At 36.1% G+C, this 57,671-nt stretch carries 43 protein-coding genes and 19 pseudogenes (1 of these 62 running past the window's edge); 16 read left to right on the top strand and 46 right to left on the bottom strand.

Going from position 1 to position 57,671, the window contains the following annotated elements; translation table 11 throughout:
* Window positions 1-124 precede the first annotated feature (124 nt).
* A complete protein-coding gene (locus STRIC_RS06485) occupies window positions 125-1,111 on the top strand; it encodes a DUF1002 domain-containing protein (RefSeq protein ID WP_050897394.1) in 987 nt (328 codons plus the stop codon).
* Window positions 1,051-1,986, top strand: a pseudogene (locus STRIC_RS06480) (peptidoglycan bridge formation glycyltransferase FemA/FemB family protein); the annotation flags it as partial. The gene STRIC_RS06485 and the pseudogene STRIC_RS06480, both read left to right, overlap by 61 nt.
* Before the next feature lie 52 nt (window positions 1,987-2,038).
* Here the strand turns inward: STRIC_RS06480 and STRIC_RS06475 are convergent.
* Window positions 2,039-3,211, bottom strand: a pseudogene (locus tag STRIC_RS06475) (cation:proton antiporter).
* A gap of 233 nt (window positions 3,212-3,444) precedes the next feature.
* Entirely contained in the window at window positions 3,445-5,007 is a 1,563-nt protein-coding gene (guaA, locus tag STRIC_RS06470) for a glutamine-hydrolyzing GMP synthase (RefSeq protein WP_008089151.1), read from the bottom strand.
* Between the two features lie 256 nt (window positions 5,008-5,263).
* Between guaA and STRIC_RS06465 the strand changes: the two genes are divergently transcribed.
* The 3 genes from STRIC_RS06465 (at window position 5,264) to ffh (ending at window position 7,994) form a co-directional block, all read left to right on the top strand.
* A complete protein-coding gene (locus tag STRIC_RS06465; RefSeq protein ID WP_008088832.1) occupies window positions 5,264-5,962 on the top strand; it encodes a GntR family transcriptional regulator in 699 nt (232 codons plus the stop codon).
* Window positions 5,963-6,084: 122 nt separating this feature from the next.
* A complete protein-coding gene (locus STRIC_RS06460; protein ID WP_008088672.1) occupies window positions 6,085-6,417 on the top strand; it encodes a putative DNA-binding protein in 333 nt (110 codons plus the stop codon).
* Window positions 6,418-6,431: 14 nt separating this feature from the next.
* Entirely contained in the window at window positions 6,432-7,994 is a 1,563-nt protein-coding gene (gene ffh / locus STRIC_RS06455; protein WP_008089180.1) for a signal recognition particle protein, read from the top strand.
* 141 nt (window positions 7,995-8,135) lie between these two features.
* On the opposite strand, the gene STRIC_RS06450 is transcribed toward ffh, so the two are convergent.
* The 6 genes and pseudogenes from STRIC_RS06450 to STRIC_RS06420 form a co-directional block, all read right to left on the bottom strand.
* The gene (locus tag STRIC_RS06450) at window positions 8,136-8,450 is read right to left on the bottom strand and encodes a DUF5960 family protein (RefSeq protein WP_008089386.1); all 315 of its coding nucleotides are present in this window, start codon (window positions 8,448-8,450) and stop codon (window positions 8,136-8,138) included.
* 19 nt (window positions 8,451-8,469) lie between these two features.
* Window positions 8,470-9,574: pseudogene (locus STRIC_RS11845) on the bottom strand (IS3 family transposase).
* Window positions 9,575-9,662: 88 nt separating this feature from the next.
* On the bottom strand, window positions 9,663-10,016 hold the full coding sequence (locus tag STRIC_RS06435) for a hypothetical protein (RefSeq protein ID WP_008088786.1): 354 nt from the start codon (window positions 10,014-10,016) through the stop codon (window positions 9,663-9,665).
* A 20-nt stretch (window positions 10,017-10,036) separates the two neighbouring features.
* Window positions 10,037-11,442: pseudogene (locus tag STRIC_RS06430) on the bottom strand (Y-family DNA polymerase).
* 6 nt (window positions 11,443-11,448) lie between these two features.
* The gene (locus tag STRIC_RS06425) at window positions 11,449-12,141 is read right to left on the bottom strand and encodes a LexA family transcriptional regulator (protein WP_008089538.1); all 693 of its coding nucleotides are present in this window, start codon (window positions 12,139-12,141) and stop codon (window positions 11,449-11,451) included.
* 150 nt (window positions 12,142-12,291) lie between these two features.
* Window positions 12,292-13,314, bottom strand: a pseudogene (locus tag STRIC_RS06420) (IS30 family transposase).
* Window positions 13,315-13,485: 171 nt separating this feature from the next.
* Here STRIC_RS06420 and STRIC_RS06415 point away from each other — a divergent pair.
* The 5 genes and pseudogenes from STRIC_RS06415 (at window position 13,486) to STRIC_RS06400 (ending at window position 16,989) form a co-directional block, all read left to right on the top strand.
* Window positions 13,486-13,878, top strand: coding sequence for a YkvA family protein (locus STRIC_RS06415; protein ID WP_008088742.1), 393 nt, complete (start codon window positions 13,486-13,488; stop codon window positions 13,876-13,878).
* Window positions 13,879-13,924: 46 nt separating this feature from the next.
* Window positions 13,925-14,716 (top strand): annotated as a pseudogene (locus STRIC_RS06410) (PhzF family phenazine biosynthesis protein).
* 91 nt (window positions 14,717-14,807) lie between these two features.
* Window positions 14,808-14,945 (top strand): hypothetical protein, encoded by a 138-nt coding sequence (locus STRIC_RS12295; protein WP_162097586.1) that lies wholly within the window; start codon window positions 14,808-14,810, stop codon window positions 14,943-14,945.
* A gap of 451 nt (window positions 14,946-15,396) precedes the next feature.
* Complete coding sequence (xerS, locus tag STRIC_RS06405) at window positions 15,397-16,467, top strand: tyrosine recombinase XerS (protein WP_008089046.1); 1,071 nt, start codon at window positions 15,397-15,399, stop codon at window positions 16,465-16,467.
* Window positions 16,468-16,545: 78 nt separating this feature from the next.
* Complete coding sequence (locus tag STRIC_RS06400; RefSeq protein ID WP_040832105.1) at window positions 16,546-16,989, top strand: NusG domain II-containing protein; 444 nt, start codon at window positions 16,546-16,548, stop codon at window positions 16,987-16,989.
* A gap of 76 nt (window positions 16,990-17,065) precedes the next feature.
* Here STRIC_RS06400 and STRIC_RS06395 read toward each other — a convergent pair whose 3' ends face one another.
* The 5 genes from STRIC_RS06395 to STRIC_RS06375 all read right to left on the bottom strand — a co-directional run bounded on the left by STRIC_RS06395 (window position 17,066) and on the right by STRIC_RS06375 (window position 22,667).
* Window positions 17,066-18,016, bottom strand: a complete 951-nt coding sequence (locus STRIC_RS06395; RefSeq protein WP_008088987.1) for a UbiA family prenyltransferase — start codon at window positions 18,014-18,016, stop codon at window positions 17,066-17,068.
* Entirely contained in the window at window positions 18,006-19,058 is a 1,053-nt protein-coding gene (locus STRIC_RS06390) for an FAD:protein FMN transferase (RefSeq protein WP_008088875.1), read from the bottom strand. The genes STRIC_RS06395 and STRIC_RS06390 overlap by 11 nt, the downstream gene beginning before the upstream one ends.
* A gap of 68 nt (window positions 19,059-19,126) precedes the next feature.
* Entirely contained in the window at window positions 19,127-19,636 is a 510-nt protein-coding gene (locus STRIC_RS06385) for an FMN-binding protein (RefSeq protein WP_008088738.1), read from the bottom strand.
* An 80-nt stretch (window positions 19,637-19,716) separates the two neighbouring features.
* Window positions 19,717-20,712, bottom strand: a complete 996-nt coding sequence (locus STRIC_RS06380) for a polyprenyl synthetase family protein (RefSeq protein ID WP_008088746.1) — start codon at window positions 20,710-20,712, stop codon at window positions 19,717-19,719.
* Window positions 20,713-20,786: 74 nt separating this feature from the next.
* Window positions 20,787-22,667: an NAD(P)/FAD-dependent oxidoreductase gene (locus STRIC_RS06375; RefSeq protein WP_008089449.1), complete on the bottom strand. Its 1,881-nt coding sequence runs from the start codon at window positions 22,665-22,667 to the stop codon at window positions 20,787-20,789.
* Between the two features lie 154 nt (window positions 22,668-22,821).
* Here STRIC_RS06375 and STRIC_RS06370 point away from each other — a divergent pair, with 154 nt between their 5' ends.
* Window positions 22,822-23,373, top strand: coding sequence for a Gx transporter family protein (locus tag STRIC_RS06370; RefSeq protein WP_008089565.1), 552 nt, complete (start codon window positions 22,822-22,824; stop codon window positions 23,371-23,373).
* A 29-nt stretch (window positions 23,374-23,402) separates the two neighbouring features.
* On the opposite strand, the gene STRIC_RS06365 is transcribed toward STRIC_RS06370, so the two are convergent.
* From STRIC_RS06365 to STRIC_RS11840, 5 genes and pseudogenes are all read right to left on the bottom strand, one after another.
* The gene (locus tag STRIC_RS06365) at window positions 23,403-24,263 is read right to left on the bottom strand and encodes a sensor histidine kinase (protein WP_407635924.1); all 861 of its coding nucleotides are present in this window, start codon (window positions 24,261-24,263) and stop codon (window positions 23,403-23,405) included.
* Between the two features lie 95 nt (window positions 24,264-24,358).
* Window positions 24,359-25,027 carry a response regulator transcription factor gene (locus STRIC_RS06360; protein ID WP_008089352.1) on the bottom strand — a complete coding sequence of 223 codons (669 nt, stop codon included), beginning with the start codon at window positions 25,025-25,027 and terminating at the stop codon, window positions 24,359-24,361.
* Between the two features lie 43 nt (window positions 25,028-25,070).
* Window positions 25,071-27,015, bottom strand: a pseudogene (locus tag STRIC_RS06355) (FtsX-like permease family protein).
* Window position 27,016: 1 nt separating this feature from the next.
* On the bottom strand, window positions 27,017-27,769 hold the full coding sequence (locus STRIC_RS06350; protein WP_008088856.1) for an ABC transporter ATP-binding protein: 753 nt from the start codon (window positions 27,767-27,769) through the stop codon (window positions 27,017-27,019).
* A gap of 38 nt (window positions 27,770-27,807) precedes the next feature.
* Entirely contained in the window at window positions 27,808-28,548 is a 741-nt protein-coding gene (locus STRIC_RS11840) for a S41 family peptidase (RefSeq protein ID WP_156033597.1), read from the bottom strand.
* On the opposite strand from STRIC_RS11840, the gene STRIC_RS06340 reads away from it, so the two are divergent.
* The gene (locus tag STRIC_RS06340; protein ID WP_008089511.1) at window positions 28,429-28,911 is read left to right on the top strand and encodes a PASTA domain-containing protein; all 483 of its coding nucleotides are present in this window, start codon (window positions 28,429-28,431) and stop codon (window positions 28,909-28,911) included. The two genes, STRIC_RS11840 and STRIC_RS06340, sit on opposite strands and share 120 nt — an antisense overlap.
* Before the next feature lie 49 nt (window positions 28,912-28,960).
* On the opposite strand, the pseudogene STRIC_RS11835 reads toward STRIC_RS06340, so the two are convergent.
* Window positions 28,961-29,299 (bottom strand): annotated as a pseudogene (locus STRIC_RS11835) (oxaloacetate decarboxylase subunit alpha); the annotation flags it as partial.
* A 69-nt stretch (window positions 29,300-29,368) separates the two neighbouring features.
* Between STRIC_RS11835 and STRIC_RS06330 the strand changes: the two are divergent.
* A protein-coding gene (locus tag STRIC_RS06330; RefSeq protein ID WP_156033570.1) for an IS3 family transposase occupies window positions 29,369-30,474 on the top strand; the annotation gives its coding sequence in 2 pieces (ribosomal slippage) (window positions 29,369-29,645 and window positions 29,645-30,474; 1,107 coding nt in all).
* A gap of 43 nt (window positions 30,475-30,517) precedes the next feature.
* Here STRIC_RS06330 and STRIC_RS06325 read toward each other — a convergent pair.
* Window positions 30,518-31,344: pseudogene (locus tag STRIC_RS06325) on the bottom strand (pyruvate carboxylase subunit B); the annotation flags it as partial.
* Window positions 31,345-31,529: 185 nt separating this feature from the next.
* Here STRIC_RS06325 and citC point away from each other — a divergent pair.
* Entirely contained in the window at window positions 31,530-32,579 is a 1,050-nt protein-coding gene (citC, locus tag STRIC_RS06320; protein WP_008088770.1) for a [citrate (pro-3S)-lyase] ligase, read from the top strand.
* Between the two features lie 54 nt (window positions 32,580-32,633).
* Here the strand turns inward: citC and trmFO are convergent, their stop codons facing one another.
* The 5 genes and pseudogenes from trmFO to STRIC_RS06295 form a co-directional block, all read right to left on the bottom strand.
* Window positions 32,634-33,965 carry a methylenetetrahydrofolate--tRNA-(uracil(54)-C(5))-methyltransferase (FADH(2)-oxidizing) TrmFO gene (trmFO, locus tag STRIC_RS06315; RefSeq protein WP_008088958.1) on the bottom strand — a complete coding sequence of 444 codons (1,332 nt, stop codon included), beginning with the start codon at window positions 33,963-33,965 and terminating at the stop codon, window positions 32,634-32,636.
* 113 nt (window positions 33,966-34,078) lie between these two features.
* Window positions 34,079-34,792 carry a DUF3307 domain-containing protein gene (locus tag STRIC_RS06310; protein ID WP_008088914.1) on the bottom strand — a complete coding sequence of 238 codons (714 nt, stop codon included), beginning with the start codon at window positions 34,790-34,792 and terminating at the stop codon, window positions 34,079-34,081.
* Window positions 34,789-35,457: a SatD family protein gene (locus STRIC_RS06305; RefSeq protein ID WP_008088789.1), complete on the bottom strand. Its 669-nt coding sequence runs from the start codon at window positions 35,455-35,457 to the stop codon at window positions 34,789-34,791. The genes STRIC_RS06310 and STRIC_RS06305 overlap by 4 nt, the downstream gene beginning before the upstream one ends.
* A gap of 106 nt (window positions 35,458-35,563) precedes the next feature.
* Window positions 35,564-36,533 (bottom strand): annotated as a pseudogene (locus STRIC_RS06300) (D-lactate dehydrogenase).
* A gap of 13 nt (window positions 36,534-36,546) precedes the next feature.
* Window positions 36,547-37,505, bottom strand: a pseudogene (locus STRIC_RS06295) (PTS transporter subunit IIC).
* A 195-nt stretch (window positions 37,506-37,700) separates the two neighbouring features.
* Here STRIC_RS06295 and STRIC_RS06290 point away from each other — a divergent pair.
* Window positions 37,701-38,584: pseudogene (locus STRIC_RS06290) on the top strand (LysR family transcriptional regulator).
* A gap of 42 nt (window positions 38,585-38,626) precedes the next feature.
* On the opposite strand, the gene topA reads toward STRIC_RS06290, so the two are convergent.
* The 12 genes and pseudogenes from topA to STRIC_RS06235 form a co-directional block, all read right to left on the bottom strand.
* Window positions 38,627-40,762: a type I DNA topoisomerase gene (gene topA / locus STRIC_RS06285; protein WP_008089323.1), complete on the bottom strand. Its 2,136-nt coding sequence runs from the start codon at window positions 40,760-40,762 to the stop codon at window positions 38,627-38,629.
* Between the two features lie 101 nt (window positions 40,763-40,863).
* Window positions 40,864-41,706: pseudogene (gene dprA, locus STRIC_RS06280) on the bottom strand (DNA-processing protein DprA).
* A 72-nt stretch (window positions 41,707-41,778) separates the two neighbouring features.
* Window positions 41,779-42,099 (bottom strand): annotated as a pseudogene (locus STRIC_RS06275) (maltose acetyltransferase domain-containing protein); the annotation flags it as partial.
* Window positions 42,100-42,135: 36 nt separating this feature from the next.
* Complete coding sequence (locus STRIC_RS06270) at window positions 42,136-42,912, bottom strand: ribonuclease HII (RefSeq protein WP_008089191.1); 777 nt, start codon at window positions 42,910-42,912, stop codon at window positions 42,136-42,138.
* On the bottom strand, window positions 42,902-43,750 hold the full coding sequence (ylqF, locus tag STRIC_RS06265) for a ribosome biogenesis GTPase YlqF (RefSeq protein ID WP_008089429.1): 849 nt from the start codon (window positions 43,748-43,750) through the stop codon (window positions 42,902-42,904). The genes STRIC_RS06270 and ylqF overlap by 11 nt, the downstream gene beginning before the upstream one ends.
* 92 nt (window positions 43,751-43,842) lie before the next feature.
* A pseudogene (locus STRIC_RS06260) lies at window positions 43,843-45,180 on the bottom strand (tyrosine-type recombinase/integrase).
* An 82-nt stretch (window positions 45,181-45,262) separates the two neighbouring features.
* Complete coding sequence (locus tag STRIC_RS06255; protein WP_040832102.1) at window positions 45,263-45,481, bottom strand: hypothetical protein; 219 nt, start codon at window positions 45,479-45,481, stop codon at window positions 45,263-45,265.
* A gap of 269 nt (window positions 45,482-45,750) precedes the next feature.
* On the bottom strand, window positions 45,751-45,975 hold the full coding sequence (locus STRIC_RS12445) for a helix-turn-helix domain-containing protein (RefSeq protein WP_008089061.1): 225 nt from the start codon (window positions 45,973-45,975) through the stop codon (window positions 45,751-45,753).
* An 18-nt stretch (window positions 45,976-45,993) separates the two neighbouring features.
* Window positions 45,994-46,254: pseudogene (locus STRIC_RS12890) on the bottom strand (ATP-binding cassette domain-containing protein); the annotation flags it as partial.
* Window positions 46,255-46,268: 14 nt separating this feature from the next.
* Window positions 46,269-46,430, bottom strand: a complete 162-nt coding sequence (locus STRIC_RS12885; protein ID WP_268741221.1) for an ATP-binding cassette domain-containing protein — start codon at window positions 46,428-46,430, stop codon at window positions 46,269-46,271.
* A gap of 212 nt (window positions 46,431-46,642) precedes the next feature.
* On the bottom strand, window positions 46,643-47,017 hold the full coding sequence (locus STRIC_RS06240) for a hypothetical protein (protein ID WP_040832098.1): 375 nt from the start codon (window positions 47,015-47,017) through the stop codon (window positions 46,643-46,645).
* Window positions 47,005-48,072: an ABC transporter permease subunit gene (locus tag STRIC_RS06235; protein ID WP_268741220.1), complete on the bottom strand. Its 1,068-nt coding sequence runs from the start codon at window positions 48,070-48,072 to the stop codon at window positions 47,005-47,007. Before STRIC_RS06235 ends, STRIC_RS06240 begins: the two co-directional genes overlap by 13 nt.
* Before the next feature lie 85 nt (window positions 48,073-48,157).
* On the opposite strand from STRIC_RS06235, the pseudogene STRIC_RS06230 reads away from it, so the two are divergent.
* Window positions 48,158-49,022 (top strand): annotated as a pseudogene (locus STRIC_RS06230) (IS982 family transposase).
* Here STRIC_RS06230 and STRIC_RS06225 read toward each other — a convergent pair.
* The 9 genes and pseudogenes from STRIC_RS06225 to STRIC_RS06190 form a co-directional block, all read right to left on the bottom strand.
* Window positions 49,019-49,693 carry an ABC transporter permease family protein gene (locus STRIC_RS06225; RefSeq protein WP_008089018.1) on the bottom strand — a complete coding sequence of 225 codons (675 nt, stop codon included), beginning with the start codon at window positions 49,691-49,693 and terminating at the stop codon, window positions 49,019-49,021. The pseudogene STRIC_RS06230 and the gene STRIC_RS06225 sit on opposite strands and share 4 nt — an antisense overlap.
* 1 nt (window position 49,694) lies before the next feature.
* Window positions 49,695-49,970 (bottom strand): hypothetical protein, encoded by a 276-nt coding sequence (locus STRIC_RS12665; RefSeq protein ID WP_008089459.1) that lies wholly within the window; start codon window positions 49,968-49,970, stop codon window positions 49,695-49,697.
* A gap of 151 nt (window positions 49,971-50,121) precedes the next feature.
* A pseudogene (locus STRIC_RS12660) lies at window positions 50,122-51,005 on the bottom strand (ABC transporter substrate-binding protein).
* Between the two features lie 367 nt (window positions 51,006-51,372).
* Window positions 51,373-51,918 (bottom strand): class I SAM-dependent methyltransferase, encoded by a 546-nt coding sequence (locus tag STRIC_RS06215; protein ID WP_008088944.1) that lies wholly within the window; start codon window positions 51,916-51,918, stop codon window positions 51,373-51,375.
* A 134-nt stretch (window positions 51,919-52,052) separates the two neighbouring features.
* Window positions 52,053-53,921, bottom strand: coding sequence for a bifunctional homocysteine S-methyltransferase/methylenetetrahydrofolate reductase (locus STRIC_RS06210; RefSeq protein WP_008088859.1), 1,869 nt, complete (start codon window positions 53,919-53,921; stop codon window positions 52,053-52,055).
* 10 nt (window positions 53,922-53,931) lie between these two features.
* Window positions 53,932-56,181, bottom strand: coding sequence for a 5-methyltetrahydropteroyltriglutamate--homocysteine S-methyltransferase (metE, locus tag STRIC_RS06205; protein ID WP_008089116.1), 2,250 nt, complete (start codon window positions 56,179-56,181; stop codon window positions 53,932-53,934).
* 359 nt (window positions 56,182-56,540) lie between these two features.
* Window positions 56,541-57,393, bottom strand: a pseudogene (locus STRIC_RS06200) (IS982 family transposase).
* Window positions 57,394-57,463: 70 nt separating this feature from the next.
* Complete coding sequence (locus STRIC_RS12880; RefSeq protein WP_008088967.1) at window positions 57,464-57,595, bottom strand: hypothetical protein; 132 nt, start codon at window positions 57,593-57,595, stop codon at window positions 57,464-57,466.
* A 43-nt stretch (window positions 57,596-57,638) separates the two neighbouring features.
* A protein-coding gene (locus tag STRIC_RS06190; RefSeq protein ID WP_008089291.1) for a DUF5945 family protein crosses the window boundary here: on the bottom strand, window positions 57,639-57,671 show its final stretch. It continues 342 nt past the right edge of the window; the window shows 33 of its 375 coding nt (coding positions 343-375); its start codon lies beyond the right edge, outside the window; it ends in the stop codon at window positions 57,639-57,641.

The following is a 57,671-nucleotide window of genomic DNA, read 5'->3' as shown; positions in this document are numbered from 1 at the left end:
TCTTTTCGTAAAAATGCTACAATAGGTGAATGACACTTGACTAGATCCCACTTTAGAAGATTTGACTATTCGTAATGGGAAAGTAGTGTCATACTATTATATGAAAATAAAGAGGTAATTTATGATGACCTATCGACAAAAACTATTAAGTGTTGCACTAATTATCTTATCCTTTTTTACAGTTCAAACAGCTTATGCAGCAACTAATCAGGTTCAAGAAGTAATTGATGAAACTTATGTTCAACCGGATTATGTTTTGGGTTATTCTCTTAGCCCTGAGCAAGAAAATCAAACCTTAGCCTTACTCAACTATAACAAAGCTAAGGATAATCGACTCAAAAAGCTGGATACCAGTTCCTTTGCACGTATCATGAATGTGGCAGATGATCCTAGTTTGCAGCTCCATTCATCAGTTAAAATTCAAAAATTAGGCGCTAGAGAGACCTTGCAAGTCAAGATTGTGACACCAGAAAACATCACCAAGGTGACACAAGACATGTATCGTAATGCAGCAGTAACCCTTGGTATTGAGCATGCCAAAATTACAGTAGCAGCTCCTCTTGCTGTGACCGGTGAGTCAGCTTTAGCAGGTATCTATTACTCACTTGAAGCCAATGGTGCACAGATTCCAGAAGAAAATAAGGCTTTAGCTCAAGAAGAACTGGCAACTTTGTCTGGTATAAACCAAGAAAATGCTGGCAAACAAGGCTATGATGCTGATAAGCTCAATGTTGCTCTGACCGATATCAAAGCAGCAGTCGCGAAAGCAGGATCTGAAGTTACAGAAGAAAAAGTCAGACAAATAGTGACAGATACATTGGATCAATATTGCTTAAGTCAGTCTGTGACTGGTGATCAAGTTAATTTGATTATCAACTTCGCCCTCAACTTATCAAATAGTGGCATTATTTCCAATGCCAACTTTACTAAAACCTTACAATCCCTCAAAGACAGTATCGTGGCTAAAGCTGGTTCGACCTTTAAAGGCATCAATCTTAACATTGATACTAATCAAGCAGTAGAAACTAGTAAGGGCATTTGGCAACAGAAAGAGCCTATGCTAAAAGCAAGAAGGCCCTCTTTATCAAATGTGACCCAGCCATTTTATTAAGGCAAGGCCAACTTGGTGAGAAGCCGGTTGAAAACAGTCTGGGTCAAACAGCTATTAAGTATTTACAGGCTGCTGGAGCTAAATGGACAGGCTTAACTCAAAAGATAGCAGACAGTATTCAACCTCGTTTTCAAGCCAACCGCTATACCCAAGAGCAAGTCCAGTTGACCTTTCCAAAGCATACCAAACGCCTGATGACAGATGCTCGTAAACATGGCGTTGAAACTTATCGTGGTGACTTGTCTGATTTAGAAGCCTTCGCAGAGGTGGTAGCCCTAACAGAGGAGCGAAAACAAGTTGCTCTTCGTAGTAAGGACTATTTTAAGAAGCTTATGGAAACCTATGGTGATCAGGCTTACCTGCACCTAGCTAAACTTAATATTACTCAAAAACTGTCACAGTTTGAGAGTCAATTAAAGGAAGTAGAAGAGGCTATTCAAGAAACGCAGCCACATCAAAAGAAGCGCCTGTTGAAATTAAGAGACCAAGAAAAGTCGCTTCAGCGCTACATTAGCGAGTTTCAAGGTTTTTCCGCCAAATACCCAGAAGAAGTCGTTATTGCTGGTATTTTATCGATTGCCTATGGCAATGTGATGGAAATGCTCTATGCTGGCATGAATGAAGACTTTAAAAAATGCTACCCTCAGTACCTGCTTTATCCAAAGGTATTTGAAGAGGCTTATCAAGATGGCATTGTTTGGGCCAATATGGGTGGTATCGAAGGAGATTTGCAAGATGGTTTGACCAAGTTCAAATCCCACTTCAACCCGACGATCGAAGAATTCATTGGTGAGTTTACCATTCCTGTGAGTTACCTTTATTACCCTGCTGAGTTGCTTTATCGCCTTCGAAAATACTTAAGACATAAGCATTAAAAAAAGAAGTCAGAAAAAAATTTCTGGCTTCTTTTTGATACTGTTCAAGGGATTAAAGTGATGGCTCTAATAAATTACGACTGTCAGAATCGCCTTTAAAAGAGTATTTTAAAATAAAAGGAGCAATAATAGTAGATAAAATCACTACAATAACGAGGGTAGAATAGGCTTCACTTGTAATTAATTTTTCAGCCAATCCGATTTGAATGATAATGAGCGCCATCTATCCTCGACTAACCATCCCAGCTCCAATCGAGAGCGATTCTTTTTTGCTAAACTGAAATTGTCTCCCCACAAGATAGGCTGGTAATAGCTTTGTGAGGATGGCTAGAATGGTAAATCCAATAATCATATTCAGATGAGAGAGAATCCCATCAAATTGTAGTGGAAGGGCAATAGAAGCAAAGAAAATGGGGATGAAAATACTGTAAGCAATAACAAGCATGTTGTGTTCGATAGCTTTTGCTTTTCCGGTCTGTCCAATAGCAAGCCCAGCAAAGAAAGAGCCAATAACGGCACTCATGCCAACTGTTGTGGCTAGTAGAGACCAAACAAAACAAACTAGTAGGGCTAAGAAAGTATCTTTTTCAAAATAAGGAACCTTGCTCGTTAATTGATAAAGTTTAGGAATAAAGAAAGTGACTGATAAAAGTAAAAAGATAAGAAAGAGAACTTGTAGGCCGATTTGCAGAGCCATATGTGCTGAACTAGAATAACCTGTAGATGATGAAATGAAGAAACTTAATAGAATAACCGCAATAATGTCATCTGCTACAGCAGCTCCTAAGATAACGGATCCAATCTTACTTTTTACTTTATTGTATTCTTGTAGGACTTCAATGGTAATGGAAACGCTAGTAGCAGCAAAGACTAGCCCATAAAAAATAGAAGTATTTAGTGTGAATCCTAGAGCCTTTGTTGCATAATAAAAGACTAACATAGGAATTAAGACTCCTGAAATGGCTACCAAAAGACTTGGTTTCAGGTATTTCTTCAAGAGGCTTAAATTGGCCTCTAATCCAGCAAGAAACATTAACAAAATGACACCAATCTCTGACAGAGTATGTAAGACGTGTCCTTCGTGTACAATATTTAATAAAGAAGGCCCAATCAAGATACCAACACACAATTGGCTGACCACTGCAGGAATAGCAAGGCGATTAGCTAGTAGAGTGGCTAATAGACTGGCTAATAAAATAATTGTAATTTCTAATAAGGTATGCATATAATCTCCTGTTGAATGCTTGATGCTACAAGCATTGATATTAAAATTATAGCATGAGGATTGGAAAAAATAATAGTGTTTGATTTGAATTTTAAAACTATTTTCAATAGTCGCAAAAGTTAGGTTAACTTAGCTTATGGCTAACAAAAAAAGCCGAATTAGCTTTAAGATTATTCTCTGATTTTAGTAATAAAAAAAGCCTTTTCAATAAGGCTTTTAAATCGATAGAGTATTTATTCCCACTCAACAGTTGCAGGTGGTTTACTTGTAATATCGTAGACGATGCGATTAACGTGGTCTACTTCATTGACGATACGTACTGAAATTTTCTTCAAAACATCCCAAGGAAGTTGAGCGAAGTCAGCTGTCATACCATCAATGGACGTAATAGCACGAATAGCAATAGTGTAGTCATAAGTACGACCATCTCCCATAACACCAACGGAACGAACTCCTGTGTTAACAGTGAAGTACTGCCAAACATCGCGATCAAGTCCTGCTTTTGCAATTTCTTCACGTAAGATGGCATCTGATTCACGAACAGTTTCTAGTTTTTCCTCAGTGATAGCTCCCATAACACGAATAGCTAGACCTGGTCCTGGGAATGGTTGGCGCCATACGATTTCTTCAGGCATACCAAGGGCGATTCCAAGAGCACGAACCTCATCTTTAAAGAGTGTGTTAAGAGGCTCAATTAACTCAAATTGCATGTCTTCTGGAAGACCGCCAACATTATGGTGAGACTTGATGGTTTGAGCTGTTTCTGTACCAGATTCGATGATATCAGTGTAAAGTGTCCCTTGAGCTAAGAAGTCAACACCTTTTAGTTTGCTTGCCTCATCATCAAAGACATAGACAAATTCATTACCAATAATTTTACGTTTTTTCTCAGGATCTTCAACATCTGCTAGTAAGTCTAAGAAACGTTTAGCAGCATCAACACGAATGATATTTAAACCAAATTTACCGCCCAGCATCCCCATGACTTGATCACCTTCATCTTTACGAAGGAGTCCATGATCTACAAAGATACAAGTCAATTGATCGCCAATAGCACGTTGAAGGAGAACTCCGACAACAGAAGAGTCTACACCACCAGATAAACCTAAGAGAACTTTACGGTCGCCAACTGTTTCACGAATTTTGGCAATCTCCATATCAATGAAGTTATCCATTGACCAGTCACAACGTGCACCACAGATCGTTACGGCAAAGTTTTTAAGAATGTCATTACCATAAACAGAGTGTCTTACTTCTGGGTGGAATTGGATACCATAAAGATTTTTTTCTGTATTTTCAATAGCTGCGAAAGGACAGTCTGAAGAATCTCCTACTAAGTGGAACTCTTCTGGAATTTCGGTAACTGCATCTCCATGACTCATGAGAACAACTTGTTCTTCAGGTGTACCTGCAAATAATGGTGATTTGGCACGCAAACGAAGTGTTGATTGCCCATATTCACGATTTCCTGCTTGACCTGCTGGGAGCACTTTGCCACCAAAGGTATGTGTGATTAACTGCATACCGTAACAGATACCTAGAATGGGAATACCTAATTCAAAAATTTCAGGATCAATGCCAAATGCATTGTCAGCGTAAACAGAATTTGGACCACCAGATAAGACAATACCAATCGGATTAATCTCTTGAAGCTCTTGTGCAGTTATTTTATGGCTTTTCAATTCAGAGAAAACACCAAATTCACGAATACGTCTAGCAATGAGTTGATTGTATTGGCTACCGTAGTCAAGAACGATAATCTTTTGAACATCATTCAAAATTGAAATTTCAGTCATTATAATCCTTTCAATCTATATCAACCTTTTGATTGATAGTTTTCAACTTATTGTAGCATATTTTTATCAAAATGGCATTAGAATTTCAACTCTGCTAATGAAAAGAGGCTCTATTTTAAAATGAAAACGTCTTCTCTTTGCCTAGAGCACTTATCAAAAAATGATTATTTTTTGAATGTAGGGAAGTGGATTTTAGCATGCCATTCTTGACTAAAATATGATAAAATGTAGGAAAGATTGACTTGAGGAGTAGAGCATGCTACCAGCTTACATAAAAATTCACGATGCCATCAAAAAAGATATTGATCAGGGCGTTTGGTCTATTGGAAGTCGTCTTCCAAGCGAGCGTGATTTAGCAGATCATTTTGAGGTAAGTCGCATGACTTTGCGTCAATCGGTGACACTATTAGTTGAAGAAGGAATTCTAGAAAGGCGCGTGGGGAGTGGCACTTATGTGGCTAGCCATAGGGTTCAAGAAAGAATGCGTGGTACTACTAGTTTCACCGAGATTATTAATTCTCAGGGACGAAAACCATCTTCAAAATTGATTTCCTATCAAAAACAGCTAGCTAGTGAGACAGAAGTCAAGGAATTAAAGTTAGAAAAAGGCGACTATGTGATTCGTATGGAACGTATTCGCTACGCTGATCAGGTTCCTCTTGTTTATGAGGTGGCCTCCATCCCGGAAAAATTCATTAAAGAAGTCAAACGGACTGATATTACGGAGCATTTCTTTAAAACCTTAAGAGCTAATGGTTATGAGATTGGTAAAAGTCAGCAAACCATTTATGCCAAGAGTGCTAGCGAGCGAGTGGCTTCTTATCTAGAAGTGGCTAAGGGACATGCGATTTTAGCCTTAACTCAAATTTCCTACTTTAGTGATGGTAGGCCTTTTGAATATGTGAGGAGTCAGTATGTGGGTGATCGCTTTGAGTTTTATTTGGAAAACAATTAATATTTAATAAGGGGCAGTAGATTTATGATTTTAAATCTACTTTTTAAATTTATTGGCGAGAAAGGTTTTTGATGTCTTTTTACTACTATTAAAATGGTGTTAGATATGGTAAAATTAAGGTTATGGAAATTGAAAAAACAAATCGAATGAATGCGCTTTTTGAATTCTATGCGGCTCTCTTAACGGATAAGCAAATGAATTACATTGAGTTATATTATGCAGACGATTACAGTTTAGCAGAAATTGCAGAAGAGTTTGGGGTAAGTCGCCAAGCTGTTTATGATAATATTAAACGCACGGAGAAAATACTCGAGACTTATGAAATGAAGTTGCATATGTATTCAGATTATATTGTTCGTAGTGAAATTTTTGACGATATAATGGAAAAGTATCCTAAAGATAGCTATCTACAAGATAAAATTTCCATTTTAACCAGTATTGATAATAGAGATTAAGAGGTGTTTAAACTATGGCTTTTGAAAGTTTAACAGAACGTCTTCAGGGCGTTTTTAAAAATATTCGTGGGAAAAAGAAATTATCTGAGGCAGATGTTCAAGAAGTCACTAAAGAAATCCGAATGGCTCTCTTGGAAGCGGACGTCGCTTTATCGGTTGTTAAATCGTTTATTAAAAGGGTTCGTGAACGTGCTATTGGACATGAGATTATTGACACTTTAGATCCCACTCAACAGATTTTAAAAATTGTTAATGAAGAATTAACGACTATATTGGGATCTGAGACAGCTGACATCGAAAAATCTCCTAAGATTCCTACCATTATCATGATGGTTGGTCTTCAAGGGGCTGGTAAGACAACCTTTGCTGGCAAATTAGCTAATAAATTAATCAAAGAAGAAAATGCTCGGCCTTTAATGATAGCAGCTGATATTTATCGTCCAGCCGCTATTGATCAATTAAAAACACTAGGGCAACAGATTAATGTTCCTGTTTTTGATATGGGGACAGAGCACTCGGCACAAGAGATTGTCTCAGAAGGTTTAGCTAAAGCACGTGAAAATCGAAATGATTACGTCTTGATTGATACTGCTGGACGTCTCCAGATTGATGATAAGTTGATGTCTGAACTGAGAGATGTTAAAGAATTGGCACAACCAAATGAAATTCTATTGGTTGTCGATAGTATGATTGGTCAAGAGGCTGCCAATGTAGCAGCTGAATTTAATCGTCAATTAAACATTACAGGTGTCGTTCTAACAAAAATTGATGGTGATACCAGAGGTGGTGCTGCCCTCTCTATTCGCGAAATTACCGGAAAACCGATTAAATTTACAGGTACCGGAGAAAAGATTACAGATATCGAAACCTTCCATCCAGATCGTATGTCTAGTCGTATCTTGGGGATGGGAGATCTCTTAACCCTCATTGAAAAAGCTAGTCAAGAATATGACCAGCAAAAATCACTGGAACTTGCAGAAAAAATGCGAGAAAATACCTTTGATTTCAATGATTTCATTGAGCAGTTGGATCAAGTTCAAAATATGGGGCCTATGGAAGATCTCTTGAAAATGATTCCAGGTATGGCTGGGAATCCTGCTCTAGCAAATATTAAAGTTGATGAAAAGGATATTGCTAGAAAACGTGCTATTGTTTCTTCAATGACTCTTGCTGAACGTGAAAATCCTGAATTGTTAAATCCAAGTCGTCGTCGTCGTATTGCTGCCGGATCAGGAAACAGCTTTGTCGAGGTTAATAAATTTATTAAAGACTTTAACCAAGCTAAAATGATGATGCAAGGGGTCATGTCTGGAGACATGAGTAAAATGATGAAAGACATGGGGATCAATCCTAACAATATGCCCAAAAATATGCCATCTGGAATGCCAGATATGGCAGCCCTTGAAGGAATGATGGGGCAAGGAGGTATGCCAGACATGTCTGCCTTAAGTGGAGATATGGATATGAGCCAATTATTTGGTGGAGGCTTGAAAGGTAAAGTTGGTCAATTCGCTATGAAGCAAGCCATGAAACGCCAAGCTAATAAGCTAAAAAAAGCTAAGAAGAAACGTAAATAAAGAAAATATTATTCTATCTTATGCTTTAGACTTACTTCAATTATTTATAAAAAACACTACAATAGTAGTAAACAGCACCCCAAAAGTTAGACATAAAATCTAACGATTGAGGTGCTGTTTTTATGCAGTTTAAAATAAGTCCTAGAATGACTCTTTAGTCAGAGCGGCTCCAAGATAATGATAAAGATATACAAAAGGATTTTCAGGAAGAGCAGTACGCTCAAAAAAGAAATAATGATCTTGCTGATCGGATGATTTTTCTTTACTTAGTTTAAAGTAATTCTTTTTAGAGGTTACCATAGCTAGCAGAATATCGTCTATTAAAAAAGTTAAGGGGATTTCTAAAGTTGAGTATTTATAAAAGTCATTTTCAAAAGCCCTGTAGCTAGGACTAAAGAAATCAATTTGATAATTATTTTGGTTGAAATGAAAAGGCAACACTTTTCTGTACAACATTTATAAAGTGCTTTTTTCTTTAAGCAATTAATCTCCATGTCATGGGTGTCTGGTAGTTGAGACTGCCATGAATGCGATGGTAATTCCACCAGTGCACATAATCTTTCGTTTTAAGGATTAATTCTTCCAGTGACTGAAAGGTTTCTTGATGAATAAATTCAATTTTGAAAGCGCGATAGGTGCTCTCAGCTACCGCATTGTCATAGGGACAGCCTGCTTGGCTTAGAGAACGATTGATTCCAAAAGCTTCCAACATGTCATCAATCAGCTGATTATCAAACTCCTTCCCACGATCAGAATGGAAGATCTTGACCTTGGTCAGAGCGTAAGGGATGCTCTGAATCGCTTGTTTAACCAATTCGGCGGTCTTATGCCAACCAACTGACAAACCGATGATTTCACGATTGAAGAGATCAATAATCAAGCAAACATAAGCCCAGCTATTACCGACACGAACGTAGGTTAAGTCTGTTACTAAAGCATTTAGAGGCTTTTCTTGATGAAATTGTCTGGCTAAGTGATTAGGAATAGCTGCCACATTCTTCCCTTTTGAATGTGGCTTGAAGGCTGCTTTCTGATAAACGGATACTAAGTTGAGTTTGTGCATGATGCGACGAATCCGACGACGAGACAGCTGGATGCCTTCATTTTCCAAACATTTCTTGATTTCCTAGCCCCGTATCTGGCCTTACTTTCGAGAAAAATAGCTTTGATATTTTCTTCAAGTTCCGCTTCAGAGACTGGTTTAACAGCCTTGTAGTAATAGCTAGAACGAGGAATGTTCAACCAACGACACATGGCTGAAATGCTATATTTGTCTTTATTAGCAGTGATTACTTCTCTTTTCGTGCCATAATCACCGCCGCTTGCTTTAGGATATCTAACTGCATTTCGAGTTCTTTATTACGCTTTCGGAGTTCAATCAGTTCACGCTGCTCATCTGTAAGATTATCAATAGTTTTAAAGGAACCAGTTGTTTTAGCCTGACGTACCCACTTATCGAAGGTTGATGGGGTTAACTCATATTCTTTGATAAGCTCACTTCGTTTCATCCCTGCATTGTGAAGGTCAACGATTTGTTGCTTAAAGTCATCGGTGAAGTGGCGACGTATTTTTCTAGACATAATATTCTCCTATTTTCTTTAGTGTAGAACACTTTATAAATTCTGTCTAGTTTAGTGTAACCTATTCAAAATGTTTAGGGCTCATCTCTTAAGACTCCTCTTTTTTGGTAAGGCTTATTAATTGGTGGATAGAAAAGCGATGATAGGTGTTTTTGGTCTTTATTTGAAAGCTATTGTTATCAATATGAGAAATAGAGCCAAGATAATTGATTACCTTATCTTTTTGCCAAATAGTTAGAAGTAGTGGTACTTGGCTACAGTAAGCCTGAATTAGATATAGCTGTTTTTGGCTATCATCAAGACTGTTTGACAATGGCACTATTTTTTGAGTTTTGCTCAAGGCATGGTGATGTTCAGATAGAAAAAAGCCAGTCCATTTTACCATTCTTCTATCTTGATATTGTCGAGCCGATTCAAATGGAAGATAAGAACGATCAACCATAGTTTTCACCTCTTATTCGTTTAGGAATTTGTACTAGCAGAGTGCTCCCCAATAAGCTGGCTACGTTCAGCCACGCGAGAGGCAGAAAGTAAGGAAGTCGCTTTTTGAATTGCCATAGTTCCATATTGTTCTTGAATGAGATCAATGGTTTTTTCAAGCTTTTGGTCTTTTTCCTTGTTCTCTAAATCATCAAATAAGGTCACTATTTCAATGGAATCATCAATTAGATGACTACAGTGGACACTGATTTGTCTAATAGCTCCCTTGTTATAGTATTTCTGAAAGAGCGATAGATAGACATCAGCTATCTGTTTATTGCTATTAGTAGGGTCTATCTTTTGCTGGCATTTGATTGATGAACGCTTTTCTTTTTTTGAAAATCGAAGAGATAACCCGAAAACACTTGCTTTTTGTTTTTGTCTACGAAGTCGTTTGGCAAGATATTCTCCCATTTCTACTAAGACGATTTGAATATCTCGTTTTAAATAGTAGTCTTTTGGTAAAATTTGCGAATTACCTAGGCTGGTAGATTTAGGATGATAGGGTTCATGAACCTGACTCTCATCTACACCATTAGCATGGAACCACAGTTGCAGTCCTATCACACCAAATTCATTTTTTAAGTGATCTGGATTACTATTTGCCAATGCCCGCACACTATCTATACCAAGCTTTTTTAATCGTTTTTCTGTCCGAAAACCAATTCCCCAAAAGTCTGTTAAAGATTTGATTTTCCAAACTTTACTCCCAATATCTTCATAGGACCAGTTAGCTACCATGGTTGAAGTTGATTTAGCTTCATTATCCAGGGCTAACTTAGCCAGTAAAGGATTGGCGTTGCTGAGTCCTGAAGTTGATACAATGCCTGTTTTTTCCAGATTCTATGCTGTATATGGCGAGCTAAAGCTTCTAATTTATCTTTTCGAGATAAGACTGAACTGGGACAAAAATAATTTAAAGAAGAAGTAAGGTCTAAGAAACTCTCATCAATAGAATAAGGCAAGATATCTTTTGGAGAGGCAAATTCTTGAAAGATGTTTTGGATATCAAGGTTTTTCTCAATATAAAGATCCATTCTTGGTGGAACAATATAAGTATGTTTGGCCCAAGCTTCGATATAAGCTATAAATGTTGGGGTAATTTGCCAGCCTTCTTTTTCTGATAATGCGTAATTGAACCGTCGTGTCTGGATATCAAAAGGAAGCCCTCGTGCACGACTTACGTTTGTTTTTCCGAAAATACGTTTGAAAGTGGGAGAAGAAGCTAAGATTAAACCTTGACTGTGTTCTGATCGACTCATGACACATAAAGAGGTTTTTAAAGGATCTAAGCCTCTTTCACGACACTCAACGCTAGCATAAAAAGATTTCATATCCACAAAAGCAATATCAGATTTTGGTTCTCGTGAATAATCAATTAGTGGCATGACTAACTAGACCTCCAAAGGCATAAAGTTAGCGATAATCTTACCAATAATTCGAGGCTCTTCATCAAATGGTGCAAATTTATCAGAGTATTTTTTATTTAAAGAAACTAATCTCAAACCATTTTCTTCACGATAGACTTTTTTGATATAAGTCTGTCCATCCCATTCAACAGCATAGATAGCACCATCATAATCAAAGTTTTCTTGCCGGATAAGTACAACCTCTCCGTTAAGATAAGTTGGCTCCATTGAGTCCCCGAAGACCCAAGAAGCAAAATCATAGTCTAATTGTTCATCATAAAAAACAGTGTCAAAATTACCATCTCCAAAATAAGAGTAACCTGTACCAGCGGATAAACTTTCATAAACTCGATAAGGATAAAGTCTTTTTTCTTTTTGAGGTAAGGATATAATGGTTTTTTGCTGTTCTAGCAAGTGTTTAGAATAGTTTATGACCTTCTCTTTATTAGCTTGATTTAACTGTCGGTAAGGCAACAAGAGATGATGATCTTTTTGAAAATAGTCTAAGCTTACTTCAAAAATAGCTAATAATTTATCAAGATGTTTCTGATTAGGAACATTTTTTGATTTTTCCCAATTTGAAATTGTCATTTTATTAACACCAAGTAATTGACCGAGGTCTGCCTGACTAAGTTGACGATTTAGGCGTATTGTTTTGAGTTGTGAACCAGAAAACATAGTATAAGTCTCCTTTAGTGAAGTTATAACTTTACTAAAAAGTATAACAAATGATACAAAAAACTGCAAGCTTTTTTTCACTGTAAAAAAGCCAAGCGCAAGTTGTCAAGTCAAGTGCAACCAGTTCATAGATAACTAGAGTTCCAGGTATTAAGCTGTTCGGGATAGCTCAAACAGGAATTTTGAGGATTGATATTGAAGAAGTCGTCTTGGGCGCTCATTGATGGCAGTAATATAATTGTCAAGTTCTTCAGAGGTTAGTGGATTAAGTGAGACTCCTTTAGGGACATATTCTCTGAGGAGGCCATTGAAGTTCTCGTTTTTTCCTCTCTCATGTGAAGAATAGGGATGTGCAAAGTAAACTTCAACAGCTTCTAAGTTTGAGAGTAAACTAAACTCAGAACCATTATCCGCTGTGATGGATGCAATAGGATACTGACTGATGAGATGCGTGACAGCACGGTTAATGGTTTGGGACTGCTTGTCTTCTAGCTTAACTCCTAGTGCATAGCGTGTCTGGCGCTCTACCAAAGTCAACATAACAGCTTCACCTTTGGTTTTCTTGCCGAGAACCAAATCAATCTCCCAATGCCCAAATTCAGAACGATCATTAATATATTCTGGACGTTCTTCGATAGATTTACCTAAAGTCTTCTTATTCGTCTTCTTGACTTTCTTAGAACGTTTTCTGATACTAACCATCTAATTGCAATCAATTGGTTTATTAGCTAACACCCCCTCTTTGATATCACGATGAATCGTTTTGGTATAGGGGACGACTTCTTCACGATGGTTCACTTTGTAAGTCTGAACGATACAAGCCTCACGATGGAGACTAAGGTCAACCATCTAGGCTAATACTCATTGTTCAATGAACCTAGCGGAGCAGTCATTCAACTTGAGATAAGAACTCTTTTGACGATTGGTTTCATAGACACGTTGCCCACTATCAGCGAAATAGGCGTTGAAGAAGGTTTGTTTTCCATTCTTATCCTTTACCTGTTCTACTGAACCACGTTTTATTTCTCGGCAGATTGTAGAACGGTGACGACCCAAGAGTCGAGCAATCTCAGCGGGTTTCTTTCCCATTTTAAGATAAGCAGCAATTTCACCCCGTTCTGTGGCTGAAAGATGAGAATAGGATGATTTTCTGGTAGAATTAATGTTGGACATGTTCATCTGCTTTCCATACTGAATTGGGGAATTCTAGTATATCAGACGAACATGTCTTTTTTGTTGCACTTCATTTTACAACGCGGGGAAAAAAAGTATTTTTTGATAAGATTAGGTAAAGATTGTTATTTTAACGAAGTAGCAAAATAGTCAACCAAGGAGTTGAGTGATATGATAAAAAAACGAAAAAAATCATCTCGATTAAAGAGACGATTAAAGCATTTAAAATCAGACTTACCAGCTGTTTACTTATCTCTTAGAAATCCCCAAACGCCTTTTCTAGCTAAAGCGTTGGCTTTTTTAATCATTGGTTACGCTTTGTCTCCTATTGATTTGATTCCAGATGTTATCCCTTTTGTGGGGTATTTAGATGATATTATCATTCTTCCATTGCTGATGATGTTACTGATTAAGATGATTCCCGATGAGATTTGGGAAAGCTCTCAGCAAAAAGCCCAAGGTATGTGGTTAAAAGGAAAACCTAAGCGTTGGTATTATGCCCTACCTATTATTTTATTTTGGATATTAGTCATAGTCTATGTGATTCGCTTAGTTTGGAAATAAGAGGATTCTTGTGACAAGATAACTGAAAATGATGAAAGGAAGAAATATGCTATCTTATTATATTGTTAATACTTTTACAGACAAACTATTTTCAGGAAATCCTGCAGGTGTTGTTATTTTAGAAAATCCTATAGAAGATCAACTGATGCAAAAGATAGCAAAAGAAAACCAATTATCTGAAACGGCATTCTTATTAAAAGAGGATAATTGTTATCATATTAGGTGGTTTACACCTCAAAAAGAAGTGGCTCTTTGTGGTCACGCTACCTAAGCGAGCGCTTTTTTTATCAGTAAGTTTATTGATAAAAAAACAAGTTTGATCACATTCGTGTCTAAGTCTGGGCTTCTTGAAGTCACTATTGATGAGGACATTCATTTACATTTTCCGAAAGTAGACACTTCTCCAGTAAAAGTGACCTCAGAAATGAAAGAAATATTTGGTGATGCTATAGAAGTAGCATTTATGACCGAAGATTTAAAGCATCTTGTACTTGTCCTCCAGGATCAACAAAATGTAGCACATATTTCGTTTGATAGGAATAAGTTTAGTCAATTAGCAAAACATGGTGTTACAGTCACTGCAAAAAGTTATGACAATGATATCGACTATGTTTTACGTTATTTTGCGCCCAATTATGGTATTGATGAGGACCCAGTTACAGGCTCAGCTCACACTCGAATAGCTGACTTTTGGTCTAATAAACTTAAGAAGGTAAACTTGGTTGCAAAACAACTTTCTGATAGACAGGGTCTGATGTCAATTAGTGTTGAGGATGAGTTTATAAAGATTTCAGGAACAGCTAGTTTATATTTAAAAGGTAAATTAAGGATAAACTGATTGTTTTTTACATAAATATATTTATGTAAAAAAAGAGAGATGATTTAACTTGCTCAATAATTTTTAGAATAATATAGGTCATCTTGAGGTGATGGCAAAACGTGGGATTAAAACCATGCTATACGGACCAATGAAATCAGTTGGCTTAGAATATCCAGAGGATTACATAGGGCCACGTGATGGAGAGTTTAAACGCCATAAATCAGCAATGCTGAGATTGCCATTCTGAGACGTTTTCAAATGATTTTACCTATCAGTAATCACAAACAAGTTAACTATAAATTATGGTAAATTGGCTAAAATAGTAAATCAGGTGACATGAGCTAAAGAGTTCTAAATGGAATAAGTTCATATCAGAAGTAATTTATATTTCATTAGCAAAGAGCATCTTAATTAAAGATTACTGTTGATTCATAAATAAAAATCCATATTAAACAAAATACAATGCGGAAACAATTCAGGAAAAGAAAAAGTAGAACAGATTTTTTAGAATTTCATCTGGTTGCTGATTTGTTCAATAATATCAAGGGGTTGGGAATATAAATATTCCATATATCCCTTATAACATCTTTCCGAAAAACTGTAATTTTCTTGAAAAACATATAAAGGTGTGATATACTTCTATTATAGACAATATAGAAAAATGCCTTAAAAAAAAAGGCAAATCAAGGTATATATAAATGAGACGTGAATTACTTTTAGAAAAAATTGAAGAATACAAAGCGATCATGCCCTGGTATGTTTTGGACTATTATCAATCTAAATTATCAGTGCCTTATAGTTTTACAACCTTATATGAATATCTTAAGGAATATAAACGGTTCTTTGATTGGTTAATTGATGCTGACATCTCAGATGCTGCTAAAATTGCTGATGTCGACTTATCTACTTTGGAACATTTGACTAAGAAAGATATGGAGGCTTTTGTGCTTTATTTGCGAGAACGTCCTTCGCTTAATACCTACTCAACCAAGTCTGGTGTCTCACAAACGACCATTAACAGAACATTGTCTGCCTTATCCAGTCTCTACAAGTATTTGACGGAGGAGGTTGAAAATGACCAAGGGGAACCTTATTTCTACCGAAATGTTATGAAAAAGGTCTCAACTAAGAAGAAAAAAGAAACTTTGGCTTCAAGGGCTGAAAATATTAAGCAAAAACTCTTCTTAGGCGATGAAACTATGGAATTTCTGGAATACGTTGATAATGAGTACGAGAACTTATTGTCCAACCGGGCTAAATCATCTTTCCGGAAAAATAATGAACGAGATCTTGCTATTATTGCACTACTTCTTGCTTCAGGCGTTCGCCTCTCAGAAGCAGTCAATCTTGATTTGAAGGACCTTAACCTGAAAATGATGGTCATTGAAGTAACGCGTAAGGGTGGCAAACGTGATTCTGTCAACGTCGCTGGCTTTGCTAAACCCTACATTGAGAATTACCTAGCCATTCGTAAAGACCGTTACAAGGCGGAAAAACAAGATCTAGCTTTCTTTCTAACAGAATACCGCGGTGTTCCTAATCGAATTGATGCCTCTTCTATTGAAAAAATGGTTGCTAAGTATTCACAAGATTTTAAAATCCGAGTGACACCCCATAAATTACGGCACACACTGGCTACCAGACTTTATGATGCCACCAAGTCCCAAGTCTTAGTCAGCCACCAATTAGGCCATGCCTCTACACAGGTTACTGACCTATACACCCATATCGTCAATGACGAACAAAAGAATGCTTTAGATAAATTGTAACATAAATTTATTTATGTAAAAACTCTTTAAATATTATTAAAGGTTTACAAAATTAACAGATTTCATTAAAATAAGAGTGTGACTAAAACTGTGACTTTACTAAAACAACATTTTAAGCCTTATGACTATGTCTTTATTTTCTTATCGCTTTTGATTTCTTTTCTACCGCTTGCTCTTACCACTTATCATCAGTCCACTGCTCCTTCCAATGATCGTGTGGCTATTATTAAGATTAATGGTAAAGTGTCTGATGAATTTCAGCTGATAGCAAATGGTCCACATGAAGAAAAAACCTATTATCCTCAAAAGGGACACTATAATATTATTGAACTTAGTGGGGATCGTATCAGAGTTAAAGAAGACAATAGTCCAGATCAGATTGCGGTTAAGACGGGTTGGATTAGCCAGCCTGGTCAATTATCAGTCTGTTTACCTCATCAACTAGTGATTGAGATTCAAGAAAAAGGTCAATCAACTCCATCTTCTACTGAAGAAGATGATGAATTAATTTTACCCTTATAATGCCAATTAAAAATCCTTCTGATAGCTCTCCATAACAAGAGATGACGCGTCAGAAGGATTTTTTTACTATTAGGTATTAAATGATATTAATCAAAAGTAAGATAAGGAAATACAGGCTACTAAAAAGAACAAAGCTTTTGATTGACTCAATAAAGGTAAGTCTCTTTTCTTGTTTTGTTAAAAAGCGTCGTAAGCTTTTGAAACTAATTGGATAGGCTAAATATAGGATTAGGGCGGTAATGGGGAGCCAGCCCATAACTACAAAAAAGAGCCACATTATCCAAGGGATAGTATGTAAAATGGCATAGAGGTAGATGCTGTACGTTTTTCCAATAAAATGGATAAGGGTAAAGCGTTGATTTCGAATATCTTGATCATAGTCACACAAATTATTAGCTAGCATAATATTGGCAATAAGGCAGACCATAGGTAGGCTCATCAAGCCAATTTTAAGACATTCAAGCCAGTTTAAGCTAATCAAGACATTGTGACTATCCCATTGGCTATAGAGCAATTGATGAGGATCTTGAACATAAATTGCTAGGAAAAAAATTCCAAATCCCATAGTAATTCCTGAAAAAATTTCACCTAAAGGGAGGCGTGATAAAGGAAATGGACCGAAAGTATAGGAAATCCCAATTAAAAAACATAGCGCTCCAATAGGTAAGAGTAGGATATCCGTAAAAACAACGAGAACCAAGGAGACTAATGCTGAAAAGATGAGCAGAGCATAGATGATATGAGTCATTGTTTTGTAATGAAGACCATACTTGCCAATGACATTATCTTCTTGTTGATAGGTCATATCGTGCGCTTTGATGAAGTCCATGGTATTATTGATGGCTGTTGTACACATATCAAAGGCAATGACTGCTATGGCAAACAAGAGGCTATTGCGGAGATTTAAGTTCTGATAATAAAGCTGGGACCAAGCAAATCCGATTATCATTGGGAAAAGGCTGGCTACTTTTGTTTTTAACTCAACAAATTCTAAAAAAACGGGAAGAGTTAGGTTATTAGTCTTCATTGATAATGTGATACTCCTTATTGGTCAATTTAAATGTCTTTTTCAGGCCTTTGCTGATATGAATCCCATTATTTTTATCAATAAAGACGGCTTCTACGTGATCTAAATCATTGATAAAGGTTAGGCCGTCTTTGACACCCAGCAAGAAGAGACTTGTTGAGAGCTCATCACCTTGTAAGGAGGTTTTTGTAAAGACCGTGACTCCTGAAATCGTATTGTCTACAGGATATCCTGTTTTAGGATCCATGATATGATGGTATTTTTTTCCGTTTACTTCTAAAAAGCGTTCATAAATACCTGAGGTGACAATAGATTGGTCTTTAAGGTGAACAGTTCCTACGGTGTCGCCTCTTACCTCATCTGGATTTTGGACACCAACATTCCAACCTTCTTTTTGGTAGGGAGATGTCCCCATGACCAAGACGTTACCGCCAAGATTAATAATGGCGGTAGTGACTTTATGTTTTTCAAATAGTTTCTTAACGCCATCTGCGATGTAACCCTTAGAAATGCCTCCTAATTCTAAGGTCATCCCTTTCTCAATATAAACACTAGATTTTTTGGCATTGAGTTTTATTTTGCGATAATCGATAAAGGGTAAGGCAGCCTTAATCTCATCGTCCTGAGGTAAGCGAGCTTGGCTATCTCCAATACGCCATAAATTGGTGATAGCACCAATAGAGACGTCAAATTTTCCTTGACTTTTAGTCGTAATATCTTGGGCTGCCTGCAAGAGTTCAAAGGTTCTTGGATCAACCACTACTGCTTTTTTTCCAGCGTTATGATTAATCTTATAGATATCAGAGCCTTTGCGGTTTGTCGAGAGCAGCATTTCCATCTCTTTGATGTAAGCAATGGCTTCAGTCATTGTTTTCTCTTGATTTTTGTGATAAATACTGAGTTGAACAACGGTGTGTAATAAGGATTCGCTACGCACCAATGGCTTGTTAACGATTGCTAAGGGTTTGCTTTCTTGTGTTTGTTGGCAAGCGACAAGTAAGAAAGCAATAAATAGTAAGACAAGTCCTTTAAGACTTTTCATAAGATCTCCTTTTCAACAAAAAAACAAAGCCTTAAGGATAGACCTAACGCTTTGTTTTTTAGAAGTGCTTATTTTGCTAAGTCAAGTGTGATTGTTTCTGTTTTTCCTTCGCTAGCTGCTTTTAAAAGCGCTTCAGTTGATGTTTTGAAGTTTGTTGAGGTATGTGTAGCACCTGATACCACTTCAACGTCATCGATGTTTTGTTTAGCAACAAGTTCTTTGTTGAGCTTTTCAGTTGCTTCTTTAGATGAAGTACCTGTTTTAGCTTTCATGTTTTTGTTGTATTCTTCATCACCAGCTTTCAGCTTACCATCTTTATTTTCGTAACCAAAGTTAGATTCTGTGATTTTACCATCAGTAACTGTGATCGTGTGAACCACTTTCCAGCCACGCTCATCAAAATCTGACTCAGCTTTATAAGTGCCATCTTTTAAGTTAGACTTTTCGTCACTTTTTTTAGCCATTTTTTCAGTTTTTGGTTCTGAAGTCATTTTTTTATCGTCTGATTTGCTACCACAAGCAACAAGTGTTAAAAGTGATGCAAATAATAATGAACCTGTTAATATTTTCTTTTTCATTAAAAAGAACCTCCAATTTAATTTATAATTTTATTATAACATAGGGATAAAGACTTGTCGAATATTTTTGTAAACCCTTTCTAAAATGATCTTTTCAATATCTGATTGATAAAGTTTAGAAATTGTGTTTCTTGTTTTAATTCGACGGTTATGAGGACTTTCTCCATTTTTTTGAGAAATTTGTCAATCAATACTTCAGTTTCCTCAAAAGCTTTTAGGGTATCAAGTTCCTGGTAGAAACTTTCTAATGTAGCCATTTCCCAAGCCTTGTTTTTTTGTTTGTCTATCAAATGCCTGATGCGAAAAGACTTGACTTTTCCAATAATCAAGGGAGCGGTATAAATGCCATTTTGAACATCTTGCATACGCGGTTTTCCAGATTGGCTTTCTTTTAGACGATAGTCAATCAAATCATCTGTTATTTGAAAAGCCATGCCAAAGTAAAGACCTAGGTGATAAGCTGCTTTAGATTGTTTTCTTGAGATATCAGGTGACCATAATCCTAATTGACAAGCCATACCAAAGAGAAAAGCTGTTTTTCCTTTGATTTGTTTTAAATAATCTTTCATGGTCATATCCTGATTATTAATATTAATCAGTTGGGATAGTTCTCCTGAAAGAATTCGCTCGATGAGGTAATACTGGCTCTGTTGAACAGCGGGCATTTCTTTGAGATTTAGCAGTTGGTAACCCTTAGCAGCAAGTCTAGCTGCATAAGATAAGAGATAGTCACCAGAATAAATAGCAATTTTATTAGAGTAAGTGTGATGAAGTGCTGTGACTCCTCTACGGAAATCAGCTTGGTCAATCACATCGTCATGAATAAGGGTTGCTAAGTGTAAGACTTCAATTGAAGCCGCTAGGTAGCATTTTCCTTTTGAAATGTAGCCACTACTTTCCTTGGCAAGGTAAAGATACAATCCTGAGCGTAAATATTTTCCTGGTGCATTTACATAGTCTAAGATTTTTGCTTTGACATCTGGATGAATGGATGACATTTCTGAAATGATAATGTCTTTGACATCTTGTAAACTTTCATAGATATCGCTGTGATTTTTCCAAATAGCATGTACCAAAAATAAATCTCCTTTAGATAAAAATAGGCCAGCCTACCTTAGCCATTTGGCTAAGGTAATTGGCACTACTTCTATTAATAGTGTCTCTTTGAGTAGAGATGCTTAGGTTTTCCATATATCCAGTTATCTAGGCGACCTCCAAGCCAAGGCATAATCCAATAATCTAGTCCAAAGGTGCGTCCTGCTCCTGCCATCAAAGCAATGGCAACAGGAATAAACCAAATATTGACCCAGAAGAACATACCAGATAAATTAAACATGACAACCATAGCTGCTGTTGCGGCACTGACTAACCAGACAAAAGCACCTACTATCAAGGCAAGACCAATAGCAATCTCAAGACAAGTCATCATTTTTTGCATGAATAAGGCAACTTCTTGATTTGGCATTAGAACTTTCATAATAGACTCAAACCAATGTGGCATTTCTTTGAGAACTTGCATAGGCTCTTCACCATAGGTGTAGCTAAGACTGAAAATTTGTTTGGCTGTTTCTTTTGTTACTTCTCCACCAGCTTCGGAAGCCCCTGAAGTGACCTCTGCTGCTTTTTGAAGCCATGGGAATGGAAAGACTACTTGATCTCCAAACCAAGATTCTGTTCCAAAAAGTCCAAAGGCTTTCTTGATACCTTCATATAGCCATAATGATCCATAGAAGACACGAAGTGGTAAGAGCCATAAACGATTCCCTTTGCTGGATAAGTTGCTCCCAAAAATATTGCGACCATTTTTAATATCAAAGAATTCATGCTTAATATAGGCACCAATATTAAAGAAGCTACTGATGGTAAAGAAGTAAAGAAGGTTAGTGAAGTGCTTAACTGCCGTAGCTAAGAAGCCAGATAGATGGAATTTATCCATTAAATAGGCCACACCATACTTAGAACCAATAGATACCATAAAGCCGTCATATTTACCTTTGTAACTAACTGCTTCTGTTTTATTGATGGCTGCAGCAATGTTTTGAGCTGCTACTTTACCAGATTGTTCTGCTGCTTGAACAATCTGAGGTGTTGGCCGTCCTTCTTGAGTTGTGTCTTCGTAATAAACTAAATCACCAGCGACATAAACATTCGGATGCTCAAAGGTTTCCATATACTGGTTAGCAAGAAGACGCCCCCCAAGTTTTTTCTCAATGTCGAAATCTTCAGCATCGCTGTTAGCTTTAACACCGGCTGTCCAAATAGAAGTATAGGTATCAATAATGCGTCCTGATCTAAGGTGAAGAGCATCTTCTTCGATACGTTCAACGCCGTCAGCTAAAACAAGTTCAACCCCTTTTTTAGTGAGATAACGTTGAGCCTTTATTTGTTCTTTTGGTGTTACCATTGTCAAGATGGTTGGTGTTGCTTCAATGACTTTCAAAGAGAATTCATTGACATCTAGTTTAAATTGTTTGGCTAATATTGGTACCCAATCAATTAGCTCACCAATCATTTCAATACCAGTAAAACCAGCACCAATAACACTAAAAGTTAATAAGGCTTTTCGTTTAGCTGGATCATGCTCTTTCATGGCGCGATAGCAAGCATCTAAGATATGGCAATGTAGCTTTTCAGCTGCTTCAATTGACCACAAAGTAAAGCCGTTTTCTTTAACACCAGGTGTTCCAAAATCATTGGCTTCTCCACCCATTGCTAAAATGAGGTAGTCAAAATGAAGTGTGTGGTGTTCAGCCTTAACTTGCTTAGCCTCATAATCAATAGCTGTTACTTTATCTGTAATTAAATCAACTTTTGGATATTTTTTAAAGATGCGTTGTAAGTCATATTTGATGGCTTCTGCTTCAATTCTTCCTGCTGCTACCTCATGAAGTTCTGTCATGTAAGTATGGAAAGAATTTTTATCTATTAAGGTGATGCTAATGTCATCATTCTTTTTAAAAGTTTTAGTTAAATGTCTTGCCGCTGCAATTCCGGCATAGCCAGCACCGACAATGACGATATTCTGTGTCATATATAACCCCCGTTAACGTTTTCAAAGAGTATTATATCACACTAGCTAGTGATATTCAATCTAATATTGATAATAAATTCACAGAATTTAACTTGTTCATATTGCAAGGCTTTATGTTAAAATGAAGGTTATACTTATCAAAAAGGTGTCCTCCATGACTAAGAACCATCAAAAAATACTATTTATTACCATGTTGGCTGCTCAAGCAGTTGTCATTTCTTTTTATGAGCGATTTATTCCGACTCCATTTGCCTTTGCACCGGGAGCTCGTTTAGGCTTATCCAATTTAATAACCATATTGGCGATTTTTACCTTAAAACCCATTGACAGCGTCAAGGTTGTTCTATTGAAATTGAGTATTGCAACTTTTTTAAGTGGTACTTTTTCGACTTTTTTATATGGTTTTTCTGGAACAGTTCTCAGTTTTGTCATGATGTTAGTTTTAAAAAAATTGGGAAGTCAGCGCGTGAGTGTCATTGGAATTTCAACACTGGGAGGGGTTATGCATAATTTAGGACAACTCTTAGTCTTTGCTTTTATTGCTAGATCTTGGCTGGTTCTCAATTATTTGCCTATTTTATCTTTTAGTGGTATTGTATCTGGTTTTTTTGTCGGTTTAACAGGGAATTATTTACTGATAAAGGTCAGACCACTTCACCAATTTCACCATGATTTGTTAGATGATTGGACTTTTGATCATAACTAATAAAAATAAGCTAGACGAAAGAGTCTAGCTTATTTTTGGGTTCCAAGCTTGAGAACTGATGATAACTTCTGTGCAGTGATCAATTTGACTGTGAGAATGATAATGTCCATATTAAGCTTGTTAAGCACTTCTTTTGTCATAAAGAGGCCTAAACCAGTTGCTTTTTGGTGCTCGTGGCCATTATAACCAGTAAATCCTTCTTCAAAAAGTCTGGGGAGATCTTCTTCTAGTATTCCAATACCGTCATCTGATATCGTGATACTGCCTTTTTGGATAGTGATTGCAATATGTCCACCTTGCTTGGTATATTTGATAGCATTATCAATAACTTGTGTCAGCGCAAAGCTCAACCATTTTTTATCACTGTTTAATTGCCAGTCTCCATTAATTTGGAGACTGATGTCTTTGGCGATACATACTTGGCTTGATTGTTTCACAATGCTTTTGATAATGTCATTCACCGACAGGCTTTGAAATCTAAAATCATCCTGACCTTGGTTGAACTTTAAAAAACTTAACAAGTTATTAAGGTATTTTTCTAATCGCAAGACTTGAGTGTGATAGTCTTTAAGATTGCTATTATTAGTTTGAATCATCAAGGATAAAGCAGATAAGGGAAGTTTCATCTGATGTGACCACATCTTGATAAGGGATTCTATTTTCTTTTGCTGGTTTAGTTGACTTAATAGTTTATCGGCTTCTTCTTCTTTGAGTTTAACAATAACCTTTTTGTAGGCCAAATCATTAGGAAGTTTAAAAGGATCAAGCTCTTTTACATAAATAAATTCTTGTAATATTTTGATTTTTTTACGAAAAGAATGGTATTTCCAAAAACTAAAGAGTCCCAGATTGGTAAGAACAATCATATTGGCAACCCTAAAATAGGACATAGGGAGTCTGTAGAGAAAGAAAATCAACAAATAAGTCAAGATAAGAATAGCGTATTGGAGGTACCAAAATCGGTATTCTTTTAAAAATGCGATGATCATTTAATAAAGTAACCTACTCCTCTTACAGTATGGATGTGCTGGTCAAAGCCAATTATGGCGGTTTTTTTGCGTAATCGTGTCATGTTGATGTTTAAGGTGTTTTGATCAATAAAGTCATCATTTTCCCAAAGTTTTTCAAGAATATCTTCCTTTGAGACAACTTGCTCTTGTTTACTTAGTAAAATAGTTAGCATTTTATGCTCAGTAGGAGATAAGTTTACTTTTTGCTGATGATAACTGAGGCTGCCATCAAAGTTTAAATGATAATCACCTAGGACCAAATCATCCGTTGTGAATTGCTGTGTTCGTCGAAGAAAAGCAGCAATCTTGGTATCTAAAATGGATAGAGAAAAGGGCTTAGAAATAAAGTCATCTCCTCCCATATTGAGTGCCATGACAGTATCCATTTCATCATTGCTACTTGAAATAAATAAAATAGGGGTTGTCAATTGCTTTCGGATTTCTGTTGTCCAATAAAAACCATTGAAGAATGGCAAGGTGATATCCATGAGAATGATATCGGGGTTGTAGGTGAAGACTTCTTCTTTAATATCTCTAAAATTAGTGACAGATTTGACCTCATATTGCTGGCAAAGATGAGTTGTCAATAAGTTTAAAATGGCTTGATCATCCTCGATGATAAAAATTTTTCCTTGTTTTGTCATAGTTTTATTTTATCAAAAAAGTGACGAAAAATCGCCACTTCTCCTATCTTTCAATAATACGGTAGTAAGTTTTGCTAGTTAATTTATAAATAATGAAGTAAAGTCCAATAATGATAGTAATTGTGATGGCACTAACTAGGTAAACCATTTGTGTGTCTAAAACGCCAAAGAGCAAGAGCATTTGCCGAAGCATGACCAAGGCCACACAAAAATGGATAACTGCCATAGCGATAGGCATAAAGAAGACAAGAACGATTTGGGAGTTAATGGTCTTTTTGACTCATCCCAACTTCTTGAAGGATGCGGTAGGATTTTTTGTCTTCATGTCCCTCAGAATACTGTTTGTAATAGATAATGAGCGCAGCACCCAAGATGAAGCTTAAGCCTAATAAGAAGCCTGTGAATAAAAACCCACCTGTTAAAGCATAAGATTCTTTTAAAAAGTCTTCTTTGGTCTCAATATGACCGATATAAGACTCACCATCCTTGATAACCCCTTTACCATCTGTTATAGAGTCAATCTCTTTTTGGCTTAGATTAGCATAGGCAGATAAGGTTGGATTGTTACCAAACTGGGTGATATCGTAGAATTGCTTTTGGATATGATGTAATGTGGCTGTATCTGGAACAACTAAAATAGCTGGATTGTAGGTGTTGGCAACAGGAGGAAAATTAACACTTTTGAAATTTTTGACATTATGATAAGTCTCTCCTAAAAGTGTGAGTTCTTTTAAGTGACTGTCCCCCGTTTGTTTAAAAAATGCTGTCTCCTTAGCTTTTAATCGAGGTAAATGATTGCCTAAGCCTCGGAAATCATCTTGAGTAATCAAATAGACAAAGCCAGTTTTAGCAGGACTTGGTGAACTGATGGATTCTTTAGTAACGGTAATGGTCTCTTTAGTTGAAATATCAAAAGAAACCATTGCACTAGTAAAAATGGTAAAATCAGAAGCTGCTTTGCCATTTTTAGCAAGAACCAGACGATCGAAAACTTCTCTTTGGTCTTTGATATCACTATTAACGAATTCAATATGACTGGATTTCGGGAAAAGTTGCTTTGTCATGGATTCGGTATCATTATAGAGTGCAGTTGTGGTTGCGATGGCTACAAATGCCATAACTGCTAAGATAGTAATATTGGCTAAACCAACCGCATTTTGCTTCATCCGAAAAATCATTTGTGATGTGCTGACAAAATGTTCGGGTTGGTAAAAATAAGTCTTGTTTTGACGTCTTTTCTTTAAATACCAAGTCATAAAGGCAATGTAAAAGAGATATGTTCCAATAATAACAATGATGACGGCAATGAAAAAGCGACCTAAAACAGCTAGAGCTGTTAAGTTTGAAGATGTTAAAGATAGGTAATAACCTGTTCCGATAGCAAAGAGGGAAAGGATAGCTAATAAAGTATTCCCTCTAGGTTCTTTTTCTCCCTGCTCCTTATCTCTAAAAAGCATCAAGGGAGAGGTTTTACGGATTTTAAATAAGCCAATAATGCCCAATAAGATAAAAATGGTAATAAAGATAAGAGCTGTTATTAAAAAAGCAAGTGGACTTAGCTGCAATCTTAAGTCAGAAGCTCTGACCAGATTTTAAAAAATCAAGTGAAAGAGGTGAGAAAAGATGGCTGATAAAATACTTCCTGCTACTACTGTCGCTAAAAACATCAAGAATAACTCTATGGAAGACACCAGGCTAACTTGTTTTTTATTCATGCCTAGGATATTATAAAGTCCAAACTCCCGGCTCCGTTGTTTTAAGAGAAAGTTATAACTGTATATTTCCATAATAATGGCAAATATATTGAGAACCACAATAGCCATTCCTAGTAACATATTGCCATTACGCATGTCTTCAGCAATTGGACTTAGTAGAATAATTAAGACAATGCAATTAAGCATATATAATACAGTGCTGGCTAATAGAAATGGACCACTTACAGAAAGAGACTTTTTGAGATTATTCCAGGCGAGTTTGAGATAAAACATCTTACTCACCTCCTAATAGGCCAGTCATGGCAATGGAGATATCTTTGCTGAAATCTAAATTACTTTTATTGCCGCGATAAATCTGGTGGAAAATACGTCCATCCTTGATAAAAAGTACCCGTTTAGCGTGACTGGCAGCATTGGCTGAATGGGTTACCATCAAGATGGTTTGGCCATCCTGATTAATGGTTTCAAAAAGATTAAGTAAGTCTTCTGAATTCCTGTAATCCAGTGTTGCTGTTGGTTCATCTGCTAATAATAGCTGAGGATTTGTAATTAAACTACGAGCAATGGCTACGCGTTGTTTTTGCCCTCCTGAAATTTCAAAAGGTCTTTTATCTAATAAATTATCAATCCGTAGTTTTGGAGCTAACAGCTTGAGACGTTTTTCCATTTCTTGATAAGGCTTGCGATCAAGAACTAAAGGTAAGAAGATATTATCTTTGATAGAAAGGGTGTCTAAGAGATTGAAATCTTGGAAAACAAATCCTAAATTTTGCAAGCGAAAATGAGCTAGTTGACTTTCTTTGATTTTAGTAATGTCAATACCATTTAAGAGAACCGAACCTTTAGTGGGTTTTTCTAAAGTAGCTAGGATATTTAATAAGGTGGTTTTTACAGAACCTGATTCCCCCATAATAGCGATAAATTCGCCTTTATCAACTTTGAAATCGACATTTTGAAGAGCTCTTGTTTCTTCTTTTGAAAAGCGGGTACGAAAGACTTTTTCTAAATGATTGATGGTTAATAACATGTTTTGCTCCTTTTGACACGCTCTGTGTCTATTATAACTTATTTGGTTTGTTCTGATAACCACTGTGTGGCTTCTTCTAAGGGTTTGTCGGTCACAATGTCAGGGATAATGGGGCTATTTTCATAAGTTTGTCCTTGACGATTGATAAGTTGACTTGAGGTTATGGCTAAAATGGCCCCATCATATAGCTTTGAGACGCTATTTCCAGAGGTATAGCCAGCACTGGATTGACCAAAAAAGAGACAATGTTCTAATCCTTGAAAGGCAAGGGCAGTCATTTCTCCAGATGATGCGGTACGATTATTAATCAAGACAGCTAGAGGAACTCTTTTTTTGGAGATAGGATCTTTTAAGCTAAATTTACTATTGTTCACTAAGCTATCATTCTTAAGAGAAATCAATTGTTTTTGTCCATATTTATTTTGAAAACTAAAGAGTTCTCCATTAGGTAAAACACTAGTTAAACCGATGATCATAGGCCCCATGTTGCCCCCGGTATTATCTCTCAAGTCAACAATCAATCCCTTGAACTCTTGGCTAACTAAAAGATGGTGAAGCTTATTAGCGTAATGGGTTAAGGTTTTCTGGTCTAATGCGTTGCATTGAGGGACTTTGACTAATAACAGATCCTGATTGATGACTTTAGAGGAGATTTGATTATGGCTAAGAAAATAAAAAGAACTTTGGGAGCTTTTGGAAAGCTTATTTCTATTATTCCTGATACAACTGAAATTATTGGTAAAACTATCGACAATACTCGTCCTATCATTGAAAAGCATATGGAACAAAAACACGAAAAAAATATGCAAATGACTCACTTGGATGATGTGATTAATTTACCCGTAGACAAGGCACAATCGCATTTGGAGCAATTGGGTTTTGTAGTGGCTACTTTGCCTGTTAAACCTCATAAAAAATGGTTAAGTGCTAGTCTTGATGAAGTTGTTCAAATGTCTCTGCGACCAGGTAAGCATAAAAAAGGTAGCTTGGTTAAACTTTACTATATTACCATGGACGTCTTAGACCGAAGTCAAGAACTGTTAGACAAAGAAACGCTTAAAACGGTTGAACGAAATCAAAAAATAGCGGATACTTTTGATACGGTCAAACATATCAGAATTCCAATTGGTAAGAAAAAATAATCTAAAAAGCCTAGGCTTTTTTGGGTAAGATGGCAAGATAAGATGGAGATTATGCCTCATCTAGCTCAAGTGAAACAGAGACGTACTGCAAAGGAACATCATAAAAGGGATCTTCTCGACGTCCAAGATAGTCTCGTGCTTGTTGTGGAAAAGAAGCGTAACTCAATACATCTTCTTCTGATTTAGCATATTGGGCTATTTCTTCACGCAATTTTGGTAATTGGGGCTCAATTAAATCAGCCGGTCTGACGGTTATAACTTCCTCATCACCAATGATTTTTTCTTTTATCCCTTCAGCAAGTGGTGCTGGTGGTCGACCATATAAACCGCGAACATAATCTTTGATTTCATTTGGTACAACTTTGTAGGCCTGACCTGAGATAACATTCTGAATAGGTTACACTAAACTAGACAGAATTTATAAAGTGTTCTACACTAAAGAAAATAGGAGAATATTATGTCTAGAAAAATACGTCGCCACTTCACCGATGACTTTAAGCAACAAATCGTTGACCTTCACAATGCAGGGATGAAACGAAGTGAGCTTATCAAAGAATATGAGTTAACCCCATCAACCTTCGATAAGTGGGTACGTCAGGCTAAAACAACTGGTTCCTTTAAAACTATTGATAATCTTACAGATGAGCAGCGTGAACTGATTGAACTCCGAAAGCGTAATAAAGAACTCGAAATGCAGTTAGATATCCTAAAGCAAGCGGCGGTGATTATGGCACGAAAAGAGAAGTAATCACTGCTAATAAAGACAAATATAGCATTTCAGCCATGTGTCGTTGGTTGAACATTCCTCGTTCTAGCTATTACTACAAGGCTGTTAAACCAGTCTCTGAAGCGGAACTTGAAGAAAATATCAAAGCTATTTTTCTCGAAAGTAAGGCCAGATACGGGGCTAGGAAAATCAAGAAATGTTTGGAAAATGAAGGCATCCAGCTGTCTCGTCGTCGGATTCGTCGCATCATGCACAAACTCAACTTAGTATCCGTTTATCAGAAAGCAGCCTTCAAGCCACATTCAAAAGGGAAGAATGTGGCAGCTATTCCTAATCACTTAGCCAGACAATTTCATCAAGAAAAGCCTCTAAATGCTTTAGTAACAGACTTAACCTACGTTCGTGTCGGTAATAGCTGGGCTTATGTTTGCTTGATTATTGATCTCTTCAATCGTGAAATCATCGGTTTGTCAGTTGGTTGGCATAAGACCGCCGAATTGGTTAAACAAGCGATTCAGAGCATCCCTTACGCTCTGACCAAGGTCAAGATCTTCCATTCTGATCGTGGGAAGGAGTTTGATAATCAGCTGATTGATGACATGTTGGAAGCTTTTGGAATCAATCGTTCTCTAAGCCAAGCAGGCTGTCCCTATGACAATGCGGTAGCTGAGAGCACCTATCGCGCTTTCAAAATTGAATTTATTCATCAAGAAACCTTTCAGTCACTGGAAGAATTAATCCTTAAAACGAAAGATTATGTGCACTGGTGGAATTACCATCGCATTCATGGCAGTCTCAACTACCAGACACCCATGACATGGAGATTAATTGCTTAAAGAAAAAAGCACTTTATAAATGTTGTACAGAAAAGTGTTGCCTTTTCAGTCTGACCTGTCGTAAATGATTGGCTGCTAGCTCCATGTGACTTTCGTCTAAGCCGATTGTGTATCCTGCTTCTTTTAAACATAAATAAAGCGCTTCTGTTGCTGGTTGTGATGTCCCCTCGCTGAAAGGAGATAAGGCAGTATCAATACGATCGGCACCTGCTTCTACAGCTGCCATATAAGTCATCTGAGAAATTCCGCTAGTAGCATGGGTATGCACAATAAGAGGGAGTGAGCTAATTTTTTTAATTTCAGTAACTAATTCTCTAGCTAATTGAGGCGTTAAAATGCCAGCCATATTTTGATACAAATTGAGTCAGCCCCCATTTCCACTAGCTCTTTGGTTAACTCTACATAGTAATCAAGTGTGTGAATAGGACTGCTCGTATAGGCAATACAAAGTTGTGCTTCTTTGCCAGTTCTTTTGGCAGATGCTAAAGCTTGTTTGAGGTTTCTGGTGTCATTTAAGGCATCAAAAACACGAAACACATCAATGCTATTTTGGGCAGATAGACTAATAAAGCGCTCAACAATATCGTCTGCATAGTGACGGTATCCTAGTAGATTTTGTCCACGTAATAGCATTTGTAATCGGGTGTTTGGCATATTTTTTTTAAGTGTTCTAAGCCTTTCCCAAGGATCCTCATTTAAAAATCTAATACAAGCATCAAAGGTAGTACCGCCCCAACACTCAATTGTCTCATAGCCTACTTTATCTAGTAAGGGTAAGACTGGTAGCATGTCTTCTATTCTTAAACGTGTTGCCATTAAACTTTGATGTCCATCCCTTAGTATTGTTTCACTGATGGCAATTTTTGGCATCTCCTGCCCTCCCTTTTTGACTTAATTCTGTTTCATTTTCATTATATAATAATGCTTTTCTTGCATATAGGGCTTAGGTGTCTTTTTTGTGCACTCTTTTCATTAACAGACGAGCCTTTTTCTGTTTTTACTCTTTTGCCATGCTATAATAAGGATAAGAATTGAACGGATAGAAAGGCTAAGTTATGTCATCTGATCTTATTCAACGTGTCTTCCCATATGATCGACAAGCTATTAAAGCTGTGAATCAGCTTTTGGAGCAAGAAAAGATTAAGCGTGATCCCAATTTAGATTACACTTGTGCTATATTTGATGAGAGTCAAAGGGTTATCGCTACAGGGTCACTTTTTAGGAATAGCTTGCGCTGCTTAGCTGTTGATTTTCGTTATCAGGGCGAGGGTCTTCTTAATAAAATTGTCTCGCATCTCATATCAGAAGCAAGTGACAGAGGTGATTATCCTTTGTTTGTTTATACCAAAATTAGTGCCGTGCCTTTTTTTGAATCGCTTGGATTTCAGGAGATTGTCCGTGTAGATGAAGATCTTTCTTTTTTAGAGAGTCAAAGAGATGGCTTTGCAACTTACTTAAAACATTTAGCTACTTCTAAGACAACTAGTCAAAATAGTGCCGCTGTTGTTATTAATGCCAATCCCTTTACCTTAGGCCATCTTTACCTCATTGAAAAGGCGGCTTCTGAGAATCAAGCTCTTCACCTCTTTATGGTTAGTCAAGACAGCAGTCTCATTCCATTTACGGTACGAAGAGATTTGATTCTAAAAGGAACCGCTCATTTAAAGAATATTTGTTATCATGAAACGGGTGATTATTTGATTAGTCAAGCGACCTTTCCTTCTTACTTTCAGAAAGACCAGTTAGCTGCTATAAAGAGTCAGGCTAAATTAGATGCCACTATATTTAGCCAAATAGCAAAACAATTAGGTATCACAAAGCGTTATATTGGTGAAGAGCCTAGCAGTTTGGTTACTAACCATTACAATCAGATCATGCTGGATTTTCTTCCTAAAGTAGGCATCAGCGTTAAAAAGTATGATCGATTAAAACTACCAGATGGTCGTCCTATAAGTGCTTCTTTAGTGAGACAAGCTTTAAAAGAAGAGAACCATGCCCTCTTTAGTAATCTATTACCTCAAACCTCTTTGGATTATTTCTTGAGTGATGAAGCTACTACTATTATTGATAAGTTGAAGGCTACCAAAGACCTTACCCATTACTAAGCTAATAAAAAAATTCTATGTCTTCTCACATAGAATTTTTTTATTATCATCTGATTAGTTTAGAAAAGCTTTTAAGTCAGTTAAGGCGCGGTTAGCAATCGCTTCATAACGCTCTTTTTTATCACGAATGCGTGGTCCTTCAAGTTCTTTGATGATACCGAAGTTAACATTCATTGGTTGGAAATGTTTGCTTTCGGCATGGGTGACATAGTAAGGAAGACTACCGATAGCTGTCGTATGAGGAAAAATACATGCCTCTTCGCCTTTAAATAAGCGTGCCGCATTAATTCCTGCTACTAAACCAGAGGCAGCTGACTCCACATAGCCCTCAACACCAGTCATTTGCCCAGCAAAAAATAGGTTTTTATTGGCGCATGATTGGAAGGTCTGCTCAAGTAAATTTGGAGAATCCATATAAGAATTACGATGCATGACACCATAACGAACAAATTCAGCCTTTTCTAAGCCTGGAATCATTTGGAAAACACGCTTTTGTTCCCCCCATTTTAAATGGGTTTGGAAACCGACGATATTGTATAAGCTTCCTGCAGCATTATCTTGACGCAATTGAACAACGGCATATGGGGTTTTAAACTCTCCATCACGTGGCCCTGTGTAATCCTCTGGGTATTCTAAGCCAACTGGTTTCATTGGTCCGTATAGCATGGTTTTAATCCCACGTTTTGCCATGACCTCAATAGGCATACAGCCTTCAAAATATTTTTCTTTTTCAAAAGAATTAAGTGGTGCTTCTTCGGCTGTTGTCAGAGCTTCATGAAATGCCATGAATTCTTCTTTAGTCATTGGACAGTTCAGATAAGCTGCTTCACCTTTGTCATAGCGTGACTTGAGATAAACTTTATTCATGTCAATCGTTGACTTATCAATGATCGGAGCTGCCGCATCATAAAAATAGAAGCCATCTCCGCCATTTAAGGCATGAATTTTCTCAGCTAACGCATCTGAAGTCAAAGGACCAGTAGCAATCACCGTAATGGCATCTTCTGGAATATCAGTGATTTCTTCTCGAATGACCTCAATAAGTGGATGGTTTTCGATTTCTGCCGTAACTGCTTTGGCATAGCCTTCACGGTCAACAGCCATAGCACCACCTGCAGGAACACGGTGAGCTTCTCCAACTCGCATAATGAGAGAATCTAGCTGACGTATTTCTTCTTTTAACAGTCCAACAGCATTGGTTAAGCTATCTCCACGAAAAGAGTTTGAACAGACTAATTCAGCGAAGTCACTTGTTTTATGTTGGGGAGTAGCTTTGACACCACGCATTTCATAGAGTTTCACCGCAATACCACGCTTAGCAATTTGATAAGCAGCTTCTGAGCCGGCTAAACCAGCTCCAAGTACATTAATATAAGATTGAGACAATAGACTAATACCTCTTTGGAGTAGCTAAACTCCACAAATCTTTCTAAAATTTTTACTTGCTATATTATAGCAAATTTAATGGCAAAACCAAAGTAACTTTAGCTTTATAATTTCTAAAAGAAACAAATCCAAGCAGCAACAAAAACAGATAAAATACTAAATAAAGAACCAATTAAATAATATTCTGCAAAAACGGGATCTTTAGAAATTTTATCATAGCGAGCAATTGATTTAGCAGTAAAAACAAGCCCAACTGATGCAAACTGCCCCATGACCATACAAATCCCAATCACAATTCGTTCCAAATTACCAATCATAGCACCTGCACCACTAATGGTATCAAGCTTAGCTTGCGTCCGTGGTTGAAAACGATCAAAAAAGATTTTAAAAGTAATATTACTAGGTTTGGTAATCAAGACCATAAATAACATGACTTTCAGATATGGATTATCTAATAATCCAGGAACATGCCCCTCCCACATAAGACAAACGATTCCTAAAATACAGAAGATATGAAGGATTTGGTCAATCGCAAAGCTCTTAATCTGACTAAGTTTCAAAATTTTTGCTAAGTAGGGTTTACTGAAATCAATCACTGCATGGCTGAGCCATACGAGCAAGCTAATGCTGATAGTTGATGGCATGATGATAGAAATCACTACTAGTGGCAAAGCAACGCCTAAGAGGTGCTTGATAAGGAAGTTCTTATCACTGTTCTTTTTGTCTGCTGTTTCTTGGCTCTGCAATTGGAAATCAGATAAAAAATGAGCTATTAAAAAGATACTTATCATAGGGTTGTCTGCTAAAAATGTCGATAATCCAGTCATTTAGTTCCCTCCTCAAGCTCTTGTTGGTAGAGGTCGCGCGCTGTCAATCTAGTCCTAAAGTAAACTTTGATGCTACTTGATTTAAGACGTTTTGAAAGAGCGCTTGGATCCAAATCTAATTTTTTTGCCAATAAAGTTTGATTAAAGTCCTCTGCATAGATATTTTCTGATAACATGGTTTCAAAAACTTCCTGCTGGCTAGTTACCCAATTGTTTTTGATAGCTTCTCCTGCTGCTAACAGACTGTTAATGATCTTACTTATTAGGATATTATCAGATTGAAAAGCTAGATGGTTTTGTCCATAATCATTTTTTTCATGAATGTAGTTAATGGCTTCTCTGGCATTCCAATATGCAGGTCCATCGGCACCAATACTGATGTCTGGATTTATATCTGTTAAAATTTCACCTAAGCCAATCCCAAAACGGATTTGGTAAGGCTTCATCATCATGTTCATATCATCAATTACTTGAAAAATATTGACTTGGGTAGAAAGAAGTCCCTGAAATTCATCTCCTAATGTCAATGAAAATTTTGAGACTACTTCTTCTTTATACTTTTCATTAATTAATTGAAGACAGGCTTTGAAACTGTTTTGGACATCATAACGATTTTCCAGTGACTTTGAATCAATAACATCACCAATTATTGCTATATAGGTCATAATATTCTCCTTCACTATGTCTATTATAGCAGACATTACAAAAAAAGTCCGTTATAATGGACATTACAAAAAAAGTCCGTTATAATGGACTTTTTTTGTAAATATATTAGTTAACACGTGTATCAGTTGTTCCAGTTTCAATTACTTGAACAGCTGCATTTAAACCACCTTCAACTATTTTTTTACAGCTTCATCTATGTAATAAGCAGCGTGAGGTGTATAGATTACTTTATCATGTGTAATCAATTGTTTAAAGAGAGCATCAGTAATTTCTTGGTTTTCAAAATTCTTGGGAATATATGGACCTTCGAATTCATACGTATCAATGTCAGCACCAGCTAGAAGACCATTATCTAAAGCATCTAATAAATCTTGTGTTTCAATTAGAGCACCACGTGCCATATTTAATAAGATAGCATCTTTTTTAAATTTACTAAACATCTCTTTATTGAAGATATGCATATTTTCAGCTGTTGGTGGCATATGGAGTGAAATAACATCAGCGTCTTTAATTGCTTCTTCGACAGATTGCTTATATTCTAAAATTTCTTCTGCAGCAGGGCTACGATAGATATCAAAACCAACAACTTTGCATCCGAATCCTTTGAAAATCTTAGCTGTAGCTAGACCAATTCTCCCCGTACCAATAATAGCAACAGTCATATCGCCTAGAACGCGACCACGAACAGGAAGGCTCCATGTGAAGTTTTGTTTTTTAACATTTTCACGGATTAAATTCAAGGCAATTGTTACTGTGAATTCAGCAATTGATTCAGGTAAATAACTTGGAACATTACTAATGATAATATCATTAGCTTTAGCTAAATCTAAGTTATACATATCAACACCTGCACTACGTTGTGTTGTTTGATACCAAGTTCTTTTAGAATAGGATAAACGGCATCATCAAGTGGGCCAATTTGTGCATTAACAACACCGTCAAAGCCAGCAGCATTTTTTGCTGTTTCAGACGTTAATGGACCTTCTTCTAGTGATAATTCAATTTGATTAATTTTTGCCCACTGCTCAGCTAATACGGCTTCTTCTCCTCGAACATTGTAACATTTTAATTTCATTGTATGTCTCTCTTTAAATATCTAACTTGTAATCCATTGGGTCAATGACTTTTAATACCTTAACAAAGAGATAATTAAAGACCATATTAAGTAGAATCGGTGCTAAGACAAAAATAAGAATGATAAGAATAATGTTGATTGGTGACCAACCGCCTTTAGCAAGGTTAAGGGCATTGATAGGTCCAATGAGGCCACTAATACCAAATCCAGCACTAGCAGGTGTACCCTGAATATTAAAGATAGCACCGATGACACCAAGCACAGCTGCAGATGACAGCATCGGAAGCATAATTTTTGGTTTTGATAATACATTTGCCATTGAAATTTTAGGGGAACCTAAAACGTGTGCTAATGATGTTCCTTTAGAATTGACAGACCAACCTGCTAAACAAAGGCCAAAGCTTGCTGCACCTGATCCAATCCCTGAGAGACTAATGGCTAAGGCAATTCCAACAGTTGTGATCGGTGACACAATCAAGAAACAGAAAATCATCGCGATTAAAAGAGACATCAAAATAGGCTGCAATCCTAATAAAGAAGCCACTCCTTGACCAATCATGGCAGTAATCATTTTGACGTATGGTAATAAGGCACGTCCAAAACCACCAATTAAGAGTAAGGTTACCGTAGGGACAACAATTAAGGTAAAGGATTTCGTTTTATCAGATAAGAATTGAATCAATAATACCCCGAGAGCTGCTGTAATACCCATATTAATAATATCACCAGTCCCTTGTAGGACAAAAGCACCTTTGACTAAATTAGCTGCTCCTCCTGCAAACATAACGGCAAGTCCTAGGGAAGCTGATTGAATAGGATTAAACTTGAAATTGTGACCAACTAGCATTCCGATGACAAGCCCCATCATAGAGGTTGCTAAACCAGTTGCAGCAATTAAGCTTCCAAAGCCAAACCATTTAAAACATTCATAGTAAATGATTTAAGGGTCTGTTTTTTAATGACTTCTGACATAAAAATGCCTCCTAAATATTTTGTTTGTGATTTCACTAACTAAATATATCATACTGGCTTTAAAAACTGAAATTGTTAAAAATTATAGAACTATAACAATTAACAATAGTTTATCAAGGGTAACTGGATAAGAAGGATTTCAAGGGGAAAAAATCGCAAATGTGTTATGCTAAAGGGGACAGAAAAGGAAATCTTATGGATATTAGACAATTAACTTATTTTATTGCAGTAGCTGAAACTAAAAACTACTCTCGAGCAGCAAAAAGTCTCTTCGTTACCCAGCCTACCTTATCTCAGACCATCAAAAAACTGGAAGTCGAATTAAACACGCTTTTATTTAAACAGAGTGGGCGCCAGATTCTTCTGACCGAAGCTGGAGAGATTCTTTATGAAAAAGGGCAAGTTTTGGTAGATGATTTTAATCAAATCGTCAGTGATATCCAACAACTCAACCAAGAGAAAAAAGAGATTATCAGAGTAGGTTTGACCTCGCTATTTGCCATCCAATTTATGAAGCAGATTTCGACCTTTATGGCAACTCATTCTAATGTTGAGGTATCACTTATTCAAGATGGGTCACGTAAACTTCAAGAATTACTATCACAAGGAGAAATTGATATTGGCTTATTATCTTTTCCGAGCATTCGAAAAGACATAACGATTGAACCGCTTCAAACTTCTACTCAGGGTTATAAAGTTAGCATTGTATTACCTAAGAGTCACCAGCTGGCTAAGCAGCCGTTCCTTAAATTAAGTGATTTAAAGGGCTTTAAAATTGCCTCTTTGAATGATCACTATATGCTTGGTGAAATGCTGCCTAGAAAATGTCGTGCACTTGGTTTTGAACCAGAAATAGTCTTTAAGCATAACGATTGGGAGGTTCTCCTTCATAGCCTGCATGATTTGATGGCTGTGACAATTTTACCTAGTGAATTTGAAACCTTAACACAAGTTAATGACTTGTGTGGCTCCCTTTACAAGATAAAAATGATTTTTACCCTATTGGTATTGCTTATCGAGATAAAACAACTTTTACTCCAGTTATTGAAGAATTCCTAAACCTTTTAAAAACAAATTAAAAAACGATAGTGGTACTTAGAGACCACTATCGTTTTGTGCTTTTATTTGACTTTTTCTTCTTTATAGTCGCAAGCTTCGTTGCTACAAACGACTTGTTTGCCACCGCCACGAACTTTCTTTTCAACAAGATAATCGCCTGATTTTGGACAGTTGCGTCCAACAGGAAGATCCCAAGAGGTAAAATCGCATTCAGGGTAACGGTCACAGCCGTAAAAGATACGGTTACGTTTTGTTTTTCGTTCAATAACCTGACCTTTTTGACAAGTTGGACAAGTCACACCAATTTCTTTTGTAATGGCTTTAGTATTACGACAATCTGGGAAGTTGCTACAAGCATAAAACTTGCCAAATCGTCCTAACTTAATAACCATAGGATGGCCACAAAGGTCACAATCAAATCCAGCAGGTTCATCTTTGATTTGAATTTTTTCAATTTCAGTTTCTGCTTTGGTTAATTCCTTAGCAAAAGGTTTGTAAAATTCATCAATGACCCTCTGCCACTCTTCTTCACCAATTTCAACCTGATCTAGCTTATCTTCCATAGCTGCTGTAAAGGTGACATCAACGATATCTGGGAAGAATTCCACAATCAACTTATTGACGATTTCTCCAAGCTCAGTAGGTTCAAATCGTTTGGCAGCTAATTTGACGTAATAGCGACGCTGAATAATATCTAGGGTTGGTGCATATGTGGAAGGTCTGCCGACACCATTTTCTTCTAAAGTTTTGATAAGGCTAGCCTCTGAGTAGCGGGCTGGCGGCTGTGTAAAGTGTTGTTCGGGTGTTGTCGATACTTTTTTAACACTTTCTCCTTCAGTCATTTCAGGAAGCATCTTGCTTTTATCAGCATCGTTATAGACGGCCATGTAACCATTGAACTTCATTTGGCTACCATTAGCGACAAAGAGGACACTGTTTTGTTCAAGGCTGACTTTAACGGTGTCAAAGACAGCAGCTGTCATTTGACTAGCGACAAAGCGATTCCAAATCAGTGTATAGAGTTTTAGCTGATCCTTATTAAGGTATTTTGCAATGGCTTCTGGTGTGTGATTAACACTAGAGGGTCTGATTGCTTCGTGGGCATCTTGGGCACTACTAGTATTTTTAACACGGTTACCATGTTTGGAATAATTTTCTCCGAATTGGTTTGTAATGTATTGGGCTGCATCATTTTGAGCAACGGGACTAATACGTGTCGAATCGGTACGCATATAGGTAATCAGACCTTGAGTGCCGTTTGGACCAAGATTAATACCCTCATATAGTTGTTGGGTAACCATCATTGTTTTGCGTGTTCTGAAATTAATTTTATTAGCCGCATCTTGTTGTAAGGAAGAGGTTGTGTATGGTAGCGGAGCGTTTCGACGGCGTTCCTTTTTCTCGACATTGGTAACATCAAAGTCTTCACTTGTAATTTTGGAAAGAACTTCTTTAACGTCTTCATTACTTTCCAATTTCTTTTTCTTACCATCTATCCCATAAAAACTAGCTTGAAATTTCTTAGTCCCCTTCTTGAAGAGGCCGTCGATAGACCAATATTCTTCTGGAACAAAGGATTTAATCTCATTTTCACGGTCAATGATTAGCTTTAAAGCTACAGACTGCACTCGACCTGCTGATAATCCCTTTTTAACTTTTTTCCAAAGAATAGGTGAGATGGAATAGCCCACAATACGGTCTAAAACACGACGAGCTTGTTGAGAATCCACTAAATTCATATCGATTTTTCGGGGTTCAACAAAGGCATTTTTGACAGCATCTTTCGTGATCTCATTGAAAATAACACGATTATTATTATTTTCGTCAAGCCCTAATATATGGGAAAGATGCCAAGATATGGCCTCTCCTTCGCGGTCCGGGTCACTTGCTAGGTAAACTTTTTTGGCTTGCTTAGCTTCTTTTTTTAATGAATTAATGAGAGGTCCCTTACCACGAATATTAATATATTCTGGCTGATAGTTATTATCAAAATCAATCGACATCGAGGATTTTTTTAAATCACGAATATGCCCGACTGATGCCACCACCTTATAATTACGACCAAGATATTTTTCAATCGTTTTGGCTTTAGCAGGCGATTCGACAATAACGAGATTCTTTTTCAGAGTACTAGTTTTTTTCTTTGTAGTAGACTTTTTAGTCCCTGTTTTTGGCTTTGTTGCGGTTTTTGTTACCAATTTGACACACTTCCTATAACAATAATGGTTAAAGCTTATAGAATAATATCCCATTTTTTCAGAACTGTCAATAAAAAAATATTATATAGGAAGAAACTTTATCATAATTGATAGTCAGAAAGGACTTCATAGCCTGATGTGATGCAGTTTGCACCTTCTTTAATTAATTGAAGACATCCTTGTGATTTACCATCAAGGATATTACCAGGAATGACAAAAATATCACGTCCTTCTTCCATTGCTAACTGGCAAGTAATAAGAGAGCCAGAGCGTTCTTTAGCTTCTGCAACAATAATACCTCGACTTAAGCCAGCAATAATCCGATTACGTTCAGGCAAATGATAGGCTAGTTCTTTTTCACCAGGACCATACTCACTTAAGACTAAGTGCTTTGTTGATAGATAGCTTTGTAGAGCCTGGTTTTCTTTGGGATAATAAAGATCCAAACCAGTTCCGATAATGGCGATGCTTTGTCCACCATTTATTAGAGAGGCTAGATGGGCACTAGTATCAATGCCTCTAGCTAAGCCGCTAACAATAACAAAGTGGTTATGCAGTTCTTTAATGATTTTAGAGACAGACTTAAGTCCGATATCACTGGCTTCTCTAGCTCCAACAACAGCGAGTTTGGGTTTTTCAAGTAATTGAAGATTTCCTTGATAAAACAATAAAACAGGCGGATTATAAATCTCTTTGAGGGCTTGGGGATAGTTGTCGTCTAAAATAGATAATGATGGGAATTGCTTAAATTCTTGTCGAATTTTCTTAATATCTAACTGTTTATAAGCCTCAACAAAAGCAATAGGGTCTTTGCAGCAGGAAGCGACAGCCATATTTCTAAGAGAAAGGGATTTTTGATGGTCCTTTTAATATTCTAAAATCTTAATAATATTTAAGTTAGTGAGTCCAGCTTTTTTGAGTTTATAAAGTTCAAATGCATTCATGTGTAACCTCCTTATCTTATTATTCGAAAGAGACAAAAGAAAAAGTTCCGTTAAACAGAACTTTTAAAGGTACAGGAATTGACAATTGGGGCCAATCATCGCATTCTTACCAATATGAATCTCACAAACATCCAGCATGGTCGTGTTGAAATTAGCGTAGAAATTCTCTCCTAAGTAGATATTACTGCCATAATCACAAACAAAATGAGGCTCCATGTAGATATCTTGTCCTGTTTGACCTAACCATTCTTTCAATATACTACTACGTTTTTTGGGTTCTAGTTCTCGATTGAAGTTAGCCATTTGCTTTCGTGCTACTTCTCTTTCTTGCCTTAAAACGGGATCACTAGCATCGTATAGGTGTCCAGCCAACATTTTTTCTAATTCCGTCATTTCTGTCTTCCTTTATCTCTTATGGAGTTCATTTGTTTAGTCTATCATGGACTTAATCGGTTCAAATGATCGTCTATGAATAGGGCTGATGCCTAGCTTTGTTAAAGCAGTTAGATGTTCTTTGGTACCATAGCCAGCATTTTTAGCAAAGCCATAACCTGGAAAAAGAGCATCATATTCAGTCATCAAGCGATCTCTGGTGACCTTGGCAACTATAGAAGCTGCTGCAATGGACAAGGAATTGGCATCTCCTTTGATAATAGATTGCTGAGGAATAGGGATGTCAAGTGTCATTGCATCAATGAGTAAATAATCGGCTTGTGTGATTTGGCCCTTTAAATCCTTTATGGCTGCAATCATAGCTAATTTAGTTGCTTCATAGATGTTGATGCGATCAATGCTTTGACTATCAACAATACCAAGTCCAATGGCTAAAGCTTCTTTTTGGATGGAATGATAGACTGTTTGGTGTTTTGATTTGGCTATTTTTTTGGAATCATTGAGGTATCTAATTTTGCAGTTTTTTGGAAGAACAACACAGACTGCAACTACTGGACCCGCTAAAGGGCCACGTCCTACCTCATCAATACCAGCAATTGCTTTAAATCCTTGTTTATAAAGCTCTCTTTCATAAATTAGCATGCCTTCAAGCCGTAGGTCTTCATCAACTTGTGCTTGAATAGCTTTTTGACGAGCTTTTAGAGCTTTTTGGACACCTATTCGAGAATCACTTGCCAAGGTATCAAAAAGTGGGTCAGAAAGGCTAGAAATGCCCTTTAAAAGCTTTTTAACCTCTGCGATACTAGTCGTCATCAAGGTCACCTACCTGGTCCAAGGTATATTGGCCAAGCTTACCATCTCGCACGTCTTTGACAAATAACTGGTAAAAGCGACCATAATCATCTTTAAATCCAAGTTTTCGAGTCATATCCATAATAATTTGAGGAGCCTCGTCTTCCAGATTAATCCCTTTAAAACGCTCAACCAATCGTGACGGATAGTTAGCTTTAAAGTAATTCAAACCAAAAATGGTGACTTCATCCATTGGTAGCAATTGATCTTTGATAGCACCTGTTAAAGCTAATTTCAAACCAACTAGTTCATCTTCAAATTTAGGCCATAAAATTCCCGGTGTGTCTAAAATTTCTAAAACTTTATTTGATTTTAGCCATTGTTGCCCTTTCGTTACGCCTGGTTTATTACCAACTACTGCAATTTTTTTACCCGCTAAACGATTCATCAGAGTTGATTTCCCTGCATTTGGGATACCTATAATCATAGTTCTTAAGGTTTCCTTTTGGATACCTCGCTCACGTAAACGATCTAGTTTATCTGACATGAGACTTTGAGCTGCTTCGGTCACTTTTTTGACAGTGGCTTGTTCCTTAGAATTAATTGCTAAGGTTTTTATACCTTGTGCTTCAAAGTACTTTTTCCATTCCTTTGTACGTGCATTATCAGCTAAATCAACCTTATTTAAAATCATCAGTTTAGGCTTGTCCCCTACAATTTTAGTCAGCATAGGATTTTGGCTTGATAGAGGCAAGCGGGCATCTACTAAAATGGTTACAAAATCGACGTGTTTGATATTTTCTTGTACTTGTCTTCTGGCTTTGGACATATGCCCAGGAAACCATTGAATAATAGCCATAGTGAAAATTTCCTTTCGTATCAAGGGTTTGACAAGTTAAAACCAGTATAAACACGATCAGGTCACCAAATAGTCACCAAATTAGCCTGTTTTTACCAAATCATTTCATACCCAATAATTTTTTGCTTACCTTCTCGTATGCATATTATCTCAAAATTAGAATGATACTTTCTCATATCTTTCAGCAATTTCGGGATAATATTGACATTGATATGCCTCGGAAGATAGCTTACTTTTATTCCGATTATATTTCGGAATTCTTCCAAATTTAAATTTAATCGTCTTCTGTCATAGTGTTTTTCGACCCAATTATTTAGCGGGCTAGAATACTTACAAGACCAAGTTTTTAAAGAAGAGAAAGAAAATTGATTTTTTTCAATAAAGTTATTTAGTGCATAAACGAATGAGGAGTTACATGTTTTGTCCACTTAAAACCATAATTTTTCTCACAGGTATTAACTAATTCTTTCTCTACTCTAGCCAGAACCTCTCGAAAGGAGTGTGAAGTAATAGGCGATCCATATTCTGTTCTGAAAATACTTTCTGAATAAGTGAAGTTAGGATTTGGATTTTCTTCCATATATTGATTGAATTCTTTACTCCTTTTCAAATGGCGTCACAGGCAACTTTTGGTAAAGCAACATCTCTATCTGAATTTATTGTTTTTGTGCTATCAAAATAAAAATCTTCAACCTTTAAGTCATGATACTGAAGTGATTTATCTATTCTCACAACACCTGTCTTTGGATTAAAATCTTCTCTAGTGAAAGCAGCCTCACCAATCCTCAATCCTGAACAAAGTAGCACAATTGCTAAATCATAGTAGTTTGGATTTCGTCTTCGACTTAGTGTTTCAAAAAAAGCACTCAATTCGTGAATCTCTAAAAATTTTGCTTCGCGTTTTTTTTCAAAGAGGCCTCTATCTTTATAACAGACATAGGTGAGTAGGGAATAATATTATACATTATGCCATGATTAAATATCTTATTACAGGTACTTTTAATATGAATCAATGTGGACTGAGAAGCATCATATTTCTCTGCATAACTAGCCAAACATTTTTTCATCAGTAATGGTGTAATACTTTCTAATAAAAAATCATCCCCAATTATTTCACCTAATCTCTTTATCACAAAAGCTTCTCTTTTGGCTGTTTGTGGCTTAACTGAAACTGACCAAGTCTCTAACCAGTCTTGCTTTAGTTGCCCAAAGGTTTTTATATTTCGAGGATTATATTGAAGTTCTATACCGTTACCAAGGTCTTTGATTTTTTCTAACAGTTTCCTTTCAGCTTCTTTTCGAGACCGAGAAGTATTTTTAGAATAAGTTACAGTAGCATTTTTCCACTTTCCTGTCAGTGGATCCTTGTATTTCTCAACTACCTCAAAATGAGTTTCTCCTTTTTTATTTTTTCGTGTCCTATAATACATAATGTCGTCCTCTCTTTAATAAAATAAAATCGAGACTATATTCATAGAATAACTGACAATGCTTATTATACCATGATTCTCTTTATTTTACCGCCTTTTGTTTCCATCTTACATACTCTTCAAATCCTTCTAAATTAATAAAAACTAACTTATGAGTAGGATTAATTACATATTCCCTAAAATGTTTATGATCTCGCATTTCACATAACCAACGATTTAGCCCTTCCCATCTCTTTAATATCGACTTCTTATCTGCCCATTCAGCTATACTATTTTCAACAGATACATATTTAATTTTCATACTCGTTTCTCTCTTTTTATTTAATCATCCTCCGTGGGTATGATTGGTTAAATCAATCATGGGTATCTCTCCCGCTGTCCTTTATCGTTGGCAGCCTGAACGTTCAGAAGTATCATTATCCTTATTTATAATTATCGCAGATAGATAACCACTCTATTTTATAGCAGATATTAGTCGCTCCTATCATTGCGTATCTTACTAAATTGCTCCATAAATAAGAAAGTCCCACCTAGGTTTATTCAATTGTCAATGAACAAATCAAGGAGAGACTATTTTATTTTTTTGTTAATTTGATTAGGGCAATCCGTTAGTCCTAAAATATAATCTGTACTAACATTATAGAGTATAGAGAGTTTTACAAGAATTTCTGCTGTTAAAGAAACTTCACCTCTCTCAATTTTAGCATAATTGGTATGAGAAAAGGAAAGCAAATCAGCAACACTTTTTTGAGTTAAATCATGATCTTCCCTCAAATATCTTATACGTTGGTACATATAGCTTTCTCCTAAGATTAAAATAGGTGAATTACTTAGTAATGCTAGTGCAAGACAAACTCTTTGATACTCTCCACCACTAAGATTTGCTACAGACTGTGCCTTGATACTCAATGGTAAATGACACACATTCAGAACTTGGTTAATCCATTCTTGATGCAATAAATCACTATAATTATTTCCGTTATAAGCTTCCGAAGTTTGAATTAGTAAAGATTCAACACTTTTAACAGAATCTAAGGATTCTTGACCAAATTGTGGAATAAGTTGAATTTGTTTGTACCAATCTTTTTCTAAAAATGAGTTTTTATTTCTTTTCTTAAAAAAATTTTTCCTCGATCAGCTTTTTCTAACCCTAGAATAATTTTTGAAAGAGTAGATTTTCCAGAACCGTTTTCTCCTACAATTCCAAGCCACTCTCTCTCTTTAAGTTCCATATTGAACTTGTTTAACACAACTTTATCTTTATAGTTTTTACAAATCCCTTCCAGAGTTAAGATATTATAATTCAAAATATGAAATCAGCTCCTTTGTATAGTCATCTTCTGGTTGCTTAATAATATTTTTTATCAAACCTCTTTCAACAATCTTTCCTGTTCTAAGAATTGCTAAATGAGTACCAAATTGATAAGCAAGTTCAAGATCATGTGTTATAAATAAAATGGTTTCAACATCGGAAAATCCTACTTCTGATAAACTCTTCCGTATTAAGTTTTCTCTTTCTTTTTTTTGATAACTTAAAACGAGATTTCAACAGATGATGCGCTTGCTTTCCTACAGACCAGTATAATTGAAGATTATCGCTCGCATTCTGTAGGATTAAATCAGATTGTCGTGAAAAATTTTCAACCACCCCGGTAATTTTAAATTCGTTATCTTGAATGCCTAAAATAGACTTTGCAAGTAAACTTTTTCCACCACCACCACTTTCTCCTACTAGACAATAAAAACTACCTTTAGGTATAGTAAATTTAGGAATATCTAAATAAATATGATCTTTCAACATTAATTTCAGGTTTTTTATTGTAATTAAAGTCGCCATATTTCTGCTACCTTCTTTCCTAAAAAATTAGTTGATAGAACCACGATAGATAGCACAATACCAGGGAAAATAAAAATCCAAGGTGCGTCAAAAAAATATGACCTACCATCATAAAGAATAGTTCCTAACTCAGGACTTGGTGGCTGTATACCTATTCCAATAAAAGATAAGCCTGAAATACTAAGAATTATTTTTCCAATATCTGTTAAGAACAGTGAAATTAATCTTAAACCAATATTGGGTAAAATATGATAAGTTAGAACTTTTAGAGGGGATAAACCTCGCATAGGTGCTAAAACAATAAAATACTTTATTTTAATGTCTATTACTAAATTACGAATATATCGTATATACTTTCCTGACCAACTAAGTATCAGTGACAATAATACAGTTCCAATAGAGTTAGAAAACAAACCAACAAAAACCAAGGCTAATATCATTGAGGGTATGCATGATATGATATCGGTAAAAAATGTAATAACAGAATCTAGTTTCCCTTTAAAATAACCAGCTAAAACTCCTAAAAAAATACTAATCAAAATCACAAGAAATAAACTAATAAAACCAAGAGATAATGACTGTAATGTTCCAATAATGATACGGCTAAATAAATCACGCCCTAAGTAATCTGTACCAAATAAATAGTGACTATTTGGTGCAAGTAAGCTTTTAGCTTTATCAATATAATTGGGATTCTTAAAATAATGTAATGATATTAGTGCAAGAACCAAGAAAAAACTAAGCATGAAAAAGAATTTATTTTTATTTTTTTCTTCATAGTTCTCCTCCTTCACTAAAGCAAAACGATTATCTATCAAATATAAGAAAACATCTAATAAATAATAAGCAATAAAAGTTAAACAAGCTATGAAAAGAGAAGTAATTTCGATGACAGGGTAGTCTCGTGAAAGTATCGATTCTAATAGAAGTTGCCCTAACCCGTAAATACTAAAAATATTTTCTACTAGTAGAATTATTCCAAATAGATGAACAAATGATTGCACCCAAAAAGTTATTAATGCAGGCAAAATTTCTCTTGTTTGATATAACCAAATATAAATTTAACCCGTGGTGCTAGTTAATCTCAAAATACAATAAAAAGCCCAAAAGGACTATACTGTAAGTGCCTACACAGTCCAAATGAGCCACTTACAGTATACAGCTAAATCCCATCACTTACAATGGAATATGCGTCAATTATCAAAAATTTGTTCTCAGTTTTATCAGGATTATTGTCCGGAAGACTTCAAACACCGTCGTAACGTCTGTCTGTCCAAAGTTTCCAGACCAATCTCTTCTAGTTTTACTGCTATTACAAGCTGAACTAGGTATTAAATCACAACGTCACTTTTATAGGATTTGTCAGCTATTTCCCTGCGGTACATTACTAGAAAGAAGTCGCTTTAATAGGCGTGCAAGACAGTTGATTTGGCTGGTTCAAGTGATTCGTCAGGCAATGAACACTCAAATTTCTCCCAATACGATTGTTATTATAGACAGCTTTCCTTTGCCACTTTGTCAATCTATTCGTAACCACAGGGTCAGACTTTTCAATGGGATAGCTAAGATTGGTTACACCGCCACTAAACATATGTGGTTTGACGGTTTTAAGGTTCACATGCTAGTGACCTTATCAGGCTACATTCTGAATTATGTTGTCAGCCCAGCCTCTGTTCATGATATTAAGGCAGTTTACGAGTTGCTAGAAAGGTGTGAACAATCCGTCATTTTAGCAGATTTAGGTTACCTTAACCGTGAGCTGAAATATGAGTTGAAGCACAATGGCTATCACCTCTGGACTCCCTTGCGTCAGAATATGGAAGGGGCTAAACAGCATAATCATTGGAAACTAAAGGCTATGAGACGAACCATCGAGACTAGATTTTCAGAACTTTGTTCCCTTTTTGATATGGAACGAACACTGGATAGGGGCATGACAGGGCTGCAATTGAGGATTGAACAAATCATACTAGCTTACAATTTGAGATATTTTGAAATTAACTAGCACCATGGGTAAATTTTCTTAATTTTACGATATTTAGCGATTTTTATACGGTTACTAGCATTTTTCTCATGATAAAGATCTGCACTCACTTTGATAAGATATATACCTTCTGAAAGGAATAATGATAAGACAGGTAACACAATATGTTTACTTGTTTGACTTCCTACAAATGGAAAAAGTGGCCACGTTATACCTAAAAGATAGATTAATAACAACGAAGAGAAATAAACAGGCATAGAAAGTAAAACTGCTAAAAAGCCAGTATAGTTTATATAAAGCCATTCTCTTTTTAAACTTCCTAATAAATGACCCAAAAACAAAGAACCTAATACTTCTACAAAAAAAGTAGGTAAAATTAAATTTAAAGAGACACATAATCTATTAAGGAACAAATGAGAAACTGGTACCTCATGAATAAAAGAAACTCCAAAATCACCTTTTAAGCATTTTGTTAACCATTGAAAATACGAATATAAGAAATTATTTTCAATTCCGAGTTGACTTCTCACTTTTAAAAGATTATTAGCTGATGCATTTTCAATACCATGACGTCTTAGAAATCCTAATGTAGGATCACCTAGAGATAATCTTAAGAGAGCATGTAGTATTAGTGAAAAAACAAGAAGACTAATTATAAGCCTAATTGTTTTTCCTAAAAAATATTTCTTCATATCATTTTACTTTTAAGGTAGCATAATCTATAGGTCCATCTGAAAATCCTGAGTAATTGAACTCTTTAATTTTATTTGAAGTGATGAATGTTTCCGAACGGTAATCAATAGGAATAGCTAAGCTTTCAGAAGCAAAGTGCTTAAAAATATTATCAAATGCAGCTTGTTGTTGTTCAGAATCAATTATAGTTTCATAATCTTTTAATTGCTGAGTTAACGTTGCATCATTTGCTAAAACTCCTGAACCATCCGCAGTATTCGCAAAAATAGATTGCATAAAGTTATAAGGTAAAAATGCATCTGTATAAGTACGATATAGAATTAAATCAAATTTTTTATTTTGCTATAAAATATCATAGTAGCTTTCTGTATCAACAATTGAAAGCTTGACACTAATTCCTACTTTCTTCAATTGGCTTTCAATGATTTCAGCTTTTTCTTTTTTTTCTTTCCAACTTGGGTATTCTGAAGTTAGAAAGAAAAAGGTTAAATTCAAGTTTTTCTCCATTTTTTTCATAAATTCCATCTTGATTTAGTTGATATCCTTTTCCTTCTAATAATTCCTTTGTTTTATTAGGATCATAAGATGGAACTGTTTGATTTTCTTCAGTAACAAATTGTACGCTTGGTTGAAATAAACCTTTTAAAGATTTATCAGAAAGTTCCTTTTTAACAATAGCTGATTCTATAGCTTGCCGTACGGATTTATCCAGTTTTGAATTACTTGGATTAAATCCTAGAAAATGGCTCATTGTACCATCAAAATCATATCTAGAAAACTTTTTTGATAGTTTATAAGCTTCTGTGTCGGAAATATCACTGAGTGTACCACCGATTATATCGACTTCTCCACTACGAAGTGCTAAGCTTCTAGCACTCGCATCAGGAATTGTTTTGAAACTTATGCGGTAATTAACTGGATGTTTCCGATTATATATGGGTTTGGTTTCATTTCTGTTGTTTCAGTACTTGATTTCGTAATAACAAAAGGACCGGACCCAATAGCAGCAATAAATTTACCTTTAACTTTTTCATCTTTGACAGCCGTAGTACTCATAATTCGTAAAGGTCTAGTCTGACACAATTCATTTAAAACTTGATTTACTGTCTGTGAAAAGTACAATTCTACCGTTGTATCATCAGGTGTCTCAATTTTTTCGAGGTATTTCAACGTTTGTAATGAACTATCTTCATTTTTTGCTTTAGCGCGTTCAATCGTAAATTTAACATCTTCGGATGTTAATTTACTTCCATCAGAAAACTTCAAACCATCTCTTAGATGGAATACATATTTTTTACCATCTTCTGAAATATGCCATTTTTCAGCTAAACCAGGTTTAAAATCCCCTTTTCATGATACTGAACAAGGGGCTCATAGACTGCACTGTACAATGCCATTGAAGCATCGTAACTTGTAGCATCCAATTTATCAGCTTTTCCCTGAGTTGATAAATTGGATGCTAATTTCTTTTTGTTTATTTACTGTTTCTTTTTTATTGGAACAAGCAACCAATGATGTTAATAACACCATGGAAGCTATAACTTTCATAGATTTCATTATTTAGCTCCTTTTCTTGCTTTAATAATATATGAATTTCTCAACGAAAGAATATAATCATCAACTGTTCGATAGAATGACCTATAGTTAGTTACATCATAACTACTATTAGTATCTTCTTTTATGAGTTTACTGAGAAACCGTGACTTAAAAAAGTATCAACAACTTCAGTCAAAGTCTTTACTTGCATCCTAGTAGAACCATACTGATCGATTTGTTCTTTCATATAGTCTAAACTTGGATTTTGACTCTGATCAGCAAATGAAGCATAGTATACCCCATTCGGAGAAAGACAGTCTGAAATTAAACTAATATGTTCCTCTAAGTCCTCAATTAAATAAAGGACAGATGTACTGATAACTGTATCGAACTTATAATCGAAAATATTAGGTGTTCCACTAACCTTATAAATTATTGGATAATCACCGACTCTCTCTTGGGCAGTTGCTATTGCATTTATAGCAATAGCAATACCTGCTCCCTTTTTAAAAGGTACATTATCATACAAAACCCGCAAAAATCCACCTTGGTTGCATCCAAAGTCTAGAACGTTACGGTTTTTTATGTCGTTACTATCTAATAAAGTAATAACATGCTTCCACGCAGTCTGATGGCTATCTTCCATTCCCTGATCACCACCATCACCATTCCACCAATTTTTATACATAAGCCCTCCTCAATTTGCTTAATTGGTTACATAACCAGTTAAGCAAATATATCACTATATTAACAAACTGTCAATAACAAAATATTTCAAATTTCTATAAATAGATAAAATAGAAAAATAGAACTATATATTGTTTATATAGCATTGGAGATAAGACTGTCACTGATTCTTTTTTGTTTCATTTTTTCGACATAGTTAATCAGTTCTACGGTTAAATCATATCTCATAAATGGTGTTATGAGGTAAATACCATTAAAATAGTTAAGAGCCTCATCAATAAGACGTTTACTTTCAGCTAAAGCAATGGCTTGACATTGTTCTTTGTCATCTTTAACGGCTTCTAGTGCTTGTAAAAATTCTTCAGATAAATCAATGCCACGGACCTCATTGTGTAAAAAGACGGCATTATTATAACTTGTTATAGGCATAATTCCAACAAAGAATGGCTGTTCATATGACTTGGTTAATTGGTATAATTCTGGAATCAGTTCAGCTTTAAAAATGGGTTGAGTCAAGAAATAATCAGCTCCGGCTTCAATTTTCTTTTCAATTAATCGTCCAGAACGAGACAAATTTTTGATATTAGGATTAAAGGCTGCACCGATTGTAAAATGGGTTGCTTTTTTGAGTGAGGTCCCACTATAACTCTGTCCCTTATTGAGGTCTTTTATTAATTCAATTAATTTGAAACTGTTAACATCATAAACACTTGTTGCTCCTGGAAAATCTCCCAATTTTGAAGGATCTCCTGTAATAGCAAGAATATGATTAATTCCTAAGATATCCATGCCTAATAATCTAGACTGCAAACCAATTAAATTATGATCTCGACAGGTCAGATGTAATAAGAAGGGTGTGTCAATTTCTTCTTTCATCATGGCTGCTAAACTTACATTACAAATGCGCGTTTTTGCCAAAGAATTGTCAGCTAAAGTGATCGCATCTAGACTTGTAGCATCTAAAGCTCTAATCCCTTTTTTAAAGCTTGAAATATCTAAGGTTTTAGGTGGGTCTAATTCAGCAATAACTGTAATATCTCGTTTGACTTTATCCACAAGACGTTCACCATCCTGATCTTCTGGTATAATCTCAGCACTAGAAACTATTGGCTTTATTTGTTTCTTGGTGATAGGTGATAAGCCACGTACGGCTCGTTTAACAGCTTTGATATGATCAGGTGTTGTCCCACAACAACCACCGATTAAACGTGCTCCCTCATTAACCATGGCAACTACCGATTGACCAAAATATTCTGCATTCGAAGAAAATTGATAATCGAATTCATCTCCGGTATCAAGCGCAAGCAAACTAGCATTAGGATAAACTGAGAGATAGGAATGAGCAAATAGTGGAACCTGCTTTAGTGATTGAATCATGTGATAAGGTCCCTGATGACAATTCAAGCCAATCAAATCTGCTCCCAATAAGACTAAGTGACTGAAAACTTCAGTAATGGATTGACCTCTTGCGGTTAATCCTACTTCTTGTAAAGAAATATTCGTAATGATAGGAAGATCAGTTAGAGGCCTAATTGCTTCTAGAACTGCAAATATTTCCTCGGTATCATAATAGGTTTCAAACAAAAGTCCATCTAACAATTGTGTTGAAAGTAGTACTTTGGTTTGTTCAACTGTCTCCGAAACTATTTCGTCTAAGGACAGGTCACACTGTCTAATCCCTCGTGAAGCACCAATTGTTCCCAAGACAAATATTTCTGAACCTGCCGCTTCTCTTGCTATACGGGCACCAGCAATGTTAATCTCTTCAAAATGATCTTCGAGGCCGTAACCCTTTAATTTATGGCGTTTAGCACCGTAAGTATTAGTCTGAATAATATCTGCACCGGCTTTAATATATGCCTTATGAATCGTTTTAATATCTTCAGGTTTCTGAAAGTTATAAGCTTCGTAGCAATTATCTAAACCATTTCTATACAACAGGGTTCCCATCGCACCATCAGCAATCAGAATACCTTCTTGTAATCTTTCTAAGAGTTTAGCCATAGCCCCTCCTTTAATGTGATGGGTCCACTTTTTGTCGAACTACTTTTGTCGCTTCAACTAAGACTTTCAACGCTTCAATAGTTTCTTTTTCACGTCGCGTTTTAAGTCCACAATCAGGGTTTACCCAAAGTTGCTCTAAAGACAACTGTCTGAGTGGACGTTCGATGTTTTCTATAACTTCTTCAAGAGATGGAACACGAGGAGAATGAATATCATAAACGCCTAAACCAATTCCTAAAGGATAGGTTGCTGTTGCAAAGGCTTTAATAATATCGCCATGACTTCTACTAGTTTCTATAGAAATAACATCAGCATCCAATTCGCGAATTGAATCAATGATTTCAGCAAAGTTTGAATAGCACATATGGGTATGAATTTGTGTCTCATCCTTGACAGAAGATGTGGCAATACGAAATGCAGAGACAGAATCATCTAGATAAGCTTTTTGTTTGCTCTTTCGCAATGGTAAACCTTCTCTAAGAGCAGCTTCATCAACTTGAATAATTGGAATACCTACTTCTTCTAACAATTGAATCTCATCTTTAATAGCAAGCGCAATCTGGTTGAAGAGTGCTTCACGACTAATATCAGTTCGCTCAAAAGACCAATTAGTAATCGTGATTGGACCAGTTAACATTCCTTTGACAGGTCTCTCTGTAAGACTTTGAGCATAAACCGTCTCTTTCAAAGTTAGAGGCTGAATATGTTGGACATCACCATAGATAATCGGTGGTTTTACAGCTCTAGAGCCGTAAGATTGCACCCAGCCATTGGACGTTGTTGCAAAACCAGCTAACTTTTGACCAAAAAATTCCACCATGTCGACACGCTCAAATTCACCATGAACGAGAACATCTATATCTAAGTCTTCCTGAATCTTAATCCAGCGACTAATTTCAGACTTAATAAAGCTATCATAATCTTGATCAGAAATGTCATGACGCTTCCATGCAAGCCTTTGACGTCTGACTTCTGGCGATTGAGGAAATGATCCAATCGTTGTCGTTGGTAAAATAGGAAGGTTCAGACGCTCTTGTTGGATAAGTGACCGTTTTTCATAAGGCAGATGTCTTTGTTTAGCAACTTTTTTAATATCCTCAAGAACAACATGGCGAAAATCTGCATTCTGCAAATCCTCAAAAGCTTTCACTCTGTCTGCAAAGGCTTGACTAATTTCATTTACGCCTATTTGATCCGCTAAAATACGTAATTCCCTTAATTTCTCATCTGCAAAAGCTAATCCATTTTTCAAGACTGGTTCTAAATGTGACTCATTTTTAGTTGTTACTGGAACATGTAGCAATGAACAAGAAGGTTGAATAACGATGTCGTCAACATTTTCTTTTATTTCTTCTATTAAATTCCTTGCATGATTTAAGTCTGTTCCCCAAACATTTCGACCATTAACAAGTCCTGCAAAAATAACTTTATTCTTAAAATAGCCATTTTTTATTGCTTGAAGATTGTCATCTAAACCATGGATAAAATCTAAACCAAATGCGGCCACTGGTAATTCAGCGAGTATCTTGGCATCTCCTAAAGCCTCAAAATAAGTTTGAAAAATAAGTTTTGCCTCAGGAATTTCTTTAGCAAAATAAGCGTAAACAAGTTTGGCTGCTTCAAGAAAACTATGTCCTTCATCAGTCACAAAAATCGGTTCATCAACTTGAATATAAGTTGCACCTGCATCCACTAGATCTATAAAAATATCTTTATATAAAGGCAGCAAACTTTTAATAGCCGACGTATAATCCACAATGCCACTTGAAAGTGCTACAAATGTAATCGGACCTGTAATAACAGGTTTAGCTTTATCACCGATAATGTCTCTTGCTTCTTTATATAGATCTAAAAGTCGATTATGATTTAAACGTGGTTTATCTTTCCCCCATTCAGGAAGAAGATAATGATAATTGGTATTAAACCATTTTTTCATGGCAGATGCTATATGATCTTTATTTCCCCTAGCTAATGCAAAATATAAGTCTAAATCAAGACTTTCATCTTTAAAGCGATCAGGTATGATATTAAATTGAAATGACAAATCTAAAATATGGTCATAAAGAGAAAAATCACCAACAGGAATCAAATCAACACCCTGTTCATTTTGCTTGTTTAAAAATTCTAAGCGTAAAACTTTTGCTTGCGATAATAGACTTTCTTGATTATTAATATCACCATTCCAATAGGACTCTATTAGTTTTTTCCATTCACGATTTTCACCCAGTCTTGGATACCCTAAATTTGAAACATTTACCATATAAGCCTCCTTGTTGGTTATATATATTAACTATAACCTGTTTCTTTGAAAACAATTTTACAACAAATATATAGAGTGATTCAATAGGGTTTGTTATATTATTTATTTATCCCAGGGTATAGTTTTAAACTATTTAGTTAATCTAATATATTATTTAATAACTATTTTATTGATTTTATAATTTACTCGTTTTCTTAAACTGCTCAATTCGTTTTTCGAGTTGCTCAGTGTTCAGTTTATTCTTAGCTTCAGTAATTGTTTCATCTTAAGGTAACTTCCTTTAGTGTAGTTGCAGGAGCTTTTTCTACTTCCTTACTCGTCTGACTTGTTGAATCAAATACAACATCTAACCCATGGTGCTAGTTAATTTCAAAATATCTCAAATTGTAAGCTAGTATGATTTGTTCAATCCTCAATTGCAGCCCTGTCATGCCCCTATCTAGTGTTCGTTCCATATCAAAAAGGGAACAAAGTTCTGAAAATCTAGTCTCAATGGTTCGTCTCATAGCCATTAGTTTCCAATGATTATGCTGTTTAGCCCCTTCCATATTTTGACGCAAGGGAGTCCAGAGGTGATAGCCACTTTGCTTCAACTCATCTTTCAGCTCACGGTTAAGGTAACCTAAGTCTGCTAAAATGACGGATTGTTCACACCTTTCTAGCAACTCGTAAACTGCCTTAATATCATGAACAGAGGCTGGGCTGACAACATAATTCAGAATGTAGCCTGATAAGGTCACTAGCATGTGAACCTTAAAACCGTAAAACCACATATGTTTAGAGGCGGTGTAACCAATATTAGCTATCCCATTGAAAAGTCTGACCCTGTGGTTACGAATAGATTGACAAAGTGCTGTCTATAATAACAATGGTATTGGGAGAAATTTGAGTGTTCATTGCCTGACGAATCACTTGAACCAGCCAAATCAACTGTCTTGCACGCCTATTAAAGCGACTTCTTTCTAGTAATGTACCGCAGGGAAATAGCTGACAAATCCTATAAAAGTGACGTTGTGATTTAATACTTAGTTCAGCTTGTAATAGCAGTAAAACTAGAAGAGATTGGTCTGAAACTTTGGACAGACAGACGTTACGACGGTGTTTGAAGTCTTCCGGACAATAATCCTGATAAAACTGAGAACAAATTTTTGATAATTGGCGCATATTCCATTGTAAGTGATGGGATTTAGCTGTATACTGTAAGTGGCTCATTTGGACTAACCTCCTGTTTGTGTAGGCACTTACAGTATAGTCCTTTTGGGCTTTTTATTGTATTTTGAGATTAACTAGCACCACGGGTAACATCTAGTAATTGATTAACTTTATTTAAATCATACTCAGACATTCCTGACAAACGGTGAATGAGACGTTTAAAACTATCCTGATTCTGAGTTTTCTTTTGAAATAATCGCATGTTTTCCTCCCTATAAAAAGCAGCCCAATCGGACTGCTCTTGCTTAGAGTTCATCAATAGCTACTGAAATAGCCTG

Origin of the sequence: Streptococcus ictaluri 707-05, assembly GCF_000188015.2 — a bacterium.
In the GTDB taxonomy this organism is placed as follows: Bacteria; Bacillota; Bacilli; order Lactobacillales; family Streptococcaceae; genus Streptococcus; species Streptococcus ictaluri.
This window is presented reverse-complemented; position numbering and strand designations above follow the sequence as displayed.

Bases quoted from the DNA above. Each gene is read 5' to 3' on its own strand.
- STRIC_RS06225 (WP_008089018.1), bottom strand. From the start codon at position 49,693: ATGAAGAAATATTTTTTAGGAAAAACAATTAGGCTTATAATTAGTCTT.
- STRIC_RS06385 (WP_008088738.1), bottom strand. From the start codon at position 19,636: ATGAAAAAGAAAATATTAACAGGTTCATTATTATTTGCATCACTTTTA.
- STRIC_RS06425 (WP_008089538.1), bottom strand. From the start codon at position 12,141: ATGTTTTCTGGTTCACAACTCAAAACAATACGCCTAAATCGTCAACTT.
- STRIC_RS06435 (WP_008088786.1), bottom strand. From the start codon at position 10,016: ATGGTTGATCGTTCTTATCTTCCATTTGAATCGGCTCGACAATATCAA.
- STRIC_RS06350 (WP_008088856.1), bottom strand. From the start codon at position 27,769: ATGTTATTAACCATCAATCATTTAGAAAAAGTCTTTCGTACCCGCTTT.
- STRIC_RS06210 (WP_008088859.1), bottom strand. From the start codon at position 53,921: ATGGCTAAACTCTTAGAAAGATTACAAGAAGGTATTCTGATTGCTGAT.
- citC (WP_008088770.1), top strand. From the start codon at position 31,530: ATGTCATCTGATCTTATTCAACGTGTCTTCCCATATGATCGACAAGCT.
- STRIC_RS06360 (WP_008089352.1), bottom strand. From the start codon at position 25,027: ATGACAAAACAAGGAAAAATTTTTATCATCGAGGATGATCAAGCCATT.
- STRIC_RS06270 (WP_008089191.1), bottom strand. From the start codon at position 42,912: ATGACGACTAGTATCGCAGAGGTTAAAAAGCTTTTAAAGGGCATTTCT.
- STRIC_RS06390 (WP_008088875.1), bottom strand. From the start codon at position 19,058: ATGAAAAGTCTTAAAGGACTTGTCTTACTATTTATTGCTTTCTTACTT.
- ffh (WP_008089180.1), top strand. From the start codon at position 6,432: ATGGCTTTTGAAAGTTTAACAGAACGTCTTCAGGGCGTTTTTAAAAAT.
- STRIC_RS06415 (WP_008088742.1), top strand. From the start codon at position 13,486: ATGATAAAAAAACGAAAAAAATCATCTCGATTAAAGAGACGATTAAAG.
- STRIC_RS06310 (WP_008088914.1), bottom strand. From the start codon at position 34,792: ATGACTGGATTATCGACATTTTTAGCAGACAACCCTATGATAAGTATC.
- STRIC_RS06465 (WP_008088832.1), top strand. From the start codon at position 5,264: ATGCTACCAGCTTACATAAAAATTCACGATGCCATCAAAAAAGATATT.
- STRIC_RS06395 (WP_008088987.1), bottom strand. From the start codon at position 18,016: ATGAAGACTAATAACCTAACTCTTCCCGTTTTTTTAGAATTTGTTGAG.
- STRIC_RS06365 (WP_407635924.1), bottom strand. From the start codon at position 24,263: ATGTCCTATTTTAGGGTTGCCAATATGATTGTTCTTACCAATCTGGGA.
- STRIC_RS06370 (WP_008089565.1), top strand. From the start codon at position 22,822: ATGACTAAGAACCATCAAAAAATACTATTTATTACCATGTTGGCTGCT.
- STRIC_RS06255 (WP_040832102.1), bottom strand. From the start codon at position 45,481: ATGAAAATTAAATATGTATCTGTTGAAAATAGTATAGCTGAATGGGCA.
- xerS (WP_008089046.1), top strand. From the start codon at position 15,397: ATGAGACGTGAATTACTTTTAGAAAAAATTGAAGAATACAAAGCGATC.
- STRIC_RS06240 (WP_040832098.1), bottom strand. From the start codon at position 47,017: ATGGCGACTTTAATTACAATAAAAAACCTGAAATTAATGTTGAAAGAT.
- guaA (WP_008089151.1), bottom strand. From the start codon at position 5,007: ATGACTGAAATTTCAATTTTGAATGATGTTCAAAAGATTATCGTTCTT.
- STRIC_RS12665 (WP_008089459.1), bottom strand. From the start codon at position 49,970: ATGCAATCTATTTTTGCGAATACTGCGGATGGTTCAGGAGTTTTAGCA.
- STRIC_RS06485 (WP_050897394.1), top strand. From the start codon at position 125: ATGACCTATCGACAAAAACTATTAAGTGTTGCACTAATTATCTTATCC.
- STRIC_RS12880 (WP_008088967.1), bottom strand. From the start codon at position 57,595: ATGCGATTATTTCAAAAGAAAACTCAGAATCAGGATAGTTTTAAACGT.
- STRIC_RS11840 (WP_156033597.1), bottom strand. From the start codon at position 28,548: ATGCTTTTCAATGATAGGACGAGTATTGTCGATAGTTTTACCAATAAT.
- ylqF (WP_008089429.1), bottom strand. From the start codon at position 43,750: ATGGCTATTATTCAATGGTTTCCTGGGCATATGTCCAAAGCCAGAAGA.
- STRIC_RS06340 (WP_008089511.1), top strand. From the start codon at position 28,429: ATGGCTAAGAAAATAAAAAGAACTTTGGGAGCTTTTGGAAAGCTTATT.
- STRIC_RS06375 (WP_008089449.1), bottom strand. From the start codon at position 22,667: ATGACACAGAATATCGTCATTGTCGGTGCTGGCTATGCCGGAATTGCA.
- STRIC_RS06460 (WP_008088672.1), top strand. From the start codon at position 6,085: ATGGAAATTGAAAAAACAAATCGAATGAATGCGCTTTTTGAATTCTAT.
- STRIC_RS12445 (WP_008089061.1), bottom strand. From the start codon at position 45,975: ATGTACCAACGTATAAGATATTTGAGGGAAGATCATGATTTAACTCAA.
- STRIC_RS12295 (WP_162097586.1), top strand. From the start codon at position 14,808: ATGGCAAAACGTGGGATTAAAACCATGCTATACGGACCAATGAAATCA.
- metE (WP_008089116.1), bottom strand. From the start codon at position 56,181: ATGGTAAATGTTTCAAATTTAGGGTATCCAAGACTGGGTGAAAATCGT.
- STRIC_RS06215 (WP_008088944.1), bottom strand. From the start codon at position 51,918: ATGTATAAAAATTGGTGGAATGGTGATGGTGGTGATCAGGGAATGGAA.
- STRIC_RS06450 (WP_008089386.1), bottom strand. From the start codon at position 8,450: ATGTTGTACAGAAAAGTGTTGCCTTTTCATTTCAACCAAAATAATTAT.
- STRIC_RS06305 (WP_008088789.1), bottom strand. From the start codon at position 35,457: ATGACCTATATAGCAATAATTGGTGATGTTATTGATTCAAAGTCACTG.